Source organism: Comamonas sp. C11 (assembly GCF_024496285.1).
Lineage (GTDB): Bacteria > Pseudomonadota > Gammaproteobacteria > Burkholderiales > Burkholderiaceae_C > Comamonas > Comamonas testosteroni_F.
Window position 1 is genome coordinate 1 of the sequence record NZ_CP101744.1, and the last position, 55064, is coordinate 55064.

General features: G+C 54.8%; 65 protein-coding genes. 43 read left to right on the forward strand and 22 right to left on the reverse strand.

Features of this window, described 5'->3' with window-relative positions; translation table 11 throughout:
• Nucleotides 1–180: a hypothetical protein gene (locus NOX35_RS26615; protein WP_256497010.1), complete on the forward strand. Its 180-nt coding sequence runs from the start codon at nt 1–3 to the stop codon at nt 178–180.
• 44 nt (nt 181–224) lie between these two features.
• Here the strand turns inward: NOX35_RS26615 and tnpC are convergent, their stop codons facing one another.
• Both tnpC and NOX35_RS26625 read right to left on the reverse strand, forming a co-directional pair.
• Complete coding sequence (gene tnpC, locus NOX35_RS26620) at nt 225–572, reverse strand: Tn3 family transposase post-transcriptional regulator TnpC (RefSeq protein WP_256497011.1); 348 nt, start codon at nt 570–572, stop codon at nt 225–227.
• 220 nt (nt 573–792) lie between these two features.
• Nucleotides 793–2331, reverse strand: a complete 1539-nt coding sequence (locus NOX35_RS26625) for an IS3 family transposase (RefSeq protein ID WP_256493646.1) — start codon at nt 2329–2331, stop codon at nt 793–795.
• A gap of 338 nt (nt 2332–2669) precedes the next feature.
• Between NOX35_RS26625 and NOX35_RS26630 the strand changes: the two genes are divergently transcribed.
• Genes NOX35_RS26630 through arsB form a run of 4 tightly spaced genes read left to right on the forward strand, consistent with a single transcriptional unit; the run spans nt 2670 to nt 5330 of the window.
• Nucleotides 2670–3002: a helix-turn-helix transcriptional regulator gene (locus tag NOX35_RS26630; RefSeq protein WP_043859698.1), complete on the forward strand. Its 333-nt coding sequence runs from the start codon at nt 2670–2672 to the stop codon at nt 3000–3002.
• Nucleotides 2999–3778 (forward strand): arsenical resistance protein ArsH, encoded by a 780-nt coding sequence (arsH, locus tag NOX35_RS26635; protein ID WP_043859697.1) that lies wholly within the window; start codon nt 2999–3001, stop codon nt 3776–3778. Before NOX35_RS26630 ends, arsH begins: the two co-directional genes overlap by 4 nt.
• Nucleotides 3775–4281 (forward strand): arsenate reductase ArsC, encoded by a 507-nt coding sequence (locus NOX35_RS26640; RefSeq protein WP_043859696.1) that lies wholly within the window; start codon nt 3775–3777, stop codon nt 4279–4281. The genes arsH and NOX35_RS26640 overlap by 4 nt, the downstream gene beginning before the upstream one ends.
• Nucleotides 4278–5330 (forward strand): ACR3 family arsenite efflux transporter, encoded by a 1053-nt coding sequence (arsB, locus tag NOX35_RS26645; protein ID WP_043859695.1) that lies wholly within the window; start codon nt 4278–4280, stop codon nt 5328–5330. Before NOX35_RS26640 ends, arsB begins: the two co-directional genes overlap by 4 nt.
• 224 nt (nt 5331–5554) lie before the next feature.
• Here the strand turns inward: arsB and NOX35_RS26650 are convergent, their stop codons facing one another.
• A complete protein-coding gene (locus tag NOX35_RS26650) occupies nt 5555–5986 on the reverse strand; it encodes a PACE efflux transporter (RefSeq protein WP_043859694.1) in 432 nt (143 codons plus the stop codon).
• Between the two features lie 97 nt (nt 5987–6083).
• On the opposite strand from NOX35_RS26650, the gene NOX35_RS26655 reads away from it, so the two are divergent.
• Nucleotides 6084–6971 (forward strand): LysR family transcriptional regulator, encoded by an 888-nt coding sequence (locus tag NOX35_RS26655; protein ID WP_043859693.1) that lies wholly within the window; start codon nt 6084–6086, stop codon nt 6969–6971.
• Nucleotides 6972–7313: 342 nt separating this feature from the next.
• Here NOX35_RS26655 and NOX35_RS26660 read toward each other — a convergent pair whose 3' ends face one another.
• The 6 genes from NOX35_RS26660 to NOX35_RS26685 all read right to left on the reverse strand — a co-directional run bounded on the left by NOX35_RS26660 (nt 7314) and on the right by NOX35_RS26685 (nt 13497).
• A complete protein-coding gene (locus NOX35_RS26660) occupies nt 7314–7535 on the reverse strand; it encodes a hypothetical protein (RefSeq protein WP_043859692.1) in 222 nt (73 codons plus the stop codon).
• A gap of 176 nt (nt 7536–7711) precedes the next feature.
• Nucleotides 7712–9298, reverse strand: coding sequence for an ATP-dependent endonuclease (locus NOX35_RS26665; protein WP_256497012.1), 1587 nt, complete (start codon nt 9296–9298; stop codon nt 7712–7714).
• Nucleotides 9299–9492: 194 nt separating this feature from the next.
• A complete protein-coding gene (locus tag NOX35_RS26670; protein WP_256493646.1) occupies nt 9493–11031 on the reverse strand; it encodes an IS3 family transposase in 1539 nt (512 codons plus the stop codon).
• Nucleotides 11032–11105: 74 nt separating this feature from the next.
• Complete coding sequence (locus NOX35_RS26675) at nt 11106–11975, reverse strand: three-Cys-motif partner protein TcmP (RefSeq protein ID WP_256497013.1); 870 nt, start codon at nt 11973–11975, stop codon at nt 11106–11108.
• A gap of 101 nt (nt 11976–12076) precedes the next feature.
• Entirely contained in the window at nt 12077–12862 is a 786-nt protein-coding gene (locus NOX35_RS26680) for a DUF5131 family protein (protein ID WP_256497014.1), read from the reverse strand.
• Nucleotides 12859–13497: a LexA family transcriptional regulator gene (locus NOX35_RS26685; protein ID WP_256497015.1), complete on the reverse strand. Its 639-nt coding sequence runs from the start codon at nt 13495–13497 to the stop codon at nt 12859–12861. The genes NOX35_RS26680 and NOX35_RS26685 overlap by 4 nt, the downstream gene beginning before the upstream one ends.
• A gap of 152 nt (nt 13498–13649) precedes the next feature.
• Between NOX35_RS26685 and NOX35_RS26690 the strand changes: the two genes are divergently transcribed.
• Nucleotides 13650–13970 (forward strand): hypothetical protein, encoded by a 321-nt coding sequence (locus NOX35_RS26690; RefSeq protein ID WP_256497016.1) that lies wholly within the window; start codon nt 13650–13652, stop codon nt 13968–13970.
• A gap of 152 nt (nt 13971–14122) precedes the next feature.
• On the opposite strand, the gene NOX35_RS26695 is transcribed toward NOX35_RS26690, so the two are convergent.
• On the reverse strand, nt 14123–14575 hold the full coding sequence (locus NOX35_RS26695; protein WP_256497017.1) for an HAD domain-containing protein: 453 nt from the start codon (nt 14573–14575) through the stop codon (nt 14123–14125).
• A 106-nt stretch (nt 14576–14681) separates the two neighbouring features.
• On the opposite strand from NOX35_RS26695, the gene NOX35_RS26700 reads away from it, so the two are divergent.
• Nucleotides 14682–14984, forward strand: coding sequence for a helix-turn-helix domain-containing protein (locus NOX35_RS26700; RefSeq protein WP_256497018.1), 303 nt, complete (start codon nt 14682–14684; stop codon nt 14982–14984).
• On the opposite strand, the gene NOX35_RS26705 is transcribed toward NOX35_RS26700, so the two are convergent.
• Complete coding sequence (locus tag NOX35_RS26705; protein WP_256497019.1) at nt 14981–15421, reverse strand: hypothetical protein; 441 nt, start codon at nt 15419–15421, stop codon at nt 14981–14983. The genes NOX35_RS26700 and NOX35_RS26705 overlap by 4 nt on opposite strands.
• A gap of 303 nt (nt 15422–15724) precedes the next feature.
• Here NOX35_RS26705 and NOX35_RS26710 point away from each other — a divergent pair, with 303 nt between their 5' ends.
• From NOX35_RS26710 to NOX35_RS26760, 11 genes are all read left to right on the forward strand, one after another.
• Complete coding sequence (locus NOX35_RS26710) at nt 15725–16036, forward strand: DNA-binding protein (protein ID WP_371878565.1); 312 nt, start codon at nt 15725–15727, stop codon at nt 16034–16036.
• Between the two features lie 566 nt (nt 16037–16602).
• Nucleotides 16603–18081, forward strand: coding sequence for a SulP family inorganic anion transporter (locus tag NOX35_RS26715; protein ID WP_256497020.1), 1479 nt, complete (start codon nt 16603–16605; stop codon nt 18079–18081).
• Nucleotides 18082–18100: 19 nt separating this feature from the next.
• On the forward strand, nt 18101–18958 hold the full coding sequence (locus tag NOX35_RS26720; RefSeq protein ID WP_256497021.1) for a universal stress protein: 858 nt from the start codon (nt 18101–18103) through the stop codon (nt 18956–18958).
• Nucleotides 18959–19015: 57 nt separating this feature from the next.
• Nucleotides 19016–19702 (forward strand): hypothetical protein, encoded by a 687-nt coding sequence (locus NOX35_RS26725; protein WP_256497022.1) that lies wholly within the window; start codon nt 19016–19018, stop codon nt 19700–19702.
• Between the two features lie 807 nt (nt 19703–20509).
• Nucleotides 20510–20893, forward strand: coding sequence for a TraR/DksA C4-type zinc finger protein (locus NOX35_RS26730; RefSeq protein WP_256497023.1), 384 nt, complete (start codon nt 20510–20512; stop codon nt 20891–20893).
• Between the two features lie 11 nt (nt 20894–20904).
• Nucleotides 20905–21594 carry a methyltransferase domain-containing protein gene (locus tag NOX35_RS26735; protein ID WP_256497024.1) on the forward strand — a complete coding sequence of 230 codons (690 nt, stop codon included), beginning with the start codon at nt 20905–20907 and terminating at the stop codon, nt 21592–21594.
• Nucleotides 21595–21610: 16 nt separating this feature from the next.
• Nucleotides 21611–22828: a cyclopropane fatty acyl phospholipid synthase gene (cfa, locus tag NOX35_RS26740; RefSeq protein ID WP_256497025.1), complete on the forward strand. Its 1218-nt coding sequence runs from the start codon at nt 21611–21613 to the stop codon at nt 22826–22828.
• A 2-nt stretch (nt 22829–22830) separates the two neighbouring features.
• Nucleotides 22831–24438, forward strand: a complete 1608-nt coding sequence (locus tag NOX35_RS26745; RefSeq protein ID WP_256497026.1) for a peptide chain release factor 3 — start codon at nt 22831–22833, stop codon at nt 24436–24438.
• A 57-nt stretch (nt 24439–24495) separates the two neighbouring features.
• Entirely contained in the window at nt 24496–25782 is a 1287-nt protein-coding gene (locus NOX35_RS26750; protein WP_256497027.1) for a diguanylate cyclase domain-containing protein, read from the forward strand.
• A gap of 36 nt (nt 25783–25818) precedes the next feature.
• Nucleotides 25819–26865 carry a nucleoside monophosphate kinase gene (locus NOX35_RS26755; RefSeq protein WP_256497028.1) on the forward strand — a complete coding sequence of 349 codons (1047 nt, stop codon included), beginning with the start codon at nt 25819–25821 and terminating at the stop codon, nt 26863–26865.
• Between the two features lie 64 nt (nt 26866–26929).
• A complete protein-coding gene (locus tag NOX35_RS26760; protein ID WP_256497029.1) occupies nt 26930–27454 on the forward strand; it encodes an NUDIX domain-containing protein in 525 nt (174 codons plus the stop codon).
• A gap of 135 nt (nt 27455–27589) precedes the next feature.
• Here the strand turns inward: NOX35_RS26760 and NOX35_RS26765 are convergent, their stop codons facing one another.
• Both NOX35_RS26765 and NOX35_RS26770 read right to left on the reverse strand, forming a co-directional pair.
• A complete protein-coding gene (locus tag NOX35_RS26765) occupies nt 27590–27910 on the reverse strand; it encodes a multidrug efflux SMR transporter (protein WP_256497030.1) in 321 nt (106 codons plus the stop codon).
• A gap of 95 nt (nt 27911–28005) precedes the next feature.
• Entirely contained in the window at nt 28006–29205 is a 1200-nt protein-coding gene (locus NOX35_RS26770; RefSeq protein ID WP_256497031.1) for a site-specific integrase, read from the reverse strand.
• Between the two features lie 90 nt (nt 29206–29295).
• Between NOX35_RS26770 and NOX35_RS26775 the strand changes: the two genes are divergently transcribed.
• The gene (locus NOX35_RS26775; RefSeq protein ID WP_256497032.1) at nt 29296–30303 is read left to right on the forward strand and encodes a DNA-binding protein; all 1008 of its coding nucleotides are present in this window, start codon (nt 29296–29298) and stop codon (nt 30301–30303) included.
• Between the two features lie 120 nt (nt 30304–30423).
• On the opposite strand, the gene NOX35_RS26780 is transcribed toward NOX35_RS26775, so the two are convergent.
• Nucleotides 30424–31556 (reverse strand): IS3 family transposase gene (locus NOX35_RS26780; RefSeq protein ID WP_122975108.1). Its coding sequence is split into 2 segments (ribosomal slippage): nt 30424–31301 and nt 31301–31556, totalling 1134 coding nucleotides; the frame shifts between segments, so codons are not numbered across the junction.
• Between the two features lie 187 nt (nt 31557–31743).
• On the opposite strand from NOX35_RS26780, the gene NOX35_RS26785 reads away from it, so the two are divergent.
• From NOX35_RS26785 to NOX35_RS26800, 4 genes are all read left to right on the forward strand, one after another.
• Nucleotides 31744–32550 (forward strand): DUF2971 domain-containing protein, encoded by an 807-nt coding sequence (locus tag NOX35_RS26785; RefSeq protein WP_256497033.1) that lies wholly within the window; start codon nt 31744–31746, stop codon nt 32548–32550.
• A 222-nt stretch (nt 32551–32772) separates the two neighbouring features.
• Nucleotides 32773–33159 (forward strand): hypothetical protein, encoded by a 387-nt coding sequence (locus NOX35_RS26790; RefSeq protein ID WP_046462860.1) that lies wholly within the window; start codon nt 32773–32775, stop codon nt 33157–33159.
• Complete coding sequence (locus NOX35_RS26795; RefSeq protein WP_182312684.1) at nt 33156–33299, forward strand: hypothetical protein; 144 nt, start codon at nt 33156–33158, stop codon at nt 33297–33299. Before NOX35_RS26790 ends, NOX35_RS26795 begins: the two co-directional genes overlap by 4 nt.
• A gap of 268 nt (nt 33300–33567) precedes the next feature.
• Nucleotides 33568–34128, forward strand: a complete 561-nt coding sequence (locus NOX35_RS26800) for a hypothetical protein (protein ID WP_046462859.1) — start codon at nt 33568–33570, stop codon at nt 34126–34128.
• 55 nt (nt 34129–34183) lie between these two features.
• Here NOX35_RS26800 and NOX35_RS26805 read toward each other — a convergent pair whose 3' ends face one another.
• Together NOX35_RS26805 and NOX35_RS26810 are read right to left on the reverse strand one after the other, a co-directional pair.
• Complete coding sequence (locus NOX35_RS26805; RefSeq protein WP_131367716.1) at nt 34184–34411, reverse strand: hypothetical protein; 228 nt, start codon at nt 34409–34411, stop codon at nt 34184–34186.
• A 166-nt stretch (nt 34412–34577) separates the two neighbouring features.
• Complete coding sequence (locus tag NOX35_RS26810) at nt 34578–35339, reverse strand: hypothetical protein (RefSeq protein ID WP_148748342.1); 762 nt, start codon at nt 35337–35339, stop codon at nt 34578–34580.
• 221 nt (nt 35340–35560) lie between these two features.
• Between NOX35_RS26810 and NOX35_RS26815 the strand changes: the two genes are divergently transcribed.
• From NOX35_RS26815 to NOX35_RS26835, 5 genes are all read left to right on the forward strand, one after another.
• Entirely contained in the window at nt 35561–35773 is a 213-nt protein-coding gene (locus NOX35_RS26815) for a hypothetical protein (protein ID WP_148748341.1), read from the forward strand.
• A gap of 189 nt (nt 35774–35962) precedes the next feature.
• Nucleotides 35963–36565: a DUF262 domain-containing protein gene (locus tag NOX35_RS26820; RefSeq protein ID WP_046462370.1), complete on the forward strand. Its 603-nt coding sequence runs from the start codon at nt 35963–35965 to the stop codon at nt 36563–36565.
• 87 nt (nt 36566–36652) lie between these two features.
• The gene (locus NOX35_RS26825) at nt 36653–36922 is read left to right on the forward strand and encodes a hypothetical protein (protein WP_256497034.1); all 270 of its coding nucleotides are present in this window, start codon (nt 36653–36655) and stop codon (nt 36920–36922) included.
• On the forward strand, nt 36922–37734 hold the full coding sequence (locus NOX35_RS26830) for a hypothetical protein (protein WP_046462372.1): 813 nt from the start codon (nt 36922–36924) through the stop codon (nt 37732–37734). Before NOX35_RS26825 ends, NOX35_RS26830 begins: the two co-directional genes overlap by 1 nt.
• A gap of 7 nt (nt 37735–37741) precedes the next feature.
• Complete coding sequence (locus NOX35_RS26835; protein WP_046462373.1) at nt 37742–38104, forward strand: hypothetical protein; 363 nt, start codon at nt 37742–37744, stop codon at nt 38102–38104.
• A 273-nt stretch (nt 38105–38377) separates the two neighbouring features.
• Here the strand turns inward: NOX35_RS26835 and NOX35_RS26840 are convergent, their stop codons facing one another.
• Genes NOX35_RS26840 through NOX35_RS26865 form a run of 6 tightly spaced genes read right to left on the reverse strand, consistent with a single transcriptional unit; the run spans nt 38378 to nt 43245 of the window.
• On the reverse strand, nt 38378–39604 hold the full coding sequence (locus NOX35_RS26840) for an IS256 family transposase (RefSeq protein WP_256493548.1): 1227 nt from the start codon (nt 39602–39604) through the stop codon (nt 38378–38380).
• Nucleotides 39605–39649: 45 nt separating this feature from the next.
• On the reverse strand, nt 39650–39970 hold the full coding sequence (locus tag NOX35_RS26845) for a hypothetical protein (protein WP_256497035.1): 321 nt from the start codon (nt 39968–39970) through the stop codon (nt 39650–39652).
• A complete protein-coding gene (locus NOX35_RS26850) occupies nt 39971–40225 on the reverse strand; it encodes a hypothetical protein (protein ID WP_131667153.1) in 255 nt (84 codons plus the stop codon).
• Between the two features lie 57 nt (nt 40226–40282).
• The gene (locus tag NOX35_RS26855; protein WP_182312670.1) at nt 40283–41311 is read right to left on the reverse strand and encodes a hypothetical protein; all 1029 of its coding nucleotides are present in this window, start codon (nt 41309–41311) and stop codon (nt 40283–40285) included.
• Between the two features lie 3 nt (nt 41312–41314).
• The gene (locus NOX35_RS26860; protein WP_182312668.1) at nt 41315–42463 is read right to left on the reverse strand and encodes a toxic anion resistance protein; all 1149 of its coding nucleotides are present in this window, start codon (nt 42461–42463) and stop codon (nt 41315–41317) included.
• A 14-nt stretch (nt 42464–42477) separates the two neighbouring features.
• Entirely contained in the window at nt 42478–43245 is a 768-nt protein-coding gene (locus NOX35_RS26865; protein ID WP_182312667.1) for a hypothetical protein, read from the reverse strand.
• A gap of 264 nt (nt 43246–43509) precedes the next feature.
• Between NOX35_RS26865 and NOX35_RS26870 the strand changes: the two genes are divergently transcribed.
• The 14 genes from NOX35_RS26870 to NOX35_RS26935 all read left to right on the forward strand — a co-directional run bounded on the left by NOX35_RS26870 (nt 43510) and on the right by NOX35_RS26935 (nt 54517).
• Entirely contained in the window at nt 43510–44061 is a 552-nt protein-coding gene (locus NOX35_RS26870; RefSeq protein WP_182312665.1) for a hypothetical protein, read from the forward strand.
• Nucleotides 44054–45439, forward strand: coding sequence for a YfaP family protein (locus NOX35_RS26875; RefSeq protein WP_256497036.1), 1386 nt, complete (start codon nt 44054–44056; stop codon nt 45437–45439). The genes NOX35_RS26870 and NOX35_RS26875 overlap by 8 nt, the downstream gene beginning before the upstream one ends.
• A gap of 332 nt (nt 45440–45771) precedes the next feature.
• Nucleotides 45772–46260 carry a hypothetical protein gene (locus NOX35_RS26880; RefSeq protein ID WP_232536464.1) on the forward strand — a complete coding sequence of 163 codons (489 nt, stop codon included), beginning with the start codon at nt 45772–45774 and terminating at the stop codon, nt 46258–46260.
• Between the two features lie 29 nt (nt 46261–46289).
• Nucleotides 46290–46751, forward strand: coding sequence for a PD-(D/E)XK nuclease family protein (locus NOX35_RS26885; RefSeq protein ID WP_182312661.1), 462 nt, complete (start codon nt 46290–46292; stop codon nt 46749–46751).
• A gap of 231 nt (nt 46752–46982) precedes the next feature.
• Complete coding sequence (locus tag NOX35_RS26890) at nt 46983–47300, forward strand: hypothetical protein (protein ID WP_182312659.1); 318 nt, start codon at nt 46983–46985, stop codon at nt 47298–47300.
• Between the two features lie 74 nt (nt 47301–47374).
• Nucleotides 47375–48340, forward strand: coding sequence for a signal peptide peptidase SppA (gene sppA, locus NOX35_RS26895; RefSeq protein WP_182312657.1), 966 nt, complete (start codon nt 47375–47377; stop codon nt 48338–48340).
• Between the two features lie 119 nt (nt 48341–48459).
• Nucleotides 48460–49356: a DsbA family protein gene (locus tag NOX35_RS26900; protein WP_182312655.1), complete on the forward strand. Its 897-nt coding sequence runs from the start codon at nt 48460–48462 to the stop codon at nt 49354–49356.
• Between the two features lie 12 nt (nt 49357–49368).
• The gene (locus NOX35_RS26905; protein WP_182312653.1) at nt 49369–49809 is read left to right on the forward strand and encodes a hypothetical protein; all 441 of its coding nucleotides are present in this window, start codon (nt 49369–49371) and stop codon (nt 49807–49809) included.
• Between the two features lie 50 nt (nt 49810–49859).
• The gene (locus NOX35_RS26910; RefSeq protein WP_182312651.1) at nt 49860–50342 is read left to right on the forward strand and encodes a hypothetical protein; all 483 of its coding nucleotides are present in this window, start codon (nt 49860–49862) and stop codon (nt 50340–50342) included.
• Between the two features lie 144 nt (nt 50343–50486).
• The gene (locus NOX35_RS26915) at nt 50487–51521 is read left to right on the forward strand and encodes a chromosome partitioning protein ParB (protein WP_182312649.1); all 1035 of its coding nucleotides are present in this window, start codon (nt 50487–50489) and stop codon (nt 51519–51521) included.
• A gap of 83 nt (nt 51522–51604) precedes the next feature.
• Entirely contained in the window at nt 51605–52432 is an 828-nt protein-coding gene (locus tag NOX35_RS26920; RefSeq protein WP_182312647.1) for a ParA family protein, read from the forward strand.
• Nucleotides 52429–53607, forward strand: a complete 1179-nt coding sequence (locus NOX35_RS26925; protein WP_182312646.1) for a ParB/RepB/Spo0J family partition protein — start codon at nt 52429–52431, stop codon at nt 53605–53607. Before NOX35_RS26920 ends, NOX35_RS26925 begins: the two co-directional genes overlap by 4 nt.
• 9 nt (nt 53608–53616) lie before the next feature.
• Entirely contained in the window at nt 53617–53889 is a 273-nt protein-coding gene (locus NOX35_RS26930) for a helix-turn-helix domain-containing protein (protein ID WP_034367538.1), read from the forward strand.
• A gap of 157 nt (nt 53890–54046) precedes the next feature.
• A complete protein-coding gene (locus NOX35_RS26935; RefSeq protein ID WP_182312644.1) occupies nt 54047–54517 on the forward strand; it encodes a hypothetical protein in 471 nt (156 codons plus the stop codon).
• Nucleotides 54518–55064: the final 547 nt, after the last annotated feature.

The window sequence follows — 55064 nt, forward strand, 5'->3', positions numbered from 1 at the left end:
ATGTCCAACACCAACAAGCCTCTCATCGTCGCTGTGCCGTTGGTCATCGCCAGCTGGCCGTGGTGGACCAATCTGCTGCTGGCTGTTCTGGCCTACTTTCTCTTTGGCTACCTGGCTGAACCTCCCCAACTCATGATCCCTTCGAGGGTAAGCCGGGATAAAGCCAGTTTTGACTCATAAGCCTTTCGGTTATGTGAAATCGTTCCTTTATTCAAAATAGAAACTCAATTTGTCACCTGTAGTGTTTCCAGCGGTTCAATCAGCTTCACCCATTCCTGCAGCGTAGCGATTGTTTGACGGATCTCTGAAGTTGCTTCAAAAGCCAGTTCGGGCAAGCTCTCTTCCGCAGAGCCTGACAATCCGGCCCCGTTGACCACAGCGTGCGCCATCCCGTGAAGCCGCAGCAGTACGTCCCGAAGGCCGTCCTGGCCTAGTGCGTTGCCCACAACTCTGTCGAGCTGTTCGACTGCGCGCAGCAGTTTTGAGGTGTCGTAGGTGCTCTGTAGCCGTGTCAGCGAAGCCCTGTCCAGCCGGCCATAGGCAGTGAGGACGGTGGTTTCTGGATCGCTCATGCTCCTGCTCCCTTTTGGCCGGCTCGCTGCCCATCCGCTGCCACTGCAGCTGCAGCAGCTCGTGCACGCCTGGCCGCCTCACGAAACTGTGATTCCTTGACCCAGGGCTCCGGGGGCCGCTTCAGGTCGAGGTGATAGTTGCCAAACCGCTTGATACCCGAGTGTTAATTTCCATGCAAAAGTGACCCACCGGAGGTGCGGATAAAAACTTGGACTGGTTTTATGCGGCTAGGCCAAGTTTGTTCCGGTATTCCACAGGACTTAGACGTCCCAGAGATACCTTGATGCGTTTTTCGTTGTACCAACGAATGTAAGTATCGACAGCTTCAATGAACTGCTCAATCGTTGTTGATTGCCAGTTGCTAGGATAGAACAGCTCCATCTTTAGCCTTCCAAAGAAGCCTTCGCACGCAGCGTTGTCTGGTGAGCACCCTTTACGAGACATCGAGCGAACCAACTTTGCATCATGGACCCTCGAGAGCCAGCCAGGCCATCGGTAGTGAGCTCCACGATCAGAATGAATCACAGGACGGCTCTCGCTGCCTTGAACAGCATCAATGGCCGCATCCAGCATTGTGTTGACGAGGTTTGCGTTGGGATGAGTCCCAATCGACCAGCTCACCACCAGCCCGTCAAAGCAATCAATGACTGGCGACAGGTAAACCTTGCCAGCAGGAATCTGGAATTCAGTAATGTCGGTGAGCCACTTCTCATTGGGAGCAGCAGCATGGAAGTCTCGATTGATGAGGTTTTGCGGGGCAGCGCCTATCTCTCCAAGGTATGAGTTATATCTGCGGCGTTTGGGCTTGGCCACGATCAAGCCCTCCTGCTTCATCAGCCGGCGAACCACCTTCTCTGAGATGCCCGTGCACTCCTTGAGCAGGGATGCCTGCACCCTGCGATATCCATAGCAACGGTAGTTGTTGTCGAAGATCTCTGTGATGCTTCGGCGTAAATCAACGTATTTGTCAGCCAGCTTCAGCCGAGCACGATGGTAAAAATACGAGCTTCTAGCAAGGCCAACAAGAGAAAGCAGTTCTGGCAATTCATACTGCCCGTGCAACGCTTCAACCAGCACAGCCTTATCTTTGTTTGCCAGCCTATGCAGATCAATGTCAGCTCCATTTTTTAAGATTTCATGGGCCTGCTTGAGAAGCTCACGTTCTATCTTCAGCCGCCGAACATCCTGGCGCAATGATTCAACTTGGCGCCTGAGTGCTGCTTCATCCAACACTGGCGATCGCTTTGGACTGTGTTTCATTGAGGCTGGGGCACAAGGGCCAAGCAACTGATTTTTCCAGTTGTACAAGGTTCCCCGGCATACCCCTAACTTGTCCGCAATCTCCTGTGCACTTGATTGGCGGGCACACAGTTGCACCACGCCCTCACACATCAAAGCATCAGGCTTTGTAGTCGGCCAAGACCTGCCTACTCTCGATTTGCAGGTGTCAGGGCAGTCTTGCCGAACCCACGCAGTCAACGTTCCTCGACCCGGGTAACCCAAAACCCTCATCGTGGCGGCAATACAGCGATCGTGGGCGAGGTAATGAGCAACCGCCACCTGTCTTTGCTGTAGCGAATATTTCGGTGCTCTTGGTGCTTGGCTTACTGGCAAATCCTGATGCTTCAGGTAGTGCTGATACCAGCCTTTCAATGCGTTCTTGGTTGGGTATCCCAACTGGCGAATGGTGGCTCTGACACGCAAGCCAAGCTTAATGTAAAGCTCAACTGCACGAATCCTGTCTGCGTATGAGTACATGAACTACCTCCTGGTAGTCCAAGTTTTTGTCCGCATCCCCTACTAACTCTTGTGGGTCACTTTGAGATGGAAATCAACAGCCCGTTTGTTAGGCGGTACGGGTCGGCACGGTGAGCGCTTGCAAGCTGCGAAAGCCTATGAATGGGTGCGCGACCGGCCATCAACAATCCCTGTCTGTTGGAGCCATCGGCAGTACCAAGCGTTTGCGAAATCGGCAGAGCCTCCATCTCAGTGGACGTATCAACAGCGCGGTAGCAGGCAGGCGCTAGCAGATAGACGCATAGGGATTGGCAGAGGGCCCACTTGCATTAATTCTATATTTTGATTATTATCGAAATATGGAAACATCAAATGCTGTCACCGCACTAGCGGCCCTCGCCCAAGAATCGCGCCTTGCGGTATTCAGACTGCTGGTGCAGGCCGGCCCTGCCGGTCTGGCTGCCGGAAAAATCAGTGAAGCGCTAGGCGTGCCACCGTCCTCGCTGTCCTTTCATCTGAAAGAGCTGGCCCATGCCGGCATGGTCAGCTCGCGCCAAGAAGGGCGCTTTGTGATTTACGAGGCGAACTTTGCAACGGCCAACGCGCTGGTCGCTTTTTTGACTGAAAACTGCTGCGGTGGTCAATCCTGCGAGCTGGTGTGCAGCCCGAAAACCGCCAAGGAGTCCTTATGAGTCTTCGCCCACTGTCCGCGCCGGATGTATTGCCTGCGCTGCATCCGTCTTATGCCAGCCAACGCCCGGCGCTGGGCTTGGCGCCCGATGCGCCGCCGGTGCGCATCTTGCTGTTGTATGGTTCGCTGCGGCCTCGTTCGTTTTCACGCTTGGCCGTTGAAGAGGCGGCACGGTTGCTGCAATATTTTGGCGCGCAAACGCGTATTTTTGATCCCTCAGATTTGCCGCTGCCCGACCAAGTACGCGGCGACGATCACCCTGCAGTTAAGGAGTTGCGGGCGTTGTCCGAATGGTCAGAAGGGCAGGTGTGGTGCAGCCCCGAGCGCCACGGCCAGATCAGCAGCGTGATGAAAGCGCAGATTGACCATTTGCCACTGGAGATGGCGGGCGTGCGGCCCACGCAAGGCCGGACATTGGCGGTGATGCAGGTGTCGGGAGGCTCGCAGAGCTTCAATGCCGTCAACAGCTTGCGTTTGCTAGGCCGTTGGATGCGCATGTTCACCATTCCAAACCAGTCCAGCGTTGCCAAGGCCTACCAAGAGTTTGATGAGGCCGGCCGCATGAAAGCTTCGCCGTATTACGAGCGCATCGTCGATGTGATGGAAGAGCTGGTGCGTTTCACGGTATTGCTGCGCCCGCACCGCGAGCAACTGACCGACCGCTATTCCGAAAGGCTGGCCGCAGGCCAGCCCATCGACCAAGCCACGGATTTGTCATCGATTGCCATAGCGCCGCAATCCCTGGCAGCCAGTTCTGCAGAAAGTACCACGTTATGAGCGAGAAGATATGGCATGTTCTGGTGCTTTGCACCGGCAATTCAGCGCGTAGCATCATGGCGGAGTCTTTGCTGAACGCCATGGGGCAGGGCCGCTTGCGGGCATACAGCGCAGGCAGCCACCCGGCAGGCCAAGTGCATGCTTTGGCCATCCAGCAACTGCAAGCGATGGGTTTGCCCACCGACGGTTTGCGCAGCAAAAGCTGGGATGAATTTGCTGGTGCCGATGCGCCGCAGATGGATTGCGTCATCACGGTGTGCGACAACGCGGCCGGTGAAATGTGCCCATTCTGGCCGGGCCAGCCGATTGGGGCGCATTGGGGCTTTGCAGACCCGGCCGCTGCCACGGGTACAGAGGAAGAGAAGCGCCAAGCGTTTGAGCGGGTCTTTCAGCAGATACAAAGCCGCGTGCGCCTACTCGTTGATTTGCCGCTGAAGACCTTGGAGCCCAGCGCTCTCAAGCAAGCGTTGGCAGCCATTGGCCAAACCGGAGTCGTGGTATGAGTACCAAGGCACAAACCGGCCAAGCTGGCTTGGGCGTTTTCGAGCGTTACTTAACGCTGTGGGTGCTGGCCTGTATTGCCATTGGCGTGGCGCTGGGCCAAGTGCTGCCTGGGGTATTTCATGCGATTGGCCAAATGGAATGGGCTCAAGTCAATTTGCCGGTGGGGCTGCTGATCTGGGTCATGATCGTGCCCATGCTGGTCAAGATCGATTTCAGCGCATTGCACCAAGTCACAAGCCATTGGCGGGGTATTGGCGTGACGCTCTTCGTCAATTGGGCGGTCAAACCCTTTTCGATGGCCTTGCTGGGCTGGCTGTTTATTCGGTATCTGTTTGCGCCATGGTTGCCCGCCGATCAAATAGACAGCTACATCGCTGGGCTGATTTTGCTGGCGGCAGCGCCGTGCACGGCCATGGTGTTTGTGTGGAGCCGTCTGACCAATGGCGACCCGCTGTTCACGCTCTCGCAAGTGGCCTTGAATAACGTCATCATGATTGTGGCGTTCGCGCCCGTGGTCGGTCTGCTGCTGGGCATGTCGTCGATCACCGTGCCCTGGGATACCTTGTTGATTTCAGTCGGGCTGTATATCGTCGTGCCGGTGGTGTTGGCGCAGCTTTGGCGACGCCATTTGCTCAAGCAAGGCCAGGCCGCCTTTGAGTGCGCCATACAAAAAATGGGGCCGTGGTCGATGATCGCCTTGCTGCTGACGCTGGTCTTGTTGTTTGCTTTTCAAGGTGAAGCCATCATTCGCCAGCCGTTGGTGATTGCCATGTTGGCCGTGCCGATCTTGATTCAAGTGCTGTTCAATTCGGGCTTGGCGTACTGGCTAAACAAGCGCGTTGGCGAGCAACACTGCATCGCAGGCCCCTCGGCCTTGATTGGTGCCAGCAACTTCTTCGAGCTGGCCGTGGCCGCTGCTATCAGCTTGTTTGGCCTGCACTCGGGCGCGGCGCTGGCCACCGTGGTCGGGGTCTTGGTCGAGGTGCCGGTGATGCTGTTGGTGGTACGAGTCGTGAACCGCTCTAAGGGCTGGTACGAGAGGGGGTGAGGGTGGACGAGAGCATGCTGGCAAAACCTCTGTCCAGCGCAGCATGTGCAGTGGGCCCTTCACCAGCGCACTTGGGATGCTTGTACTTTTCGCACAGGTATCCCGTACGCGTCACATTGCACATGCCACTGCAGCGCGTCTAGCAAATAGTAAAACGCACAACGTGGCCTGTCTGGCTGGCCGTACTTTATTCAGTCCCAAAGCCAGCTAACCACCAGCGGGCTTCATTGGCTCTGGTTCAGCGCTGAGCTGGGAACGCCGAAGGAGCGGTCGAACGCCCAGTTGTAGGCGAAAGTGAAGAATGGGATGTAGACAATGAACACCAAGTCCAGCACAAGGGCCTGCATCAAGGTGATCTCCAGCCACCACGCGATGAGCGGCACCAGAAAGCACACCAGGGTCAGCTGAAACCCCAGGGCATGCAGGATGCGTCGGCGCACGGTGCGTGTGCGGTCGCGCTGGCGTCGCTCCCATGCCTCAAACAGGTAGTTGAAGGCCAGGTTCCATACCGTTGCCACCCCCGTGATCATCAGCGCCAATGGCCCTGTGGTAGCCGGTGATTCCCCCGTTAGCAAAGTCATCACGACCATGCCCACCGCCAGTCCTAGGGTCTCGTAGCCTCCTACGTAGACCAGCTTGCGTTTTACACCTTGCACTGCACACTCCTATTGAGATGGTTTAAAAATGTGCGGATGTTATATTCAAGTATGTTGATTTTAAAAGTCACATTCTTTCAATAAAACTGATAGATCTATGTCCCTTTCTAGCGATGACATCGCGCTTTTTCTCGCCGTGGTCGACCATGGCTCTTTCTCGGCGGCGGCCCGTGCGCTACGCCGCGTGCCATCTGCAGTGAGCATGGGGGTCGCCAATATGGAGGCCGGACTTGGCTATCCCTTGTTTGACCGCTCGCGCCGCGAGGCCGTGCCTACCCCACAGGCGCTGGCACTGCTGCCGCACGCACGCTCAGTTGCCAGCAGGTTGCGTATGCTGCAGATCCATGCTTTAGAGCTTTCGCAGGATTTGGAGAGCGCACTCACCGTTGGCGTAGCGGCCGGTGTTTCCGACCAGCACCTGCTAAAGGTTTTGGGCCAGCTTGGCAGTCGCTACCCGCTGCTGCGAGTGAATGTGCTTCGATTGCCGCAAGACGAGGTGCGTGCGATGCTGCACCAAGAACAAGTCGATCTGGCGCTGCTGCCCGTGTCCACCGATGTCAACCGGGAAGAGGGCTTCACCCACGTGGCCAATATGCTTTTTGTCGCAGTCGCATCGACCGCTGTGGGCACCCACGGGCTGCCTGCCAATCTGCGGCGTTTAGAGGATCTGAGCGGCAGCCGACAGATCGTGGTGGCAGGCCCGAATGACGATGTCGTAGATCGCCGGCTTTTGGTCTCCGATGCGCGATGGCACGTGAATTCGGTGGAGGCGGCGTTGGCGCTTGTCGAGCTGGGGGCTGGCTGGGCCAACCTGCCTTTAGCCGCGGTTGAGGCGGCGGTCGCGGCCGCACGCGTGCGAGTGTTGGAGTTCGACAACCTAAAAAACGGCGTGGCGATGCCCGTGCATTTGGTGTGGCTGCGCAGAAAACCAGTCAGGCGGGCTGCCAGCGAGGTCATTGACTTGATGCGCTGCGATCACCGTTGACTCGGGTGACTGGGCCACTCTCCGTCCCATGTAAAGCAAAGGTGAGAAGAGTGGTGTTATTGATGTAGTCTTTAACTTGCAAGTTATGCGTTTGTCACTACTGCATTATGTGGCTGCCAAAGCTTTTACACGATGCAATCAACCAATGCTTGAGAGCATTGAGCAAGAACAAAAAAAGCCCGCAATGATGCGGGCTTATCAGCTTTTTATGCCTTGAGCTGCCTGACTATGCCAGACGCGAGATCACTCCCACTCTATTGTAAATAGTAAAATAATTCTATTTATTTACAACAACTTAAAAATAACGATTTCAGCAATACCAAGAAAAATACCATATCCAACTTAGCCAGCTAAAAATCGCTTGTTCTGCCGGTGCTCGCGCTCCTGGTCGGCGATCTCGCCCGGCTGCAATGCTAGCCCGGCATCGGTCATGCGCTCCAGCACGTCGCGTAGGCGGATAGTGCAAGGAATGGCCGGCGGTTCAAACTCGTAGCCTGCGGCGATCATTTCGGCCGCGACTTTCTCGGTAATGAAAAACGGTTCGTTCTGATCCGGTTTCGTCATGTGTCCTTCTCCTGGATATTCGTTTTTGGTCGCCTATATAAAAAGTCATTCCATCGTCTTGAGCACATCGCCGAACGAGGTGGCCGCCATGACTTGATTTTGGGGTCTTATACCTCTCCGTGATCTGCAACTCGCTTTTTAGATTTGATAGGACTCACAAAAACAGCCTATATTAATTATCGCGCAAGATGCTTTTCAAACGCTGCGTTGATGGCTTTGAACAGGCGTTCGAACTGGCCTTCGCTTCCTGCAGGCAACACTGACGACGGGTCGCTTGCCATCTTTTGCAAGAACAGCCTTGTCGGGCGCGTTTTGTGAAAGCCTATCGACAGTGAATCAAACGCCGCTTCGAAGCGACGGGCTATGCGAGGAATGTGGGTATTCAGTTCCAGCGTCTTGCCCTTGAGTTCCTTGGCGTAGGCTTCGCGCACAAGTGCTTCGTAAACCGCTGGGTCCAATATATCTTCAATGTCGGCTTCGGCGGGTGGCTCTTCGAATGCCTCGCTCGCGAAAACGACACTATCCGACCGAATAAGCCTGCCCTTGACCAAATCATCCCGCGTTGCCTTGGCGTCCTTCTCGTCATCGAACAGAACCAAGACCTTCAAGTGTTCCGACGTCAGCAACGCCACCATGTAGTGAACTTTTTGCGCGCCCCCGGCAGGCGTCACGGTCAGCCGCTCATCAAGACCGACTTTGCCTTGGTCATTCAGATACGCGGAAACTGCCGACAGAATCCAAAAGTCGGTGACGCCTTCAACGACCAAATTGCTCGGTCCGATAAACAGGCTTTGAGCAAGGTCGTATCCAAGAGCGGCTTGCAATGGGAACAGGGTGCGCGCATCACCGTTCGGATCATTGGAAACGGTCGTGCCTTCTTCTTCGGCGATGTTGACCGTTCGAACCCAATCCAGTTGGTGTGTCGGAACCATGAATGGGGAATGCGTCGTATAGACGATTTGGTTGGTGAAATCGTCTTCTAGGTGACGGAGCAAGTCTCCTTGCGAACGCGCATGGAGATAAAGGCCGGGTTCGTCCAGAAGCAAAATCGCGCCGTCCGCTTCGCCGTCTTCGGTATCTGCCGCGAACACGATGTAAAAGGCGAAGAACCATTGAAAGCCACGGCTTCGTTCATCAAGGTTCACTTCAACGTCATATACGCTGTTGGGATCGGAAATCAGCGTGTCGAAGTGTTGCGCGTCTAAGTTGAACCGCACCTTCAATTCGCGGTCCTTCCAACGCTTGCGAATAGCGGTTGTGACGACGGCACCAGCGCGGTTCGCCAACTGCCCACGTGTTTCTTGGTCGTTGATTTGCAATAGTTCTTGCAGCTTTTTGGGGCTTAATCCCGCGACTTTGCACAGCTTTTCAAAGTTTATGTCGGCCGCTGTTTGCTGTCCTTCGCTCTTACGCTTGAGAAACTTCGCAATATCCTGATGGCCTTTAATTTCAGGATAGTCTTCAAGATACATGAATTTGGGTAGGCGCTCGACGACCCAACCTCGCGCCTTTGTGTGGGCTTCTTCGTTTCCCGGGATGGCTTCTGCCATTTCTTCCAACGCGACAATTTTTTGGTCTTGTGCGTCGGTAAGTTCGGTATCCGCCGCTGCAAGCGCCTGCCGAAGCGCGGCAAGAGCCGGGGTCGCGGATTCTGCCCATTTGACGGCGGTCGCGCCAGCGCCGATAGCGGCAATGAATGCGTCCGAAGCGCGCTCCAATTTCGACTTGGCGTCGTCGGTTAACTTGGACGCTTTCGCTTTCACCGCCGCGTCAATCTTCCGCGCTTCGGTCTTGATGGCCGCAAGGTCAAAAGCCGCTTCCTGTCCGTCGATACCGACGTAACGCTTGTCGCCGTAACGACGGCCAACTGTGACTTCTGATATGCCTTCGGCGGCTGGCTGTTAATTTCCATGCAAAAGTGACCCACCGGAGGTGCGGATAAAAACTTGGACTGGTTTTATGCGGCTAGGCCAAGTTTGTTCCGGTATTCCACAGGACTTAGACGTCCCAGAGATACCTTGATGCGTTTTTCGTTGTACCAACGAATGTAAGTATCGACAGCTTCAATGAACTGCTCAATCGTTGTTGATTGCCAGTTGCTAGGATAGAACAGCTCCATCTTTAGCCTTCCAAAGAAGCCTTCGCACGCAGCGTTGTCTGGTGAGCACCCTTTACGAGACATCGAGCGAACCAACTTTGCATCATGGACCCTCGAGAGCCAGCCAGGCCATCGGTAGTGAGCTCCACGATCAGAATGAATCACAGGACGGCTCTCGCTGCCTTGAACAGCATCAATGGCCGCATCCAGCATTGTGTTGACGAGGTTTGCGTTGGGATGAGTCCCAATCGACCAGCTCACCACCAGCCCGTCAAAGCAATCAATGACTGGCGACAGGTAAACCTTGCCAGCAGGAATCTGGAATTCAGTAATGTCGGTGAGCCACTTCTCATTGGGAGCAGCAGCATGGAAGTCTCGATTGATGAGGTTTTGTGGGGCAGCGCCTATCTCTCCAAGGTATGAGTTATATCTGCGGCGTTTGGGCTTGGCCACGATCAAGCCCTCCTGCTTCATCAGCCGGCGAACCACCTTCTCTGAGATGCCCGTGCACTCCTTGAGCAGGGATGCCTGCACCCTGCGATATCCATAGCAACGGTAGTTGTTGTCGAAGATCTCTGTGATGCTTCGGCGTAAATCAACGTATTTGTCAGCCAGCTTCAGCCGAGCACGATGGTAAAAATACGAGCTTCTAGCAAGGCCAACAAGAGAAAGCAGTTCTGGCAATTCATACTGCCCGTGCAACGCTTCAACCAGCACAGCCTTATCTTTGTTTGCCAGCCTATGCAGATCAATGTCAGCTCCATTTTTTAAGATTTCATGGGCCTGCTTGAGAAGCTCACGTTCTATCTTCAGCCGCCGAACATCCTGGCGCAATGATTCAACTTGGCGCCTGAGTGCTGCTTCATCCAACACTGGCGATCGCTTTGGACTGTGTTTCATTGAGGCTGGGGCACAAGGGCCAAGCAACTGATTTTTCCAGTTGTACAAGGTTCCCCGGCATACCCCTAACTTGTCCGCAATCTCCTGTGCACTTGATTGGCGGGCACACAGTTGCACCACGCCCTCACACATCAAAGCATCAGGCTTTGTAGTCGGCCAAGACCTGCCTACTCTCGATTTGCAGGTGTCAGGGCAGTCTTGCCGAACCCACGCAGTCAACGTTCCTCGACCCGGGTAACCCAAAACCCTCATCGTGGCGGCAATACAGCGATCGTGGGCGAGGTAATGAGCAACCGCCACCTGTCTTTGCTGTAGCGAATATTTCGGTGCTCTTGGTGCTTGGCTTACTGGCAAATCCTGATGCTTCAGGTAGTGCTGATACCAGCCTTTCAATGCGTTCTTGGTTGGGTATCCCAACTGGCGAATGGTGGCTCTGACACGCAAGCCAAGCTTAATGTAAAGCTCAACTGCACGAATCCTGTCTGCGTATGAGTACATGAACTACCTCCTGGTAGTCCAAGTTTTTGTCCGCATCCCCTTACTAACTCTTGTGGGTCACTTTGAGATGGAAATCAACAATCGCGCGCCTTGTAGTTGTTCGACAGGTGCACGAGCCAATACGTCCAAGGACTGCTACCGAGCGGCGTCACATAGAAGATGGTGGAATGTCGCGCGCCACTGGTCCGTATGAGCGCATTGGCCAAATTACGCTGAATGGCCGCTCGCCAGGCGGGCCCGCTCGTGCCCCGCAAGGATTCGAGCGCAGTCCAATCGATGTACTCCGCGAAACCCATTTGCGTCATCTTCTCGCGGCTCTTGTGGTTGTCGCTGAGAAAGGAAATCAGGCTATCGACGCCGAAAGTAAGAATGACCTCGGCACCTTCGATGGTGCTAAAGATTTCTTTGAGCAATGCGCCAGGGACTTGGTCCCAGGCGTACTGATCAAGGAGGAATATCGACCGGTGTTTTCTAGACCTGCTCTGAATGTCCTTCCGGATCCCAGCAAAGTTATTCTGAAACGTCCCTGGCAAAGTGATGATGTCTTGTCCCTTGCGATGAACCCCATATCGGGCCGTCAAAAGCGCGTTCAGGTATTCAAAGTTTGAGCGCGTCTTCTCGACGAAGTAGTAGCGCACATCCAGGGTACGCGGCTTCTCGCGACCCACGTTCAGAAGTGCACCTTGCTCGGTCAACGCGTCAATCACGATTTGTGGGGAGCCAGGCACGAATTCGCCCGCCTTCTCCCCGCTGTACTCTCCACCCCCCGCAAAGCCATCCACGATGGAAAGGACCAGCCGATCAATGACGTAGTTGCTCATAAGCACCTGAACATAGCGGCTCAGGTACTCCCGGACGATTTCATGTTTCACAACACTGTGGGGGTCCAGCGGTGGTGGTGAGGAACCAACTACCCAAACGTACTTATCGGAGTGTTTCACCATCTTTGTTGTTGCTGAGGACCTGCTGCATGATATCGCCGCGCTACCGAGTGCAGAGCCTCTATAGCCAAGCTCAACTCCTCAAGAACCAAGGTCTTGAAACTTCAACACTGTGCTGTTTGTTCCAGCCTTATGGGAATGGTCACACGCTGAACAACGGTCGTTGGCATTTCGTCCCAAGTACGTCCGTTGAGTTCGCGTCCGTTGGCTGCCTTCGCACGTTTCTTGCCATCTGCACCCCAGCCACCCCATTGCTTGAAGAAGAATGCGACCTCTTGTTCTTGGCATTGAACACGCACAGCCTCCGCCCATTCAGTTTTCATCGGACGCGCCTTTGGCCCCGATTCACCACCGACGATGACCCAGTGAATATCTGTCAGGTCAAGCTCGCCCACATCGGAAAGAAGCGGTTCTACGGAAAGAAACCGAATACTCGCCGGCACCTTGCGCAGATGATCGATGCGAGGCACTCCATATTTTCGGTCCTCCACGGACACGCCTAGCCAAGCGTTGCTCGGAACAGAGCGACGCCGGAAAAAGCGTTCCATCCTGGCAGCCCGTTTCGTCAGAATTTGGTACGTGTGGTGTGGCGTCTGCGCAATCACCTCAAACACCTTCTCAATGTACTCATTGGGTACCCGCTCATGAAAGAGGTCGGACATTGAGTTCACAAAGTAGACCGTCGGCTTCTTACGCTTGATGGGATCATTGAGGCGGTCCGGCAAGAGCGTCAAAGCAAATCCGTTCTCATAGCCCGGCGTGCCCATTGCCTTGAGTCGTTTTGCCATGGCTTCCGCATAGCAGTGTTTACACCCAGGAGAAATCTTGGTGCAACCCACTGTTGGATTCCACGTTTGCTCTGTCCACTCAATTTTGCTGGTCGTTGTCATACCGTTACCCCCCACTTCGTTAGCTTAGCCTTGCCGGTTGGCGGTGGTCTAAAAGTTCGCACAATTCCCCTGACCACACCAATGATCCTCAGCGATTTTTGAGGTTCTAGAGGCTGCATGCTGGCGTTTCGAGGCACTAGGCGAGGCCGTCCCTCGAACATCTGGAATTCTTTCACCGTGACGTGGCCATCCGCCTCCGCAATCACGATTTCGCCTGGTGCAGCTTGATGCGCAATCTCAACCGCTGCGATGTCCCCGCTCAGGATCCCAGCGTCCACCATTGAATCGCCGCGCAACTTTACAAAGACGGTTTTTGAAGGCTTTGCCGTCAGCATTTGGTCTAGAGCCTGAGCTTGCATAAGGCCATTGGCCTCAAAGTCGGCACCAAATCCTGCGCGCACCTCGTCGTTACTGAGGTCCAACGTAAAGAATCTCTCGCTCGGTGCCACGCGTCCCCCAGGAGACTTCACCAAGTGCCCACTTGAGATGAGTCGGCCGATGAGCTTGAAGGCGGCGTTTTTGGCCTTGAACCCCAGATGGGAAGCGATCCGACTGTAAGACGGAAAGCATCCCTCACTCCTATACAGCGCTCGGAGACTGAGCAAATGCATCGTGTCGCGGTTGGTTCGGGCCATGCTCGATATGTTAGTGAACAAACGTACACTAATCAAATTTGACTCACCAACGCGCCTTCAGGTGTCCAGCAGACTTTGATCTTTCCCCTGAAGCGCCTGCTAATCAGAACTTGCGACTACCATTGGGCAGACCGCGTCAAACGAGATCACCTATGCAGATTTTTGCTTCCGGCGAAGGCCGTAAATTGAATGCTCCGGATGAGTTCTTGCCTCAGGGATCTGTAGGCAAGGTGGTGGGTCTCATTGATCTGGGGAAGAACAATGGATCCAATCATTTCGGTTGGTCTGGGGTCAAACCGGTCATTGACTTCGAGGACGACGCTTACGTTCTGGATTTCCCAGAGCACACCCGCTTGGTAACCGACGATGGGCTCGAACTCACACAGACAGATGCAGGGGAAGTTGGAGGCTGGTGGCCCGATTCTGGCGATATTCAGCGCTATGGACTGCGCTGGATCGAATTGACATACTGAGCCATCCTTCAACTTGCCAAGTGCAGCTCCAGTAGAGCCGAGCGAGGGGGCAGAAAGGTGGCCCCCACTTTTCCGACGAGAGGTATTTTCACTATCGGTGAGCCCCAGCTTTGTTATCTGAGGGCCTGTCGTCTACCTTCCCGGCTGCCTTTTCAAAGAAGGCTTTGAAGACGAGCTGCAAGTTGCGAACCGGTAGCCTGCGTTAGCCCCGCGCGGCCATCGACCAAAAACAATGACTTGCAAAACGGCCGGAATAGCCAAGATCGATCATCCACGGCCACCCAGCTGCGATGCGGCATTTCGTTGGCCCAAAGCCAGGCGTGGCACTCCGCCTCCCGCTGATAGCCAACTAGCGTACTCGGGACGTTCGTTAGATCGCAATATCTGGGGGTGACGCCTTCGATCATCGCAGCAATGTCCGGAGAGAACCTTTGCAGTAGACCCTCATAGGATTGTTCCAGTCGCCAAGTGCTGGTGATCACGACTTGGCACCCTGGTACATGCCGTAGCGCATCTTCGAGGATCGGTAGGCAGCAAAAATGCTTGGCCGCATTGCAATGCTCCGGATGCAAGACACCATCGAAGTCCAGAAAGAGTATGGGCATGGCGCTAGTTCAGACACAGATTTCCAACAGGAATAAGTTCGATTAACAGTTCAATGAGACTAGTTGGTCGTGGTCTTTTTAGTCCCGTTGGGCGGAAATCGAGGGAATGTCTTCCCGAAAGCGTGTCCGTCCCCAAGCCGACTTTGGTCGAGCGCTTCAGCAATTGCGCGCGGCACGGGGCCTCGTTCAGGAAGACATGTTGCTCGCAACGAGCCGCCGTCACATCAGCCGCATCGAGCAAGGTCATCAGGTCCCCAGCCTGCGCACCATCGAAGTGTTAGCCCAGCACATGCAAATCCATCCTTTGACGTTGGTGGTGGCGGCGTACTGCCCGGAGCTGGATGATGCTTCGGTCAATGAACTGCTCAAAACCGTCAAAACCGATTTCAAGAGCATTGTTCCCAATTAAGCGGTGCAAGCCGATTCGGCGTTCTCCTTGGCATCCTGAACCAGCATGATCAGGGCCTGCAACAGGTCTTCGCCCAACGGCGAGGGATCACTGCGGTTCAGCATCCGATTGACGATCTCCCGATCGACAGCAGTGTTCAGCAAACACAATGCCGCCTGCAGGGTATCCAACCCGATTTCGAAGCTCTCTTCTGAGCCTTTGGCACCCGCCTTTGCAAGGAGTAGCAGGGTAAGCGGCAAAGCCGCACGGGCTGGATCATGGTCCCCGCTCCAAGCGATGCCCGACAGGAGATCTCTGAACTGGTCTGACACCAACAAAAGCTGGTTGTCTTCGAGTGCATCCGGCAAGATGGCTTCCCATCCCCGTGATGTCACCAAGCCCATCATGTCCTGGGCTCCAAAGTTTCCGAGAGTCGATTTTTCCAAACGCAGCATCATTCGCCATTCAAGTTAATATGAGACTAATTGGTCCCTTTCGAGACCGTGGCCTGCGAAGATAGCGGAGCAGGAGTGCCGTTTAGGTCGCCGGAGCTTGTCTGACCTTCAATGGGAAGTTAGGGGTTGCCCGACCGTTTGCATGGGCAACCAGTCTGTTGTCTCAATTGTTTGACCGTTTTGAAGAATCGCCTGGATCTCGCCCGCTTGGCCGAACTTGACAGGCAGTTTTGCGACTTCGCGAAACTGCAGCGCCCTGCAACGCCCAGGTGTGGATGGGCTAAGACGGTGCGCTTGGCACTGGGAATGAGTTCAAAAGCCTTGGGGGAGCGCTTGGGCATGACCGCTCAGGGTGCGCGGAAACTTGAGCAAGCCGAGGCAAACGGAACCATTACGCTGAACACGCTCGCGCGCTTGGCCCAAGGCCTCGATTGCGATGTCCACTACACGTTCGTCCCTCGAACCAGTTTGGTGGAGCAAGTGCTCAGGCGTACGCACGAAGCCGCCGGGATTGCGATGCCACAGACTTTCAAGCTCAGGGAGATGCTGAACGAGCCACAGTCGCTCGCAGCGCTATCCACGGTACTCGCCCAGGTGAACAAGAGAGGGCTCTGGTGATTGAGAGCCTCAACGTCTCCACCAGACGCCTACGCGGCCGTGATTGCGACCATGGCCCAACTCAAAGTGAGGGTCGGCCAGGATTCCTTCGAAAATCGCAAAAATCTATGGTGTATCAACGATTCATTTCGCTCCCATTGAAGATGGCGCGCGCCGTCGCATTTGTGCAGGTTTTTCCGAGATGCGTTTAGCCGCACACATCCCACCTGAATGATCGAAGACCTTCAAATTAGTTAAATAGGGCGTACCTCGTTACAATGGTGCGATGCACAACTTGCTGCGACCCTCCCTGCACAGCTCGGGCACAGCCCGAAGCAAGGAATTGCCACGCGGTTTTTTCTGCTCCGTGACACCGCCATAGCGCTGTGTTTGCGTTAGCCCTAGGCGCCCTTTAGGCGTGCCTTGCGGCCCATTATTTCCTCCCGCATTTTTCGTTTCGCCGCTTCAAGCGTCCTTGTCTCACAGCAAGGGCTACGCATTTCGCGTCGGCAAGCTAGCCACTTCGCTCCCGAGCCGATCGGTTCCCATGGTCGCTGCGCGTCGTCTTTCTTTTTTTGCCTCTGCCTATGAATCTCTCCTCTATACGCCAAACGTGGTTTTCCAACATCCGTGGAGACCTTCTGGCTGGCATCGTCGTCGCTCTGGCGCTGATTCCTGAAGCCATTGCTTTTTCCATCATCGCGGGCCTTGATCCCAAAGTGGGGCTTTATGCCTCATTCAGCATCTGCGTGATCATTGCCTTTGTGGGCGGGCGGCCCGGCATGATCTCCGCCGCTACCGGCGCCATGGCGTTGCTCATGGTCACGCTGGTCAAGGAACACGGGCTGCAGTACCTCCTGGCGGCAACGATTCTCACCGGAGTCCTGCAAATTCTGGCAGGAGTATTGAAACTGGGCCTTTTGATGCGCTTTGTGTCGCGCTCAGTCGTCACCGGGTTCGTCAATGCGCTGGCCATCCTGATCTTCCTGGCTCAGTTGCCGGAACTCACCAATGTGGGCTGGCAGGTGTATGCCATGACAGCTGGGGGCCTTGCCATCATCTATGGCTTCCCGTACATCACCAAAGCCGTTCCCTCTCCACTCATCACCATTGTTGTACTGACGGTCATCTCCATGGCAATCGGAATGGACATCCGGACGGTGGGCGACATGGGCGAACTGCCCGACAGCCTTCCGGTGTTCCTGATTCCAGACATTCCGCTGAACTTCGAAACGCTGAGAATTGTTCTTCCCTACTCTGCCGCGCTGGCAGTGGTGGGCTTGCTTGAGTCCATGATGACTGCCGCAATCGTGGATGACCTGACCGATACCCCCAGCAATAAGAACCGCGAATGCATGGGCCAAGGCGTGGCAAACATTGCTACCGGTTTTATCGGCGGCATGGCGGGTTGCGCCATGATCGGGCAATCGGTGATCAATGTGAAGTCGGGTGGTTTCACCCGGCTGTCCACTTTTTCGGCCGGTATCTTTCTGCTTTTGATGGTGGTGTTCCTTGGCCCCTGGGTCAAGCAGATCCCCATGGCCGCTCTGGTGGCGGTAATGATCATGGTGGCCATTGGCACCTTCAGCTGGGACTCGGTGCGCAACCTCCGCCAGCACCCACCCAGCTCGTCCATCGTGATGATTGCCACCGTGGTGGTGACTGTGTCCACACATGACCTGGCCAAGGGCGTGTTTGTGGGCGTGCTGCTGTCGGGCATCTTCTTTGCACACAAGGTGGGTCGCGTGCTGCGCGTGGACCGCACGAGCGAGAACGAGGGGCGCGAGCGGGTTTACACCGTTGTGGGCCAAGTATTTTTCGCGTCGTCAGAAACCTTCTTGGGCTCATTCGACTTCAAGGAAGCCGTTGAGAAGGTGCGCATTGACGTGAGCGGTGCCCACTTCTGGGACATCACGGCCGTCAGCGCGCTGGACAAGGCCGTTCTCAAGTTCCGCCGAGAAGGCACTGAGGTGGAAGTCGTGGGCATGAACGAAGCCAGCGCCACGCTGGTGGACCGCTTTGCCATTCACGACAAGCCCGGTGCTGTTGAAAAACTGATGCACTAATAAACCAGGAGACAAAGACATGAACAAGGTATACGCCTGCATTGATGGCCTTGCGGCTACAGCCGCCGTGATCTACTGGGCCGCTTGGTCCGCCCAGCGGCTGGATGTGCCGCTGGAGTTTCTCCACATTCTGGAGCGTGACCCGGACCGCTCGGCCGCCACCGATCTGAGCGGGGCCCTTGGGTTTGGCGCGCAGGAATCCCTGCTGGGTCAATTGAGCGAGATTGATGCGCAACGTGGAAAGCTGGCCCAAGAGGCGGGCCGCCAGATGCTGGCCAAAGCCCAGGAACGGGCGCGCTTGTTCGGCGTGCAAAAAGTGGATGGCCGCATGCGCCACGGCGAGGTGGTGGATGGCGTGTTGGACATGGAGCCGGATGCACGGCTGTTTGTGCTGGGCGAGCATTTCCACGCGACCGGTTTTGCCAAACTGCACCTTGACCACCATGTGGAGCGCGTGGTCCGGGCCGTCAAGCGCCCGGTGCTGGTGGTCACGTCCGAGCATTTTGCCGAGCCTGAGCGCTTTGTGGTCGCCTACGACGGCAGCGCTACCGCACGAAAGATGCTTGAAACCCTGGCTCGCAGCCCCATGCTCAAGGGCATTCCAGCGCTGATCGCCATGGCAGCAGCAGACACGCCCGAGTCCCATGTGCAACTGCAAGAGGCCCACAAGGTGCTGACTGATGCAGGCTTTCTGGCCGCCACGGTGTTGCTGGAGGGCGAGCCTGAACAAGCGTTGCCTGAGTTGGTGCAGGCGCAGGGCAACATCCTGCTGGTGATGGGCGCCTACGGTCACTCCCGCATTCGCCAGTTGGTGGTGGGCAGCACCACCACAACGCTCTTGCGTTTGAGCAAAGCACCGGTACTCATCCTGCGCTGACAACCGAACCTGCCGCCCACCTCGTGGGCTGGCAAACCAACCCCAGGAGGGCACCGTTTGCTTCGTTTCAACACATGGTGGTTAGTCGGCGCTGCCGCAATAGTCGGCAAACTGCTTTGGGCAGCGCTCTCTGAAGAGACTCTGTTCGCAGTGATGCAAGAGGACGGATTCATCGAGTCACTCACGCTGGGGTTCTATGCGGTGGCGTTTGGGACAGTGGCGATGGCGCCAGCCAGGGGGATCCGACACTGGACGTCTTCGCGTGTAGCGCTGTTGATCGTAATTTTTGGTCTGGGCGCCCGCGAGTGGGATGCGCACATCCGCCTGACGGGGTCCAGCGTCCTGCGTGTTTCCTACTATCTCAAGGGACCGCTCTCGGGAGAAAAACTGTGGGCGTTGTGCGCAGTGGCTTTGTTTGCGGCGAGCCTGTTGTGCCTCGCGTGGCACTACACCCGTACACTGCGCCAACGTGTGCGCGGAAGCGACGCGATCCGCTCGGCAGTGATTGCATTCATTGCAACAGCCGTAATTGCCAAAATGCTGGACCGGGCCGTCAACGTCCTGGCGCAGGACTTTGAATGGGTGATACCGGTGACTTTCGCGATGCTGATGCTCTCCATTGAGGAGACGCTAGAGCTTGCTCTGCCGTTGATTGTGGTCGCCGCCGCATGGCAACACGTCCGCACTTTGTACCCACATGGATCTCGCAAACAACCGGTGGGCAGCACGGCCCAGTCCGGCTGAAGACTTGAAGCATCGGCTCGGTTCTTCTACCATTGCCAGTTCACAGTCCCGCGCATTTACGTCTATCAGTCCCATGTAGTTCTTCACATCTCAGGTCGCACCCTCTCACGGAGGGTCTCTTAAAAACCCGCCGAGCCCACGCCTCGGCCAGGCTTGCACCTGATGTGATACCGCGTCGCCTCGGCGCCCCTTCCGAGGCTGTCAGCTTGTCTCCCATGTAGTGGCCGCTTGGCTTGCGCATTTTTGCGTGGGTCCCTGCAGCTTGCATTTGAAGGAGCATTGACATGCTTTTGCGAACGACTTCACACCTTTTTTCATGGGGCACCCGCCCCGTGAAGCCGTGGCGAGAACAGCGCCGGGCGCAAGGGCGTGAACGATGACGGCCCCACTCCTTGAATCAAACGCCCTGATGGACCTGTGGTCGGGTTCCATCGGTTACCTGGGCTATCCAGCACATCCCGCCGAGACCCGCGCGCGCGAGTCCTCATTGCGCGACTGCACTCTGGAGGCCGTGGTCCTCGGGCCCATGCAGGAGTGTGCAATCCCTGTCCTCATACAGGGAGAGCGACATGCCATCTTGCCAAGGCACGAATTACCAGACTGGTTTCATACCGAGTGGGGCGGGCATGTCCGCGAAGGGCAGCGCCTTCTGGTCCGCGTCGTCACCATCCGCCCAGACGGGGTCGCCCTGGTTTCCATGCGGCCACCAGCGTGACACCACCCAGCGCCATGACCATGCCATGGCCCCCGGGTGCGTTCTTTCAATGAAAGGGGCCTTCACGGTCGCCTTTTGCAACAGGAGTATTGATGGCACAAAACAATCTGTCGAATGCCGAATTGAGCGCTGTGGAATGCCGCCTTCAAGCCCTGCACCAATCGGTTGAGCACAGCCTGTCCATGGCGCGCGAGAACGCCGCCACGGTGATCCTGGATCAATCTAGCGTAGGACGCCTTTCGCGCATGGACGCCATGCAGCAACAAGCCATGGCTTCCGTCCAGCGGGAACGCATGTTGATTCAGCAGCGCCGACTGAGTGCGGCCCTACAGCGCAAGGAAGCGGGCACCTTGGGCATGTGCTGTCAGTGCGAGTTGCCGATACCCCTAGACCGTCTGCTGAACGACCCTGCAACTCCCTTCTGCGCAGATTGCCAGGAAGAAATCGATGAGCGCCGCCGGGAGGCATCACTGTGAGGCGCTCGCACATGAACGCCTTCCATGACGATTGGGCTGGCGCCAGTGAGATGTCCGCAGAGATGCCCGCGTGGATTCGGGATGTTTGTGCCAGGGACACCACAGACCTGCATGAGGAGCGCCTGGCTGCCGTGCTGGGCTACTTGCGGTCGGTCGGTGCCCGGTCTGTGCTGGACCTGGGCTGCGGCGAGGGCAGCCTTTTGCTGCGGCTTGCGCAGGAGTCTCAAATCAATCGCATTGTCGGTGTCGACATTTCCAACTCGTCGCTGGCGTGCGCGCAGCGGGCTCTGGACAACCTGCCGTCCCAACCAGCGCCGCAGATAGAGCTTCGCTGCGTCTCTTTCATGGAGGCGAATGCAGAGTTTGTCGACTTTGATGCTGCCGTGTTGCTGGAGACGATCGAGCACGTGGACCCCCAACACCTGGGGCGCGTTGAAGAGGCGGTTTTTCGCTCGTACCGCCCCAGGCACGTGATGGTGACCACTCCCAACCAGGACTACAACGTCCTGCACGGCATGCACCCCGACGCGATGCGTCACCCCGATCACCGATTTGAGTGGGGCCGTGCCCGCTTCAGACGGTGGGCGCTGGGCGTGGCCTCGCGCCACGGCTATTGCGTGCGCTTTGACGACATCGGCCCGTTTGACGCCGAACTAGGCGCATCCACGCAGTCAGCCATGTTTCAAAAATTGAGCTCGTGACCAGTAAAGGTAGAGGATGAACAATTTCCATGACGGAACCCCAAAACACCCGATCCGGGGCGAGGAAAGTCGGCTGCAAAAACTCATGATGGACATGCTGGTCGAAGCCGACGTGAAGGTCAACGGCGGTCGCCCCTGGGATATCGAGTTGCTGGGCGCCAAAGTGCCAGAGCGGGTGTTCTCTTTGGGTAGCGTGGGCCTCGGAGAGGCATACATGGATGGCGACTGGCAGGCCGAGCGTCTGGATGAGTTTTTTACGCGGGTATTGCGCGCCCGGCTGGATCGCCAGGTGCAGCCGCTTCGGCTTGCTTTTCACGCACTGCGCACCCGCCTTCTCAATCGGCAAAACCTCAAACGGGCGTGGAAGGTGGGCGAGGTCCACTATGACCTCGGCAATGAGTTCTACGAAGCGATGCTCGACCCCAGAATGACCTACACCTGCGGCTACTGGGACGGCGCCAGCAATCTTGCGCAAGCGCAAGAAGCGAAGCTGGAAATGATCTGCCGCAAGCTGCAGCTCAAGCCTGGCATGAGACTGCTCGATATCGGCTGTGGCTGGGGCAGTTTGATGGCCTATGCCGCCGAGCGGCATGGAGTGCACTGTGTGGGGGTCACCATTTCCAAAGAGCAGACCGCCTGGGCGCAAAACAGATATGCGCACCTGCCCCTGGAATTTCGCTTGCAGGACTACCGCACCATCAATGAGCGGTTTGATCGCATCGCCAGCGTTGGAATGTTCGAGCATGTAGGGCGAAAAAACCACCGCACCTTCATGCAGGTCGCCCACAGGTGCCTTGCGGATGACGGGCTATTTTTGCTGCACACGATTGGCAAGAACCAAAGGGACTCGGCGACCGACCCCTGGATCGACAAGTACATCTTTCCGAACGGAGACCTGCCCTCTATCGGGCAAATCGGCGATGCAGCGGATGACCTGTTTGTGGTGGAAGACCTGCACAACTTTGGAAGCGACTACGACAAGACGCTGATGGCGTGGCATGCCAACTTCGAAGCGTCCTGGCCACAGTTCAAAGACCAATTGGGCGAGCGGTTTTACCGCATGTGGACGTACTACCTGCTGTCCTGTGCAGGAGCTTTCCGCGCACGCGACATTCAACTGTGGCAGTGGGTTCTCAGCAAACAAGGGATTACCGGGGGCTACAAGCGCCCAGATTCACCAGGGCGAGAAGCGGCGGCCAGCCTCCGGCTTGCAAATGCACCGAAAGGCAGATGAACATGCAGTTGACCCAAGTGCAGGAGGTGAGCCGACGCAGGACCTTCGCCATCATTTCGCACCCCGATGCGGGCAAGACCACACTGACTGAAAAGCTCTTGCTCTACGCGGGTGCTATTCACATCGCTGGATCTGTGAAGGCCCGAAAATCCTCGCGCTACGCGACTTCCGACTGGATGGACATTGAGAAGCAGCGGGGAATCTCGGTCGCCAGTTCGGTGATGCAGATGGAGTACCGGGGGTGCGTCATCAACTTGCTCGATACGCCCGGGCACCAGGACTTTTCGGAAGACACTTACCGCGTGTTGACGGCCGTTGACGCAGCCGTGATGGTGATCGACGCTGCCAACGGTGTGGAAGCGCAGACCCTTCGGCTTCTGAACGTTTGCCGATCTCGCAATACGCCCATCATCACCTTCATCAACAAGCTTGACCGCGAGGTGAGAGACCCGCTTGACCTTATTGATGAGATCGAGCAAACACTGGGCATGGCCGTCGTTCCGATGACGTGGCCCGTAGGCATGGGCAGAGAGTTTCGCGGCGTGTTTGACATCCGAGCGGATCATCTGCGCGTCTTCAAGGCGGGCTCGGAAAGCCGTGTGGATGACGAACTACTGCCAGGGCGTGACAACCCGCTTACCGCACAACGGTTTCCTGGAGTCTTCGAAAAAGCAGTTCAAGAAATGGACTTGGTCGTTCATGCGGGGCATCCACTGGACAGATCAGCGTTTCTGCTGGGTCAACAGTCCCTTACCTACTTCGGCTCTGCTGTGAACAACTTTGGCGTGCAAGAGGTACTTGATGCACTGGTCGAATTCGCGCCAGCCCCCGGCCCACGGCAGAGCGTGCAAAGGACTGTCGCGCCCCATGAGCCCGCCTGCACTGCCATGGTTTTCAAGATCCAGGCCAACATGGACCCCGCACACCGGGACCGTATCGCGTTCATGCGCGTTTGCTCTGGGCGTTTTGAACGCGGGATGCGTCTGCAGGTGTGCCGCACGGGCAAGGATGTACGCACGGGCGCTGTGGTCGCCTTCCTTTCACAGCGGCGCAACTTGCTCGACGAAGCGTACCCCGGCGACATCATCGGCATCCCGAACCACGGGACCCTGCAGCTTGGCGACACGCTGACGGAAGGCGAACAACTTCAATTCACTGGACTGCCTTTTTTTGCGCCGGAGCTATTTCAAAGTGTTGAGCTGGGTGATCCCCTGCGAGGCAAACAACTGCGGCAGGGGCTGCTGGAATTAGGGGAAGAAGGGGCCATTCAAGTATTTCGCCCCAAGACCGGCGGCGCGTTGTTACTAGGCGCCATTGGCACCTTGCAGTTTGAGGTTATTCAGTATCGCCTGAAAAATGAATACGGAGTGACTGCCAATTTTCGGTCCAGCCCCTTTCATGGCGCGCGCTGGGTAACCTCAAGCGACGCAGTAGCGCTTGAAAAATTTACCGAATCTAATAATTATAGGATGGCATACGATGCGGTCAATGCATTAACCTTTCTGTACAACTACGATACTGAGGTAAGAGTAATGAAAGAGCGTTGGCCAACCATTCAATTCCATGCCCTCCGGGAGCACGCGGGACTTGTTTTTCAATGTAGTATTTGACTGCAACCCCACCCAGTATTGGGCGCACCCTCTCTGCAATAAATAAATGCATGAAATATGAACACATTCTCACCGAATGATCTACCAAAGGCACAGCGTGTGCATATGTGTATCTACACCGTAGGAGGTTCGCACCGATACAGCGGTGGCTTTGTAGAAGATCTACCGGGCGAAGATGTGGAGGTCTATCGAACCTCCAGCGTTGACCATTCAATCGATCTAATAAAAATAAAAACCAAAAATCAATGCCACATGATTTTTGCTTCACTAAGTGATTTTGCATCGGCATCGACCAGCCTACAGAAAAACTTGGAGACAATCCGAAAGAGAGCTGGGGTGGTGTTAGTGGCGGGCCGGGGAGGTGAGCGCATCAATGGCGAAGTACTCATTCATGGACACTACGGCAATATGTTGCCACTTCCGTTTGACTACGGCGAAGTTTTGCAATGTATACGTAGGGAACTAGAATTTAGAATTCTGAAGTCATTGGCGCATTTTACTAACGCATTACTCGCAGGACTGGGCGACGCAGTAATGATTACCGATGCTGACGATAGCATCGTTTGGATTAATGATCACTTTACCACGCTGACTGGCTACGAACTCCGTGAGGTTAGGGGAAAGCGCCCCAATTTTATGCGAGCGGGGAAGAATCAAGATTCGGTTTTTGAAGAGATGTGGCGCGTAATTAAAGATGTTGGCGTATGGCGTGGGGAAATATGGAACAGAAAAAAGACCGGCGAAGTTTATGCAGAGTGGCTTTCCGTTTGTGCACTGGTGGGATCAACCGGAAAGACCAGTGGCTATGTCTCCATTTTGGCAGACATCACGGAGAGAAAGATTCGCGAAGAAAATCTGACGCGCCAAGCATTTCATGATGTTTTGACTGGATTGCCTAACAGACTTTTATTGGAGGATCGATTTCAGCTAGCCGTCGCTACATCGCCCCGTCGAGCTGCGTCGATTGCCGTGCTATTTATTGATTTAGATGGTTTCAAGGTGGCAAATGACACCTATGGTCATGCTCTGGGAGACCAAGTACTCATTCAAATCGCTGAACGATTAATTGGCACTGTCGGCCCGAAAAATACGGCTTCACGCCTTGGGGGTGACGAATTTGTGTGTCTTTTTGTTGAGCAAAAAACCGTTAATGAAGTCTACGAGAAAGTTGCTGCGGTAAAGGACTCCATATCAAAACCCTATCGCATTGACGGAGTTTCTGTTCAACTAAACTGCAGTATTGGGGTTTCACTCTTTCCAAAAGATGGAAAGATATTGTCGAAATTAATATCTCTCGCTGATGAGCGCATGTACCGTGAAAAGCTTTCACGCGCTCTCAGGTAATTTTCCTCCATCGCTATCTATCAAACGCCTGACTAAATGACTGATACCAAACAACGAACCCCCAACACGCTGTTCATCGAAGTCACTGGAGCCGGTCTGCCCGAGGTGGATGGGCTCTACGTGCCCACGACGGCCCCGCCTGCCAAGTCCGAATCGGGCACCGTTTCGAGCCCGGGCTATTGGAACGACAAGATGGCCTGGGACCGGGCAGATGGCAAAGCAGTCCGAAGCCCCGCTATTTCGTATTCGAATGGATTCAAGTCCTGGCGCATCTGCCGCCTTGATGGCCATCTTGCCTACGAGATGACATGTGAGGACGAACTGCCTCCGACCGACCGGACCTGGAATGTTTACAAGATGGGCGTCGCCCCCGCGCCGAAAGTGGAGATCTTTCATGTGGACCCGCGAGAACTCTGCCCCACGCCCAATGTGGTGTTTGTGCTGGGAGGCCCCGGAGCCGGCAAGGGGACGATGTGCGAACTGGCGGAGATTCAACTGGGCTGGACCCACCTGTCCACCGGCGAGCTGCTGCGCGCGGAACAGCAGGCTGGCGGCCCAACGATGGCAATCATCAAGGAGTACATCGAAGCGGGGAAACTGGTGCCCAACGCCATCGTGGTGCGGCTGCTCAAAGACGCCATGGAGCGCACGACACGAACCACCGGCAAACGCAACTTTCTGCTGGACGGATTTCCCCGCTCGCTGTCCAACCTGGAGGCGTGGTACGAAGTGTTTGGCAAGAGTTCCGAGCTTCCTGCGATGCTGTACTTCGAGTGCCCCTTTGAAGTGCTTGAGCAGCGAATTCTGGGCCGCGCGCGCCACTCTGGCCGGGCCGACGACAATATCGAGTCGATGAAGCTACGGTTTGACACCTTCAAGGCCGAAACGCTGCCCACCGTGGAGCTGTTCAAAAGCAAAGGCAAATGCGTAGAGGTAGATACCAGCCAAGACCGCGAGACTGTCTACGCGCTGCTGCGCGATCAACTGGCCCCACACACCGATCCCCAGTTGTTGGCGCAGCCTTTGAGCGAAAAAGCAGAAATCCTCCTCGGCCTGCGCCCCTATCCCAAAACGAGCCACTGAAGACCCTGCTGCCGCCGGTAGCTGTCTAAGTTGTTTACGCCCCCACTGATCCTGATCCCCGGTTATGAAACTACTGAAAGAAATGATCCACCCAGAGCTTGCTACCCGAACGGGGCGCATTCTGCGGCGGCATGCTGCGCGCGGCATCGTGCTGCGTGAGCAGGACCAGATCCTTTTGCTGTTCACCGAGCGCTACAACGATTTCAGCCTGCCGGGCGGAGGCATCGGCGAAGACGAAGACATGGAACTGGCCCTCGTACGCGAGCTAGAAGAAGAAACCGGTGCGCGCGACATCCAGGTCAAAGCCCATTGGGGGTACATCGAGGAATACCGCCCGTACTGGAAGCCCGACTACGACCTGATGCACATGACGTCGCATTTTTTTGTCTGCGATATCGCACCCGAACTGGCCGAGGTCCGGATGGAAAGCTACGAAGTCGCTAACGGCATGAGGCCAGTCTGGGTTTCGATCAAGGCGGCGTTAGATCACAACCTTCAGGTCATGTCGCGACAAGAGGAAACCATGGGCCTCTCGATTCAGCGGGAAACTTTCATACTGGAAAAAATCAGCAGAGAGATAATCTTTTAGTGGAGCTATCTCGTGGGGAAGAGCAGAACCTCGAATGAAGTAGCTGTTCGCACCTAATGTGCTGGATTGCTACAAATACACCCTTTGCAGCCCAGTTTAATATCGAGCACCTGACGACCCTTACATTTCACACAACTACTCGTGGGATAGCAGCTTCAGTCCGCCAATGCCCGCGATGATGAGCCCAAAGCACAACATGCGCAAAAGGCTGCTGTCTTCCCCAAGTGCGATCATCCCGTAGATAGCCGTGCCGACCGCGCCGATACCGACCCACACAGCGTAGGCCGTGCCCACAGGGATTGTTCGGGTCGCCAGAGACAGCAAGTACATGCTCATCGCGATGAAGGCTGCACAGAACAGGCTGGGCCACAGGCGAGTGAAACCATCTGTGCGCGGCATAGTTGCTGCGTAGAAGATTTCGCAGATTCCCGCGCACAACAAGAAAATCCAACCCACTTCACTTGTCCTCAAAAATGGAGAAATTTGGCGCGCTATCTGGCACCCGTACACTTGATGTGATGCGGCACAGGCTCAATTGAAGAAGGGGATGGTCAGGCGCCCGACCAGCCCACCCTGTGCCCACTTGAGGTTTGGTCATGCCGCGCATTGTCCTCCGTATGCACATAGATGCTAGTCGTTGCGATGTTCGCGTGCCCCAAGTTGTCGCGCACGGTCTTGAGGTCCATATTGTCGCTTTGGTGAGTCCCCGCTGTATGGCGCATCCAGTGGGCGGAGGCTTGTTCCACATGACTGGCTGCAGCCTCATGGTCAGGGCCGAGGGCTCGCATACGCGTTGCGGTATCGCGAAACACGCTTTTGACTAGTTCGTGCACGGCACTTCGTCCCATAGGCCTGGACCCTCCAATGAGGGGCAACAGCAGTGGAAGAGTGTCGCCCTCGCGCGGCAGCGGCGCCAGGTCGTTTGACTTTCGATAGCGCATCAGTTCCGACACTAGCTCGTCTGTCGCCGGAATCACCCGGGTTTTTTCTCCCTTGCCACAAATCTCCAGCCACCAGCGTTCCCGTCCGTCGGCTCCGCGTCGCCAGTAAAAGTCGCCCATGGAGTTGTTGCAGACCTCCGAAATCCGCAGGCCCCCGATGTAGAGCAAGGAGAAAAGCCATCGGTATCGGGCTGCTTGAAGGGCAAGCCGAGGTGTGCCGGTGGGGAGAGACTCAATCGTTGCACGAACTTCCGCCCAGTGCTCATGGGGCAGAAACCTGCTGGTTTTCGCCGGCCGCGCCACCGCTTTGCGGCGTCGTAGGGCAAGGGGATTGCCCGCAAGGTATCCAGCCTGGACCAGCCAGTTGCAGAGGCTGTTGAGGATCGACAGCGCCTGACGCTGGCTAGGACTGTCGAGTGCCTTTGCGAACGGACGCCAGTGAGGCGAGGACCTGGGAGCCTTCTGAGCGACTTGCATAACCCACCGATCTGCAGGTTGCGGATCTTTGAGAAAGGACTCGTATGCCAGGAAATCCTCGTGGGTCAGATCGGACAGGGCCTTTCCATGCTGGTGCACACACCAAAGCAGCAGTCTTTCCGCCTCCTTGCGATAGCTGGCCAGCGTGGCCGGTGAATCCTTGTAGCGCGCCAGCCAAGCCAAAACTGCAGAGCGGTCGTCATTGGCCGCTACCTGGGGTAGGCCCTGGGCCCGATTTCGGCCACGCTCTCCGGACAGGTGAAGGGGTAGCACCAAGCCCTCCAAAGGCTCAAGATGCGCCAAAACGGGTGGTGCGACGATCAAACTGCTCATGAGCCAAATTCTATGGACATTAGAGTAATTATGTCCATAGATTGGAAATTATCTCATTGATTTATACGTTATACGTTGTATTATTTGCGAATGAGCGAAGAATCAGAAATCCAAGCCGAAGTTGAGGCCCTGCGGGAGCGTTTCAGCGACACGAAAGCGTTGTACCGCGAGGTTTGCGCGTTGCTGTTTTTCCGATACGGCATCACGCCCACAGCCAGCAAGCTCTATCAGCATGTGCGCAAGGGCTCCATGAGCGCCCCGGCCGAAGCGCTGGCCAAGTTCTGGGAGGATCTGCGCGGCAAGGCTCGGGTGGAGATCGATCACCCCGATCTACCGGAGGCGCTTAAAGAGGCCGCAGGCCAGGCGGTCAGCGTGCTGTGGACCCAGGCAACGGAGTTGGCGCGCGAGGAGCTAGCAGTCCTGCGCGTCGAGGCAAACGCAGAGGCCCAGAGTGCACAGGCAGACCTGCAGGAGGCTCTGCAGCGAAGCGCCGTCCTGGAGACCCAGATACAGAGCGCACAGACCAAAGTCACCGAATTGGAGACCCGAGCTCAAGCCCTTGCTGCAGAGCTTGAGCAAGAACGGCGTGCGCACGCTGCGAGCACAGCGAGAGGTGAGGCGCTGTCCAGGCAGGTGGATGAGCTGAAGCTGGAGCAATCGAAGAGCAGGCAACATTTCAGCGCCGAGTTGGAAAAAGGACGTGCAGCTATTGATGAAGCCGCCCAGCGATCTACCGAAGCGGAGCACCGGGCGCTTCGGGAAATTGACCGAGAGCGAACCGCGCGTGCCCAGGCGGAAAAGCAATTGGAGCAATTGCGAGGCAAGCTAGCAGAGACCGAACGCGGCTGTCACGCCAAACTACTCGAAGCCAATGCTGCACAGAGCAGGTTGGCGGCAGAAACAGACGGTGCTCGCGCCTCCTTGGCCGAAATCACCAGGGCGCACCAGGCGCAATCGGCCGAGCTACAGCAAGCTCTTCAGGCAGTTGCACAGCACAAGGCCGAAGCTGGCACCTTGCGTGAACTGGTGGAGCAGTTCAGACCGACGCAGAAATCTTCTCGTAAAAAGCGTGGTGGTGAAGCGCCAGAGGTCAAGTGAGCAGGCTTCTGGCGAGTCAAGGGTGACGCGTCAATACATGAAGGAATAAATGACCGCTCTTTAATTGACCTGCCCCCTTCAGCCGTACCAGTGATTAGGTTGGGGTCCTGGGGTTGAAGGTTAATGGATTTGGGCAGGGATCTCATGACGAGCTGCGTCGCCTGCGTGCTGACGCAGTTGCTGGGCATACCTGGCTGGCGGTATGCGGCCAATGCTGCTGTGAGGCCGAACCTCGTTGTAGTCCCGACGCCATGCGGCAATCTCGGTGCGTGCCTGGCGCATGCTCTGGAACCAGTGCTCATTGAGGCACTCGTCGCGGAACTTGCCGTTGAAGCTCTCGATGTAGCCGTTCTGCATGGGCCGACCTGGCTCGATCAGGATGTGCCGGATGTGGTGTTCCTGCGTCCAGGCGATGAAGGCCCGGCTGGTGAACTCCGGGCCGTTGTCGGTTCTGACGGCGGCCGGGTAGCCCCTGAAGCGCGCCGCCTGATCCAGCAGCCGGGTGACGTACAGGCCGCTGATGCCGTAGTCCACAGCGATCTCCACGCATTCGTGGCTGAAGTCATCGGCCACGGTCAGGCACTTGATGCGCCGGCCACTGGCCAGGCTGTCGCTGACGAAGTCCATGCTCCACACCTCGTTGATGCGTTGGGCGATGTTTAGGGGCGTGCGCTCCATCACGGGGCGCTTGGCCTTCTTGCGCTTGCGAACCGCCAGATTGGCCGCTCTGTAGAGCCGGTACACCCGCTTGTGATTGACGCCAGGGAAGTCGTTGCGCAGCAGGTCGTGCACGCGCCGGTAGCCGAAGCGCCGACGCACATGCGCGATCTCGACGATCTTGTCCTTCAGGGCCTGGGTCTGTGCGCTGGGCACCGGTGGGTGCCGGTAGCTGTCTCGGCTTAGCCCCACAAGCCCGCACGCGCGACGCTCGGACAGTTGGTGCTCCTGCACCAGCTGCGTGATCAGCTCGCGCCGGGCTTGTGGGGCTACCTTTTTACCCCGAGCACGCTCTTGAGCGCATGCAGATCCAGGTGCGCCTCGGCCAGCAGGTGCTTGAGCTTGGCGTTCTCCGCCTCCAGCTCGCGCAGCCGTCTGGCCTCTGACACCTGCATGCCGCCGAACTTGGCGCGCCACTTGTAGAACGTGGCGTCGGAGAAGCCGCCCTTGCGGCAAATCTCCGCCACCGCCATGCCGACCTCGGCCTGTTGGAGGAACCCGATGATCTGTTCCTCTGTGAACTTGCTCTTCCTCATGTCTGCGATTCTCCTGAATGGCGGACCCCTTGCTACTTCACATTGGTACGGCCTGGGGGGAGCAGGTCATAATAACCAAAAGGCTTATGAGTCAAAACTGGCCGTATCCTGGCTTGCCCTCATCTATAGTTGAGGCTGATGATGCGAGCCTGATGTGGCTTTTCGGAGAAATACGAGGAGTGCGAGATTGATCTTATATAAGTACATGAGAGCGGATGCAGCCAAAGCAATACTTTCAGGCCGATCAATTGGGTTTTCTAATCCCCATACATTTAATGACCCTTTTGAGTTGACAGCGGCTTATCCACCGCAGGTTGATCTTCCTATTCCTTCTTTTTTGGATAGTGTTCAGACGTGGGCCAAGCAGTCCATCTGGTCTGAGAATCACGGGGTTCTGTGTCTAACGCGAAATCCATTGAACCCTTTGATGTGGGCACATTACGGTGATGAGCATCGCGGTGTAGTGCTAGGCATTGATGTAGAAAAGTCTGGTTTTCTTGATGCTCAACGTTGTGTAGTGCCTGCACAATACGGCAATATCATCTATACACATACACGGCCTACGCATTCCATGCTACCGTTTAAAGGGATTCCAATTCTAGTTGGCCACACGCATCACTATCCAGCTGGCCACGAAGAGAAGTTGCAACGTACATTTCTCCAGAAGCCTGCCTGCTGGGCTTACGAAGAAGAAGTTAGAGTAGTGAAGTGCTTATCGGACAGAGATAATAATGGTACTAATCCAAGCGGCACTTTTAAAGAAATCCCAGCGGAGAATAAAACTCTCTTCTGCTACGAACTCCCAGAAGAATCGATTAAGGAGATATATTTTGGAATGAGACATCCCTTGCTTCAATCTTCCAGTGCTGTGGCAGATGTATTGCAGGAATATCTTGAACTTTATCCTAACCTAACAGCCTACGGTTGCCGTTTGTCTCCTACCACTTGGAATATTGATTCTTTCGATATTTCGAAGCCGCTCGCAGATCAATGAGATAGCCTGCTGCAGGCTCGGGTGCACAGTTGGCTCAGGATGTACGCTGATCGCCTTCCGAACGACAACTCGTCTGCATTGAAAAATGCCGAGTTGCCAACTTTATTCGAAGGGATCGACAAGCACGCCCGCCTAGTTCATGCGCGTCTTGTCGGTGCGGAAGTCCTCTCCCCCACCCCTAACGGGTTGCATGTCGAAGCCGACTAGAAAGCCACACCATCCATGAATACGCGAGAACAACTCATAGCCATCGCTGATTGGCTCGGTGATGAAGAAGAGTACCTGTCATTTGGCCTGCGCAACGCCTTCGATGCCCTGCGCTTGTATGACTATGCCCTGGCTCGACCGGAGCTGATGTGCGGTTACGTGACGGAGTGGCCCGAAGCGGACCGTATCGCCGCGCTTGGCTATGACCCCATGGCCAAGGTCGAAGCCATCCAGGGACGCGAAGTCAATGAGACAGGAGCCACCCAAGTCTGCGCAGTGCTGGCACGCACGCGCGACCTGCTCGACTCAGTTGCCTTTGTAGCCACTGAAGGGGACACCACGCAGTTGCTCGTTGACATCGACGGCATCCTCATTCCAGAAGTACAGGAGAGCACGACATGACGATCACAACTGAACTTGACCTTCTCAATCGCCAGCTCGCCCTGGCCCAGGCCAAGCACACCGCAGCCGTCGCATGCCTTCGTGCAGCTGAACGCAAGGAAGATCTTGCCGATGAAAAAGTCAACGAGTCCTTTTTGTAGGCGTTCTGCACATGCAAATCGCATGGGCCTTTTCATTCTGAGTGGGTCAACCTAGACACTAATAATCGGCTTGAAAGGTCATTTGTAGTTCAAGCCTACAGAGAGATTTCATGCTCTGACAGCAATGGTTGCTCGGGTGGCTAGCATGGCGCTCAAGCTGCTCGCCAAACCCCGATGCGGGGCATCGACAGCCTGATTCTTGCGTTTGCGAATGGCGGCACTCCCTCGATACAGTGTGGCCAGGTACTCTGGAGGATGTTCAAGTCAAATGAAAGACAAATTGCAATCAGGCTATAAACCTGTACAGGATGAGGTTCTTAAGACACTAGGCGTTGCGGTAATCGCTGGACAAGGCGTGGAGCAGTTGCTGCAAACATGCCTGAGGTTCCCATTTCACGGTGAGCCTCTGCAGACAGAGGAACAGCTTCTAGCCCTCCTTAGGCAGCATTCGAAAGCTACTCTGGGACAGCTTCTCAATGTGCTGCGTCAGCGGGTTGATCTGCTCCCGGATTTCGGTGAGCAACTGGATCGCTTCCTCGAAAGTCGGAATGTTATTGCTCATAGGCTGCACGACATCCCCGGAGGCTTGGACATGCATTCCGATGAAGGCCGGGAAAGGCTTATGTCTTTCCTTAAGCAATTCATGGAAGACGGACATCATGTCAGCATGGTGTTGATTGGAGTGCTTCGTGAGTGGGCGTCTCAGAAGGACATTGATCTTCCTGGCGAGCATCATCTGAGCAGAAAGATGCATGCATACCTTGATGCCAATGTCACGCCGCACCTAGAGGACTTGATTAGCCTAAAAGATCCGCTTGTGAATTCATAATCCTCATTGACGATGAGAAGTAAAAAGCGCCCCTAGGGGCGCTTTTTTGATGGGTTCAACCCACTCGCTTGTAGCGGTAGCCTTCACCTTCCATGCAAAGCCTTTTAAGTCCTGCTTGCTCACTAATTGGAGTCTTTTGAACCTTGATCTGATACTCACACTTGGCCAGTGCGGACTGCGTAGCATGGGCCGATGCACCCTCTTTGACGTAAGCATATCGGGGCTGCGATGCACATGCAGAAAGTAATGCTGCGGCCCCTAAGGCGATGATTAAGGATTTCATGTCTCTGCTATTGCTCTTGAAGGCCCCTTCCGGGGATGAGCCTTAGAGATTACATCAACTCGTTCTTATTCAAATGTCAAAATAGTCTCACTCTTGATCGCCTGCTCATCGCCGGTTTCGGATGTTCAATCGCTGCGGTAGCTTTGAGCTTAGCCCGACTTCAAATCTAGATGAAGAGTACCCTTTTCACTGCTGCGCGCCAAGCTGCGTAAGCACTTCCCATAGTCCTCAGCAACCTTAGCATTTCGTTTGCCAGAGGATCATATTTGTCACCATCCTCCCACCGCCCAGCTCGATCAACGTTCCATTGAGGTGCCAAACAGAGCCTGAAGTTTTGCTCTCTCTGATGATACGGGTATGCGTCAAAATGTTCGTTCTGAAATCTTAAGTAGTTGTCAATATCCTCTACTAATTTTTTTGTCGCACTTGAAATTTCTGGTGATAAAAATTTGTTGCCAGCCTCTTTGTTAGCATTTACGAATGCTTCCAGGGTAGTAACTTGATTCCAATAGATTGCGTGATCAGTAGCAGTATTTACAATAATATTGTGCAAGTATTGCTCTTTTAATCCCGGCTCCAATTTCTGGTAGAGCTTTCTATCATGCTCCAAAAGCAGATCTTGTTGCTCCTTCCTTTCTTGCCTGTTTGCTTTCTCGTTGTAGGCACCGATGATGTTCAGGATGATGTTGTAGATCAGTGCTATGAGACATAGCATGAATCCCCAGAAAACGTCTTTCTCGCCGGTGACAGTAAAGTCAAACTGTTTTTTCAGTACGTGATTAACAAAGTCCTCTAGCAAACTAGAGGACATGAGCGAAATGCCAAAGAAAATCAAAACCCATGTAACTTTATTATGAAAGCTCGGTTTGATTACACGATATATTTTCAAGCCAATATCTAGGAATTTATTTAACTTATCTTCATTCATTTTTATATAAATATCAGATCAAATACAGATGACGACAAGATTTTTGCCTACCCCTCAGGCCAGGGAAGCTGCACGGTCACGTCACACATGCCTTTCAAGCTAGTATTCTGCCTGAGCTGGACGTGAAATCACTGCCAGTGAGGCAGAGGGTATGACGCTTCCCTAGCGCAACATTCTGTGAGGTAATCCTATTTACATGAGCACAACTTGAAGGAACGGCAATGGAAATCACGATTTTCAAGGAACCCTATCGTGGACAACTGGCAGTCAATGTGAGTCTCCACGAAGAAATTGACGGTCGCGGCACAGAAGTGGATGTGACTGTCTGGGTCAAATACCAAGATTCGATATCTGCAATGCAAGCTGAAGCAAAGCAGAAGGCCATAGAACAACTAAGACGCGCGATCACTGCTCTGGAAGGCGGGGAAGTCTAGGCCGCACGTTCGATGCACAAATGGGCCGCAATGGCCCTTTGTTTTTCTTTGGTGGCGGCAGATCAAATTCACTCGACCTGCACCATTGGTGGGTATGGAGATCTTCTGGCCTCTTCGCCACTCCCGGCGAACTTGCATTTTGGCAACCCCGCGTAAGCTCAATCAAAACGCCGTGAACACGAGTGCCATATGACCACCGCCCAAAACTGCTTTGTCGCCAACCTGCCCCCCGAGCACCAGGAGATGTATGCCCTCATCCATCCTCTGCCTGATGCGGCATACACCATGGACTGCGCCATCGCTTCGATTGAAAAGACCTTGGCCACCATTGAGCGAGACTGCACAGATGCGCCTACCGGCTGCTTTGAGCTGGAGCCGGACTTTCAGCGTGGCCATGTTTGGACCCAGGACCAGCAAATTGCCTATGTGGAGGCGATTTTTCGCAAGACCGCTCCCAACCGGATCATGTTCAACTGCCCCGGCTGGACACGCGAGTCCACCACGGCTGGCGACATCAACGACAACGAATTCCAGTGCATCGACGGCCTGCAACGCCTGACCGCATGCCGGAAGTTTATGGCTGGTGAGTTCGCAGTGTTCGGAAAATACAAGGCCCAGGATCTCAGGGGCACCCCCTTTGACCCACGTCGCTTCACGCTTCAGTTCTGCATCTACGAATTCAATTCGCGTGCCGATCTGCTCAACCACTATCTGAGAATCAATTCTGGTGGTTCGGTCCACACCCCAGAAGAGCTGGACCGCGTTCGCGCTCTGCTGGCGCTGGCCGCATGAGAGCCGCAACTCGCAATGTAGGCTGGCCGAGCCATTCAGAATTGACCAACACCTGTCCTTTTTTCTCGTATGTGGCAAACTATGAACATGGCAAAAGCACACACTTCCACCAAAACGAAAGCGGGCACAAGCCGCGCTAGCGGTAGCGTGGTGGTTCAATCCGCTGAAAAGGCTCACAAAGCTGATGTCGTCGCGCGCAGTTTCGAGAAGAAAATGGCTGCCGCGCGCAAAGCATCCGTGAACAGTCACCTGGGTTTTGTTGTGCCCAAGTTGACGGGCCAAGAGGCACTGCACTTCATGCGCAGCGTTGGCGGATTTGCTCTGTCTCACGCGAAGACTTCCAAGTCCAAAAACTGATGGGTCAGATCCTTATTGCGTATCACGGTTGTGACGCAACGGTGAGGGATTCTCTGGTCGCTAGGCGAAAGAATCCCTTACCCTCGGCCAATCCCTATGACTGGCTCTACGATGGGATGTACTTTTTCGAAGGCGACTCGGCTCGCGCCTTGAAACTTGCTACAGCATCCAGCACGCGGCCTCAACACAAGCTCACTCGCAACCCCATAGCTACGCCTGCTGTAGTTGGGGCAATTATTGAGATTGATCGGCTGTTTGACCTAACCACACAAAGCGGTATCGAGAACTTCTCTCTTGCGGCGGAAATCATGGTCAAGGCCTATGAAGTCGATGGAGAAGTTCCTCCCAAAAATAAGCCCTCCTTTGAGGGCGACACTGAGAATCTTCACAGGGCCTTTGACCGAGAAGTGTGCAAGATGGTTCATGCCTTGCGCAGGCATGCGAATACCAAGGCGATTGCCCTGGCCGCGCAGATTTCTCAATCGCTCGGGTTGAATGTGAGCGGTTCACCTCTGTTGACCACTGCACAGATGAAGCAACTGGAAGAAGCCACACTTCAGATAGTCAACACTGCACCATTTCAAGCTTCGCGGGGTGCGTTTGAACAAGGCAAGCAAGTTGACCCATCGAGCGCGATCTTCGATGACACACACCTCCAGCTCGCGGTCCACGATCTTTCTTGCATCAAGGGCTGGTTCCTGTGTCCTGGTGACAAGCTTCTAACCCCGGATGAGTACCGCGCTGCTGAGGATGCGATGAACGCGGCCAAAGCGCAACGCACAGCCCAGAAACCTCGAAAACGTGCCCCCTGAGAGATCCATGCGTTCCATTCTTACTTTTGCTCTCGCCCTCTTCGTCTTCTACACAGGCCTCAACCTCGCAGCGCGGCTGCAGGTCCACGAGCAGGCCAAGCTTATCGATAAGAGCGGCCAAGTCTTTGAGGGCCGCATGAGCCGCGATATCCTGACTGGGGACTACCGAATCGACTCTCCGTCGAGCGTTGGCGAGGTCAGGATCATCCCGAAAGAACAAATTGGCGGACTGGTCTATGTTGAGAGCGATGGCTTGCCCTGGCAGTCCACGGTCACTATGTACGGAACAATCGTTTTGATGCTGTTGCTCTTCGGTTATGACATTTTCAGGAGCATGCGCAAGAGCGAGCGCCCTACTGCTCGGGCCTAGAACTAGGCGCTCCCTTCCCGAACGACCTGCCCATGGCAGGTTTTTTTACGCTCTCGCTGTCTCTGGCTGCGCTTTACATCAGGGAAGGGAAGCCGTTTCCAAGCTACAGTCATCTGTAAGACTCGCAACAAACACAAACTATAGGGGCCAATATGTCAGATCAAACAGGGAACACATCGCCTGCGAAGGTTATGGATGATCCGAAACACCACTTACACCACTGGCGCAAAGAATTCGGGGCGTGTCCGAATTTTTGTGTAAACGGTTCGGACTTCAATTGACGGAGATGCGGTCTCCGAACTCAATGGTAAAGCGGGTCAGCGCAGCCTTCCAATCCCGGATGGGCATGGTCCACTTCTGGCTGATGTTGCGCAGGGCCAGGTAGAACAGCTTGGTCAGCGCCTCGTCGCTGGGGAACGAGCCCCGGTTCTTGGTCAGCTTCCTCAGGCCCATGTTCACCGACTCGATGGCATTGGTTGTGTAGATGACCTTGCGGATTTCCGGCGGGTAGTCAAAGAACGGGGTCAAGCGGCTCCAGTTCCTGCGCCAGGACTGGCCGATGGGCAGGTACTCGGTATCCCAGCGCTGCTCGAATTCACCGAGCATCAGCTCGGCCTCCTCGGCGGTGGCGGCCGTGTAGATACGGCGCAGGTCGGCAGCTACTTCTTTGCGGCGCTTCCATGAGACGTAGTTCAGGCTGTGGCGCACCATGTGAACGATGCACAGCTGCACCACCGCCTTGGGGAAGACGGCCTCGATGGCTTCCGGAAAACCTTTGAGCCCATCGACGCAGGCAATGAAGATGTCATGCACGCCCCGGTTGCGCAATTCGGTCACCACCTGCAGCCAGAACTTGGCACCCTCGGTCTGCGCCAGCCACAGGCCCAGCACCTCCTTCTCGCCCGTCATGGTGATGCCGATGGCCAGGTACACCGCCTTGACCCGCACAGCGCCCTCGCGCACCTTCACATGGATGCAGTCCAGATAGACGATAGGGTAGATTGCATCGAGCGGGCGGGCTTGCCAGGTCTTGACCTCATCGGCCACGGCGTCGGTCACCGAGGAAATCAGGCTGGGCGAGACCTCGGTGCCGTACATCTCCTCTAGGTGGCTCTGGATCTCGCGCACCGTCATGCCGCGGGCGTACAGGGAGATGATCTTGTCGTCGAAGCCGGCCCAGCGGGTCTGGTGCTTGGGGATCAGTTGGGGTTCGAAGGTGCCCTTGCGGTCGCGCGGCACCTCGATGGGCAGTTCGCCGAACTCGCACTTGAGCGTCTTCCTGCTCTTGCCGTTGCGAGTGTTGCCGCCGGTGTTGACCACCGGTTCGTGTCGGTCGTGGCCGAGGTGCTCGGTCAGTTCGGCGTCCAGCGCCTTTTCTACCAGCAGCTTGGTCAGCTGCTTGAGCAGGCCGTTCTCGCCGATCAGGTCTTCAGGTTTCTTGTAATCAGCCAGCAGTTTCGCCAGCAGTTCTTCAGGGACTTCGTGTTTCTTGGTTGTCATTGTGCTTACGGACATGCAGACTTGCGCCTGCGGTGGATTGTCCGTTTACACAAAATTCTGCACACCCTCGGACATCAACGGCGCGCTAAAGCCCAGGGCCGCGCAAACCAAGCTGGAGCTGCGCGTCCGTCGCTCAAGACAGATCACAATGCACAGGTAGAACAGCACCAGATTGATGTGCATGCTTGGCCAGTCCGCGCTACTGGACAAGTACAGCCTGCTCCAGCCAGCTACAAAGAACACCAGACTGAAGGAACTCACGGTCACTACCGAGTCGGCCATAAGCGCGAACACTGGCCGCAAGGTGATGAGCCTGAACAGATGCCACGCCATAGCGCAGACCCACAATCCCAGAAGTCGAACCATCTACTTTGTTGCTCCGTTGCAATCCACGCAGGCTATGCCGCGCTTCACGTCCGTCACGCTGTCGAAGCTCAGCCAGCCTGTAGAGATGCCGCAGCGCCGACATGACATGACTGCGATGTACTGACCAGACTCGCTGGTTCCAGCGTCCGACACATGCATCAGCACGCGGCGAGACGCTCGCTTGGCCTTGGCTTTTTCCACTGGCAAGGGGACGATCTCTGGGAACAGATCTCCGGTCATTTCATCCTTTGTCATCCCCCTGCCCTTCCCGAAAAAAAGGCCCATGAAACTGGGCCAAGCTTCAAAGCGATTTCAGGTATTGGCTGACACGCCAGACAGCCTGTAAATCGTCTTTAGGTTCTTGCGCATGTATTGCTCAAGAGCAAACACCAAACCGGACAGCAGTGCCACCAGCCCACATACAGCCAGAGCCAAATTCGCCCATAGGTTGAGTCTGCTTTTGGCCTCAGCTTCCTGCTGCTCATGATTGAAGGAGCGAAGACTTCGGCTCATACCCCATGCCTTGTTCTCCATCATGGCTAGCACGCCTGCGGAGTACTGCAGCTCGGGCGTTGCATTCGATGCCCTTTCCAGTGCCAAATCCAGGTTGGCACGGTAGGCATCCCAGTTGATCTCAGAATCCTTCTGTTTAAGCTGTGCCTGCGCAACAAGATATGGCCCGTACTCTTGGGCATCAGCAGATGCATTGCCTATCAACTCGGTGACGCGTGCAGGCAGGCCGAAGCTGATGGCCTCCTCGATCTGCTTTTGTCTTGCATCGCTCTTGGACTGGCGGTGCTCTGCTCGCTCGGAGCGATCTGAAAACAAGCTACTTTCGAGTCCAGCGTGTTGAGGAGCAATCCCTTCGATGACACTCTCGAAAACAAAGGATGCGGGGATCAGCATCAACCCCATGAACACACGAGCAAATTGACCAAATATCAATCCACTAATGGCCAGAGCGGTCGCGGACAATACTCCAACGACTTTGACTAGGTTGCTCAGGGTGACAAAGGTGGAAAAAGAGGTCATTCCGGCTCGAATCCCATCCAACGCCCCGCTAGGCTCTGCGGGACCACTCGCCTCCAAGGCTTTTGCCAGCGCCTTCGGAATATCGGGACTGTTGAGGCTCTGCAGTGGTTCATGCCCCATTCCCAACCAAGCCAGGACAGCAGCAACTGCTGCCGCTACGAAGACCACAATGACCGCTATTTGCCAAACGCGCTTGAGGCGATTGGCACGTTGGGACAATGTGCCCGATACATCTTCAATCCAGCTCGTTTCAAGCACGGGCTTCTCAACCGCTTTAGCGCCCCAATTTTTGGTACGTGTCTCGCTCATGATTTAGGCTCCTGTGGCTGCGCTTGCGCGAGAGATGCCCAGATTCTGACTATTGGTCGAGATTTGCTTTTTCATCTGCGCACACATGTGCTCGATCTGCATACTCGACTGCTCGCGCTCCCTCTTGCCTTCCAGCTGGATCTGGCTCACATCGTTTGCGGTCTTCACCAGCATGTCCTGCACGTACTGCAGAGTCTTGACATCGATAGGCAAGCGCTGATTTGACTTAGCTGTGGCCACCGCGTTCTTGTGCAGCAGATCTGCACCGCGTGTGAGCATGCTGTTCGTGAAATCATCGATGGCCACAGTCAGCTCTGCGGCGTTTTTCGATTCGTTCAGGCCCATGGCCAGCACAAACTGCCGCTTCCAAATTGGGATCGTCAGCGTAGTGATGGTGTTGAACTTGTCCACCAGGACGAAGTTCGTGGACTGGATCACACGAATCTGGGGGAGCATCTGCAGGGACGATTGCTGAAGCGCTTCGAGGTTGCCGATACGCAAGTCCAGATTGCTGGCAAAGGCCTGCATATCGGACAACTCCTGCAACTCCGCAGGGTTGGTCGCAGTTTGCTGGCGCTGCTCGATCAGCTGATTCACGCGCGCCAATGCAACGCGGCCAGCTACGATGTGCACGCTCAGCTCGTAATATTCTTTGCGAACGTTGTCGAACATCACTTCCAGTGTTTCATTGCGTTTGCTCAGCCCCGCCACTGTCGTTTGAACTTCGGTGATCACCTTGTCGATCTGCTCCTTGGATGTTTCGAACTGGTTCTGCAGGCGCATTCCGCGCATCTTGAGCTTGTCGATCCATGGCCCGATCACCGGGAGGCTAGAGCGCCGTCCTGACAGCACGTTCATGTTGGTCTTCTGGGCAATGCCTACGACTTCAACAAGCTGCTCGCCCATTTGCCCCACTTCGCCGTTCCGAACCTGGCTCAACAGTTCGTCGGCATAAGCCGTTGTCTGTTCCCCCGCTCTGCGACCGAATGTGTTGACCGTTCCCGGATTCATCGGATCGATGTCTTGCACCAGCTGCGCGATGTGCTCCAGATCGCCATTACCCAGTCCCATGACTTTCAGTTGCTTGTCGCTCAGCTCATGGACTTCAACGGGATATGCAGCTGTAGGTGTCTTTGTCGCAATCGTGTTCATGATTCTTTTCCCTGTTACTGAGTGACCGAAATGGATTTGAGGTTGTCTGCGAAGCTCTTGCGCAGGTTTTCATGGGCTTGGATAGCCATGGCCAACTGCTCGCCCGTAACGTGGTTTTGCACGCCCAGGCCCAGCATGTTCTGACGCCACAGCGGCACCAGCACCTGAGCGGTTTCGTCAAACCGATCCAGCACATCGATCAACTGGTACTTGAGCAGCTGCAGCTGCTGGCCTGTTTGTGCGTGGGAAACCTGCATAGCCTGAAGGTTGATCAACCGGCGAGAAAAGCGCTCTCGGCTCGTTTCCTGGTCAAAAGCCAATGCACCACCCTGGCTATCTGGCGTTTGAGCCAGATATTTCTGACCCGCTTCAATGTGGTTGCTGATGATTTGGGCCTCGGCTCCATAGGTAGAGCACAGAGACTCAATCACATCGATGACATCGCGCACCAGCGCGGCTTCCTTGGTCGCTGCATTGAGCAGTTGATCCATGTTGATCTTGGCCACCTCAAAGCGCACACGCTTTGTCTGGGCCAGCCCAGTGAATCTCGACCACTTAGACGGCTTCTCCGAAATGGCTTTCGGGTCTGCGTCTTCTAAACACATCACCACTCCACGAATGCTTCGTGCAAGTCCAGCAGAGGGATTGCTCCCCAGTAGCTTGTCCAGCTTGACATCGATCTCAGGATCTCGGACGAGCTTGCCAAAGTCACCGATACCCAGTGGGTTACGGAACAACTCTGGTATTTGCTCTGAAGTGATGACCTCGATGGAATCCATCATTAATCGGCCCTCTCAATTTGTATTGTTCAAACAGAATGAAGGGCAACTTCAAATGTTGCCCGATTAAAACTACCAGCACTTCAAAAAATGCAAGCTGCTGCGCAAAGCATATTGGGAAGCACTCATAGTCTCGAACGGGCAAGTGCCCAAGAAGGGCCAGATCAGCGACGGAGCACCTGTAACTTTTGGTATCATCGTCAATCGATTTTGAACACCATTAGTAATTCTTAATCGATATTCAACTGATACCAAATTAAGGCATCCATGAAATTTAAAAATAAACTTATCACTCTTGCAGTGATTGCTTTCCTGCAAGGATGTGGAGGGGGAGATTCATCTGCTTCATCTGGGAAACCGGATGAACCTGAAAAGCCTTTGACGGTTGCCCAAAAGATTGCTGCCTTGGAAGAATCAGGCCAACTGCCAAAATTGAATCGAGACGATACATTGACGGGTATCGATGCTGACAGTAATGGTGTCCGCGACGATATCGACGCATATATTTCTCAAGTATTCCCTGCAGAAATACGTCAAGCGGCCACCAAAGCCGCTCAAGTTGAGCAGTCAATGCTCACGGTGGATGTGAACGATAAAGATGCTGTGCGCGATATCAACAACGCATACACCCGTGCCAATGGATGCATTTTCGAAACAGCAAGAAATAAGGACCTTGAAATAAAGCCTTACTTCGTCAGCAAGCAGATATCGGCCATTACTGCCAATACCAAAAAGAGACTCCTAGCAATGGTGGATTTCAGCCATGCGTCAAACGGGATGGTGTTTACGGGCCAACTTAACGGTAACTGCGATGAATAAGAATATTTTCCGAAAAGCAATTTCGGTTGTCCTGGCAAGTGCTATCGCGCTCTCTTCCACTGCAGGCCTAGCCGCAACTGGCCTTCCAGCGCCCGCCCAGTGCCAGACGCTTGATGGCTACACCATTGGCTACTTCAACGGTGTTCTCAACACTCGCCAAGATGCCGAGCGCTCTGCGGCCTTGCTACGCGAGGAACAGTATGAAAAGCGCTTTGCGGTCCCTACGGGCGAAACGTTGATCGTACAAAACTACTTCAACGACTCCAAGGGCTGGCGTGACTTCATTGAAGTCTTTGAACAGCGCGTTCTGCAGCAAGATGAGAACCTGTCTGGTCGCTGGGAGTTATTTCAGCAAGCCATTAGTGGCGATCTGGATAAGCCAGGTGATGGCTGGTTCGATAAGCTAGGAACAGTCTTCAGCGGCTTCACAGGCTGGATTAATTCCTATCAGGATTACTTGATCACGCAAGTCCCATCAGTTATTGCGGCGAGGTTTGGCATCGCAAACCTTGCGTCGTTAATTATTGGTGATGAAACTGAAGCGATCTGGCAAACGGAGGTCGAACACCGCCAACGACTCGAAACCACGATCAATGAGGGTCGCAAACTGGTAATGGTCGCCCATTCCCAGGGAAACTTATTCGTTCACGAGGCTTATAAGAATGCGCTCAAGCTGACCACTTCTAACTTCGTCAAAGTGGTTCATATTGCCTCTGCATCGCCCTTCACGCATGGCCCACATGTTGTGGCTGACAAGGATCTGGTTATTAAGGGTCTGAACCTGTTTTTTACGAATCCACCCGTTTATACGGTTATCCCAGGGTTACTTGAGCGTAGAAATCTTGGTCCAACTGACTGGAAAGGCCATTCATTCGAATTGATTTATTTGAATGGTTTGATTCCCACAAAGCCGCTGATTGATGGGCATATCATTAATGCACTCAGCTCTATCCAAGCACCTCCCAAAGTTGCGCAACCAGGTCTGTTTACCGTGACTCTGGACTGGGATGGTCCCGGTGATGTCGATCTGCATACCTACGAGCCGAACGGCAACAAGGTGTACTTCAGCAACAAAATCGGCTCCAGTGGTCGCCTTGATGTGGACAACATCTCTGGCTATGGCCCTGAGCACTTCTATGCCTCCTGCGACACCAACAGAATCATGGATGGAGACTACAACATCGGTGTGGCCAACTACAGCAGAGCCGATGGGCGTCGAGCCAACATTCAAGTAGCTACTCCTGATGGCGGCGTTATCGCCTCCGAGTCTGTGACGCTGGGAACTGCCACTGGCACACAGACCTATCTCATGCCCATACGTATCAATGTCAAACGTGACCAGACCACTGGTGCGGTCAAGGTAAAGAAGGTCGGTTGAGAATCGCTTAGATCCAGAGCGTATCCACAAGCCAAGGGCACTATTTATTAGTGCCCTTTTTCTTTGGGCTTGCATTTTTCTCCAGCCAAGTATTCTTTTTCTGAGGAAAAACGACTTGTAGGTTCTTCTGTTCCATGCTGTTCGCCTTTAGTAGGCGGCTCATCGAGTCGAGGTGACTTGAAAGCAACCTAGAAGTCTATTCAGCAAGAAAAGAAAACAGGATCGCATGATTTCTTATCTAGAAGTCGCTTGCAAGTCGCCATCTGGCCGCACCGCAAGAGTGTCTTGCAACCTAGATACCACTTGTAAGTTACATCAAAACAATCTGAAAAATGACAAATCACCTGGAAGCGACTTTGAAAGAGGCTTCTCAAGCCTGCCCAACCTTGCCGATCATGCGCTCGCCCTATCAAGAATGGCTTGAAGAGGCGGAACTTGGCCTGCTGGCCTTAGATGATTGCCGAATTGAGTGCGACAACATGACATGGGTTATTTCGTACTTATTCAACAGAATAAAGCTGCCTCATAAATGCATGTCCGGGCACTTGATGCTGAGCAATCGGAAGAAGTACGTCACACCGCACTACTGGATTCAACTTCCTGCTGGATATGTTGTCGATCTCAGGCTTCGCATGTGGTTCGGGGATGACGAAGCAATCCCACATGGCATCTTCCAACCAGGCATGCACCCCAGGTTCATCTACTCCGGCAAGGAAGTTGAGCCATACAAGCTCACAGCTTCACTCGCCTCCATCCTCACAGACGGATTGATCTCTAACGTCAGACTGCCCAGCAAACCAAGCCGTCCCCTGTGTGAATAGGGACAGGTCAACAGCACCAAGAGGGATACATGGACACCTCAACTAAATTCCTGATCGTCGTCTTCGGCGTTCCTCTCGCGCTCTCTGCATTCGAGCAGCTGATGCACAGGATTGCAGGTGGCGCGCATTTCTGGCAGCAAGGCGAGAACATGCCGCGAGAACTCCGCAAGTCAACTGTGCTGATGAATGAGGAAGCAATCTCATGCACTCACCCCATCCCTATCCAAGGGCGTGTCGATCAAGTTTTCCTCGCCCCAGGTGGAGAAGTCATTCCTCTTGATACCAAGACACGTTCGGCCCACCGGGTCATGGAATCGGACGTTGTTCAGTTGTCTGTCTACGCTGTAGCTCTACGTCAGAAGTACCCTACCGCAAACGTTAGCCACGGCTATATCAGAACAGTTGTTGGCTCCGTCAATGACAAATCTGTGGTCTATCACCGGGTTCGGTTGCTCAGCGACCGAGCTGTCGTTCGGATCGCAATAGGCTGAGCTGTGGCCTGTTCGCTTTTTCGCATGCGAAAAAACGGCATGTTGTAGCTTCTTTTTCGCATGCGAAAAAGTTGTCCCAGCGCCCTACTCCGTCCTCTCAGAACAATTTAAGCGCTTAAACCAGCCTTCGTAGGTGCATCGGCCCTTTTGGGGCATTGCTGAAAACTTGCATTTTTTTAAAGGCGCATAGGATTTAAACAAACCGAAACATTCACTCACAAAGGGGGCTGTATGCCTAACTCACCGTCGTACCAAGAGCTGCAATCCGATAGCTTCAAGCTGTCTACTCAGGAGGTGGCTACTCTGAGCCGATACAGCACCGTCACAGGTGTGCTGGTGTGTGCCCAAGCTGTATTCATCCCTGAGCTGGGAATTGCAGGTTCGGCGCTTGCTGGAGTGATCGGCATCGCACCTCTCGCCTACAAATTCTTCTGTGCTGAAGAAAACGCAAAGGGATTCACCGCCCTCATTTCCACTTTGATTCTCAGCCCCTTGCTGGGCCTTGTGATCGATTTGCTCATGCGCCTGCTCAAGCTCAACCTGATCTGAGCTAGCGGCCCCCTGGCATGAAGACCCAAGACTGAAAGCAAGGTCTGCGTCGTCGCCAATTAAGAAAGTAATCCATGAAGTTCAAGCTGTTTTCAAGGTCAGCTCCTACCCCTCCTTTGTCCGTCGATCAAGCCATTTGGGAAATACACAGCCAGTATCGACGCCACAACCGCTGGAACATTCTGGCCAACATGCTGAGGGCCATTGGTGTTCTTCTCTTTCCGTTGGCCTTCATCGTCCTCTCGATGAATGGCGGCAACTGGCCATGGTCTTCATCGGAAGAGTCAAAGGCGCACACCGCCTTCGTCAACGTGCGAGGGGAAATCGCTGCAGGCTCTTTGGCTGATTCTGATCGCCTCATCCCGGCCATTCAGAAAGCATTCAAGAATGAGCATTCCAAGGCCATCATCATCAAAATCAACTCGCCAGGTGGTAGCCCTGTTCCATCCGGGCGTATCCACGATGAAATCCTGGTCCAACGCGCCAAGTTCCCCGAGAAGAAGGTTTATGCGGTCATTGACGACATCGGCGCGTCTGGCGGCTACTACATCGCTGTTTCGGCCAATGAAATCTATGCTGATCGCGCAAGCTTGGTTGGCTCCATCGGCGTGATCAGCTCGACCTTCGGATTCACCGGCCTCATGGACAAGTTGGGCATTGAACGCCGAGCGATAACCGCTGGCGAGCACAAGGCACTGCTTGACCCCTTCTCTCCGCTTTCGCCCGAAATCAAAAAATTCTGGGAGGCTTTGTTGGCCCAGACCAATGAGCAGTTTGTCTCCCGCGTGAAGACTGGTCGTGGTGAGCGCCTGCAAAACGACCCCACGATCTTCTCCGGTCTGATCTGGAATGGGGAGCAAGCCAAGAACCTGGGCCTTATCGATGGCCTGGGTAGCATGGAGCAGGTCGCCAGTGACGTTATTGGCGTCAGCAAGCTCGTTGACTACACCCCGAGCGAAGATTTCTTCAAGCGCATGTCGCAGCGCGCCAAGGTTGAAGCTCGCGCATTACTCAGCAACGCCCTCCCCTCCCTTCGCTAACTCCGTCGCTGGCAATGAAGCATCTGCCAAAAAATGTCATCGCAGCCCTGATCGTTGTCATTCTCTTTATGTGCTTGCTCAGCTCCGCTCAGATCTAAACCTGCCGCCTCCATATGAACATGAACTCCCCTACTCCCGCTCAAGCTGCCGAACCCAAAGCGGTTCAATTCCGAAATGCCTTCATCAACATCTTTCTACCCATCTTCGGTTTGATCATCGCTGGCTGCCTCGGCTGGCAACTCTACAAGCTCAACAACATCACAAGTTCTTACGACAAAGGCTCGTCGGTGAGCTTCAAGTCTGAAGACGAATTCAACAATGCAGTGGCCAAAGCCTTCAACAAGATCGTTGAAGACAAACAGAAGGCCATGGCCCAGACCAAGCTGCAGAAGTTCACTGCCGCTCCCGAATTTGTACCTGATGGTAAGCACATCTACGGCTCCATGGATGCGCGCTACACACTGGTGGAGTTCTCCGATCTGGAGTGCCCTTATTGCAAACGCTTCCACAACACGCCCAAGCAGCTCGTGGACGCAAGCAAAGGCAATGTGAACTGGCAATGGATGCACTACCCCCTGGACTTTCACAATCCTGCGGCTGCAGATCAGGCCATCGCATCTGAGTGCATCTCTGAACAACTGGGCAACCGCGCCTTCTGGGCTTTCTTGAACGATGTGTTTGTGCAGTCGCGTGGCAACGGTCAAGGCGTGCCCAATCTGGCTGAGCTGGCCACGGAAATCGGCGCTGACAGCAACAAGTTCCTCGAATGCGTCGCCTCTGGCAAATACCAGCAAAAAATCCAAGAGCACATGCAAAAGGCCGCGGCGCAAGGTATCAAGGCAACACCGGCAACTTTCGTTGTCGATAACCACACCGGCAAGATGCAGCTCGTGGCTGGTGCCCAGCCCGTGCAAGCGTTGATGGCTGCTGTCTCCAAGCTCAAGGCAGAAGCTGAAGAGGAAGCAGAAAGCCAGAACGGCCCTGGTGAACAAAGCGCTGTGCAAGACAAGAGTTAAACGTCAGGAGCCATGAACATGAATGCCCCTGGCGTAATCGCCTTTGCGAACGGACCCAAGAAACCCAAGCTTCAGCTCAAGAGAGCAGTTTTGGAATACGTCGAAGGAATGGCCCTGGATCTTGGCGAAGTGCTGATGCTTGAGGTTCTGGAGCCAGCCGACCGTAAGGCTCTCCAAGACGCACAGCGCGTTTGTCTCAAACTGACATTGCAAAAGCGCCTGCACGGTGTTGACTCTTTCGTATGGGAGCAATTGCAGGCTGCGATGAAGGACGACTATAAAAAGGACGCCTGGGCATTCGAAGAAGAAGCACTTCTACTGACTGCGATGGGTTCCATCTGTGCACCTGAGATCGACATCGCCTTGCTTTCAAAGCGCATGAATAGATCCCCTTACTCTGTCGCGCTCAAAGCCTTGGAATTGGGCTATCTGCGCGCTCCTTCTTCCGACTGAAGACCTCGGCCACTATCGCAGTGGCTGAGCCTCCCACTCAAGGAGTCACCATGTCACGTATTAAAAATGCTCTGGTCCGCGCCCTGAAGGCTACGGCGAGTGATCTGGATGAAATCGTCAAAATAGACGGCCTCACCAAGCATGAGCGCTTCGTCTTGCATTCCGCTCGGGAGATTTGTGAGCGCCTGATGACGGAACAGATACGAAGCCGCGTATCCAGCCCCCCTACCCCGTCCCAGGCCGAGCGTCATCATTCTGTCGAGCCAAAGCAACCCCAGCAGTTGCCACGGGGTCAGAAAAACCAGGCAGCAGAGCACACGCACCAGAAGCAATTCGCCAATCACGGCAAGCCCTGGTTGCCCAATGAGGTGGGCATCATCCAAAATGCTATCACCCTGGCCAGGGCTAAGGCGGTGGAGATCGATGTGCATCACCTCTCTACTCAACTCGGACGTTCGCCCTACTCAGTCGCGTCGAAGTTAGTACAGCACGGGTTCCTCAATGAAGAGTGGGCGCAACAATTTCGCAAATAGCGCAAAGATCACAACACAGACTCAATGACTAGATAGACTGCATAGCAAGGCTTTTCGCATGCGAAAAAATCGGTAGCTGAATTCCTTGCATTTTTCTTGATCGCAGTACCATAAATTAAGTCTGTCAATTGGAGGGATACAAGCATGTCTACTGCAGCACCCAAGAAACCCAAGAAAAAACCTCACCCCGACACCATCAATTCGCTCAAGGCACTGGAAAAGAGCCTCCCTCTTGAAGAGATGTCGCGCACCGATGGCTTCCTGCTTCATCACTCTTTGGTGGTCCCTCAACCAGGGTTCAATGCTCGCACCGCCTTCATGGACGAGGATGAGTACTTTGCAATGCCCGAGAACGCGGCCCGCGTTCGGATGTTTGCGGATGCCTATAAGGAAGGCAAGTACGTCCCGAACATCCTGGTGAAGGTCATTGGCGGCGTTGCCTATATCCGTGATGGCTACACACGCAAGCGCGGCTTGAATTTGGCCATTGCCGAAGGGGCGCTGATACAGAAGATTTTCGTCACTGAGATGAAGGGTGACGATGCTGAGCAGGCTTTGGTTGTCATCAACGGCAACAACGGCGCTCCTGTATCTGTTTTGTCCTGTGCGGTGCAATATCAGCTTCTTGAAAGCTGGGGCTGGAGCATTGCAGAGATGGCCAGACGCTCCAACGTGACTCCAGAAGCTGTTCGTTTCGCACTCTCGCTGTTGGATCTGCCTTTGCCTGTCAAAGTGATGATCCAGAAAAATGAAGTCTCTGCGACAACGGCTTTGGAGCAGTTCAACGAGCATGGAAATGACGTTGTAGAGATCCTGGCCGAAGCAGTCAAAACGGCTAAGGCGGCGCTGCCTGTGAAAGCTGCAGACGATTCCAAAAGTGGCGAGGGGGAGGGTGCCAACCCAGCGAAGAAAAAGCGCGCGCTTGTGACGAAGAAGCACCTGAAAGCGACTGCCGCCCCCAAGATGAACAAAAAGATGGTGACGGCCATGCACACCAGCCTCTCGGGCCTCACCAGCCGCCTGGATAGCATCACACCATCGGATGATGGACAGGCGTTCCTCATGAAGCTGACCAGCGAAGATGTTGCTTTGCTGCGCGAACTGGCAGGAAAGCTGCCGCAGCTCACGCCCAAAGGCGAAGAAAAGAATGAAAATCAGGAAGAACTCAGTCTGGAATGAGCCAGTAGGCCCAGACTTCCCCCAGCTTTTTTCGCATGCGAAAAAGACTGGACATAACACTCAAGAGGCCACCGGGCGATCTAATGAACAAAGTCATCAAGCGCAAACACAAGGGTAAAGCCAAGGTCGTCAGCTTCTCCAACCAGAAGGGTGGGGTGGGGAAGTCAACGGTGTGCATCCAGACTGCCTTCTATCTCGCTATCAAAGAACAAGCAAAGACTCTTGTGCTGGACTTCGATGCCCAGGGCAACACATCCTCCCGACTTGTTCCACATGAAACAAATTCTGAGGGTGAGCTGGTCCCCGCTTACAGCGGTACTCGTGTGGTGGATTTGTTTAAAAAGGACATCGGCCCCATCGAAGTCATTCACTGCCCATGCGGTGTAGACCTCATTCACACACTAAAGAACGACCACGATCTCAGTGAGATCGAAACCGGCCTCACGCTTGTAGACGCACTGAACCCGCGCGAGAATTTGCGTGAACTCATACAGCAGTACGACTATGTTTTGATCGACTGCCCGCCTAGCCTCGGCCGCAAGCTTTATGCTGCCCTCGCCATGAGCACCCATGTCGTAGCACCCGTCAAGCTGTCTGGTTTTGCTTACGATGGTCTAGAGGGCCTGCTGAGAACGTTGATCGGTGTTCAGCACTCTACGAATCCCGATCTTGAGATCTTGGGCGTCTTCATCAACGACCGCACGTCTTCGCTCAGCCATGAGCGTGCTGAAGAGAAGATACGCGCGGCTATCCCGGATCTCGTGTTCAAAAATACCATCAGAAACCGTCCCCCCCTGGATACAGCAACATCTGATGGGGTCCCGATCTGGACGCTCCCTTACGCTCACGTTGCCGCCAAAGAAGTGCTGGCCGTGATTAAAGAGCTGCTGTCGAAAGTGAACAAGAAATGAAGAACATCACCTCATTAACCGAACTGGCCGCTGTTGCTACGCGCGGCATTCAACAAGAGGACGGCAAACCTCTGTCCGTGGACATCGACGATATCGTCTCCAAGGCCCAGGTGCGCAAACGCTTCAAGAACCTGGAAGAGCTTGCTGAAAGTCTCAAACTTGATGGCCAGATCAATGCCATCAACGTTGCTCCCAAGAACAAGGATGGCAAGTATGTGATCCTCAAAGGTGAGCGTCGCTGGCGAGCAGGCAAAATTGCCAAGCTCAAACAGATGAAGATCGTCATCGATACGCGAATGCAGGAGGATCTGGACCGCACAGCGGAAGAGCTGGCAGAGAACATCCAACGTGAAAATCTCACACCTTTTGAAATCGCTGATGCACTGAGCCAGTTCAAGGAAGCAGGGTGGACAAATGGCCAGATCTCCAAGCGAGTTTCAAAGACTCCAGCGTTTGTTTCTTTGTACCTGTCTCTGCTGAGCATCCCGAGCTTCATTCGCGCGCTGAACGATGAGGAAATCACAAACGATGCCGAGACGCTGTACAACCTGAGTCGCATTCATGATCTGGCACCGCAAAGAGCCATCGAGATTGTTGCCCTGGCCAAGGAAGAAAAGAGCCTTTCTCGCACTACCACGCGCGCCATCTTGAAGGAGTTGACCTCTGATGATGGGAAGGAACGTGGCAAGCGTGGACCTCAAGCCAGGGAGAGCAAGATAAAGCCCAACAGCAGCGACGACAGCAAGTCCGCAGCAGATAAGGCTCTCAATGCCAGCCAGGGCAAGCCTGATGCATCAAGTGCTGCCAGCGAGTCAGGCTCCCCGGCCAGCTCTCAAGAGAGCACTGCCAAAGAGCTGGACAAGTCTGCAAAGATGAACAGTCCAGCAGCGCAAGATGCTGAGACGCAAACTACCGTGGCCAGCAAGCCCAACGATGCTCACAAGAAGCCAAGTCAACCAAGTGTTCAGAAGAATGTGAGCTTCAAAGCTGTCACACCAGGACAGATCATCCTGGCAGTTTCAGTCCCCATTGACGGCGTTGTTACAAATGCCGTGATCATGAATGACCGGATTTCTCTTAAAGATGGCAGCGTTTGGGTAAAAACAGATGCGGGAAATGTAACTGAGGTGCTGGCCGAACAGATTACACTCCGGGGGGTTCAAGCAACCGACTAACTGTGGCTCATGACCATCTCGCGCGACACGAAGCGTAAATTCGATCTCATCAATGCGCTGTGTTCGCACGAGAAGCCTACCTTGCATGTTCTCCAGGAGACGACAAGCATCCCTTTGCAGACAATCAAACGCCAAATTGGCTTCCTACGGTCTGACTTTGGCATGCAGGTACGGTATGTCCGTGTCTCTGGGGGCGATAGAGGCTCCAACGGGTACTACACCATCGATGACTGGGGCATCATCGACATGAAGAACTTCCTGAAGCACTATGGAAAGTTCTGACGGAACACTCTTCCGCCAAGGATTGCCTACAAACCTGCGTATCTCCACGCAGGTTTTTTTTTGACCGAACTGGCCTTGAATGAGGGCTGGCGCATGCCAGGTTGCATTTCTGGGAAGCAGGGTAGGGTAGTGCACTACCCCAAAGAAGAGCATCACCATGAAATTCAAACGAATGGAGCGTTTTGAGCGCGCGGCCTGGACACAGCGCAGACTCGCCATGGCCACCTCAAAGCCAGCACGCTTGGCAAAGAAGCTCCAAGAGAAATATCCGCTTATTTCAGATCAACTCCCAGCTCCGAAGCCATTTGACGCTGATGCAGAGCTGTCACGCCGTCAATCTCTGCTCGACAGCACAGAAGCGCGGCAGCGCGCGCATGAAGCTCGGTGCTGGCGCAAAGCGCGGGGAAATTTCTTCCGCGCTACTCCTGATCAGCAGGAAGCCATTCGTAGCACCTGGAAGGGCTGGAGAGGCCCGCTGACGGCTTTCTACTTCGGCTATGTGGTGGACGTAGCCACGGGCGAATATGAAGCACGTAGCCAGCGCGCACGAGACAAAGAACGGGCAAGGTCTATGGAGATCAGAGCTAGGGAGCTTCAAGCTCAGACCCTGCAGCTCCAGTTCGGCTAAAGCATGAGAAAGGGTGTGAGGATCGATATCGAGCACATCACCCCAAAAATACCCCATGGATTTCGCTCTTCACGGAGTCGGTGAGGGGCAACCTCCGGTTGACCCCAAAAACCCCCCCAAAAATTGTCCGAATAGCCCATTTTGGGCAACCATGTCGGGCATGTGACACTCTCAACCCCAAAAACCCCCCCGAAATTTTGACCGATAGGTTTGCCGGGAGCCAGCAGAGGAGAGGCAGCGATCAGCACCCGCTTTCCACCCCCTATTTTTGTCCAATTAAGGCAATGCGCCTGTTTCACCCTTATCAAAAGCTCATTTTGAGTAGCTTTTCCCCGTTCTAGATCTCAGCTCATCCGTTGGAAAGGGAAAAAAACTGTCCAAACGTACCAATTGAGGGGGGATGAAGGGCATACCTGTTCAGTTCAGAACCGCACATACCAATTGAGGGGTGTTAAGGCCGATTTTTTCCCCGTGGAAGTGCTCAACGTACCAACTGAGGGGGGTTGAGGCCAATTTTTTTCCTAAAAGGACTCTGCACGCCTATGCG

Coding starts and splice junctions, on each gene's coding strand:
- NOX35_RS26615 (WP_256497010.1), top strand. CDS start 1: ATGTCCAACACCAACAAGCCTCTCATCGTCGCTGTGCCGTTGGTCATC.
- tnpC (WP_256497011.1), bottom strand. CDS start 572: ATGAGCGATCCAGAAACCACCGTCCTCACTGCCTATGGCCGGCTGGAC.
- NOX35_RS26625 (WP_256493646.1), bottom strand. CDS start 2,331: ATGTACTCATACGCAGACAGGATTCGTGCAGTTGAGCTTTACATTAAG.
- NOX35_RS26630 (WP_043859698.1), top strand. CDS start 2,670: ATGGAAACATCAAATGCTGTCACCGCACTAGCGGCCCTCGCCCAAGAA.
- arsH (WP_043859697.1), top strand. CDS start 2,999: ATGAGTCTTCGCCCACTGTCCGCGCCGGATGTATTGCCTGCGCTGCAT.
- NOX35_RS26640 (WP_043859696.1), top strand. CDS start 3,775: ATGAGCGAGAAGATATGGCATGTTCTGGTGCTTTGCACCGGCAATTCA.
- arsB (WP_043859695.1), top strand. CDS start 4,278: ATGAGTACCAAGGCACAAACCGGCCAAGCTGGCTTGGGCGTTTTCGAG.
- NOX35_RS26655 (WP_043859693.1), top strand. CDS start 6,084: ATGTCCCTTTCTAGCGATGACATCGCGCTTTTTCTCGCCGTGGTCGAC.
- NOX35_RS26660 (WP_043859692.1), bottom strand. CDS start 7,535: ATGACGAAACCGGATCAGAACGAACCGTTTTTCATTACCGAGAAAGTC.
- NOX35_RS26670 (WP_256493646.1), bottom strand. CDS start 11,031: ATGTACTCATACGCAGACAGGATTCGTGCAGTTGAGCTTTACATTAAG.
- NOX35_RS26675 (WP_256497013.1), bottom strand. CDS start 11,975: ATGGTGAAACACTCCGATAAGTACGTTTGGGTAGTTGGTTCCTCACCA.
- NOX35_RS26680 (WP_256497014.1), bottom strand. CDS start 12,862: ATGACAACGACCAGCAAAATTGAGTGGACAGAGCAAACGTGGAATCCA.
- NOX35_RS26685 (WP_256497015.1), bottom strand. CDS start 13,497: ATGGCCCGAACCAACCGCGACACGATGCATTTGCTCAGTCTCCGAGCG.
- NOX35_RS26690 (WP_256497016.1), top strand. CDS start 13,650: ATGCAGATTTTTGCTTCCGGCGAAGGCCGTAAATTGAATGCTCCGGAT.
- NOX35_RS26695 (WP_256497017.1), bottom strand. CDS start 14,575: ATGCCCATACTCTTTCTGGACTTCGATGGTGTCTTGCATCCGGAGCAT.
- NOX35_RS26700 (WP_256497018.1), top strand. CDS start 14,682: ATGTCTTCCCGAAAGCGTGTCCGTCCCCAAGCCGACTTTGGTCGAGCG.
- NOX35_RS26705 (WP_256497019.1), bottom strand. CDS start 15,421: ATGATGCTGCGTTTGGAAAAATCGACTCTCGGAAACTTTGGAGCCCAG.
- NOX35_RS26710 (WP_371878565.1), top strand. CDS start 15,725: ATGAGTTCAAAAGCCTTGGGGGAGCGCTTGGGCATGACCGCTCAGGGT.
- NOX35_RS26715 (WP_256497020.1), top strand. CDS start 16,603: ATGAATCTCTCCTCTATACGCCAAACGTGGTTTTCCAACATCCGTGGA.
- NOX35_RS26720 (WP_256497021.1), top strand. CDS start 18,101: ATGAACAAGGTATACGCCTGCATTGATGGCCTTGCGGCTACAGCCGCC.
- NOX35_RS26730 (WP_256497023.1), top strand. CDS start 20,510: ATGGCACAAAACAATCTGTCGAATGCCGAATTGAGCGCTGTGGAATGC.
- NOX35_RS26735 (WP_256497024.1), top strand. CDS start 20,905: ATGAACGCCTTCCATGACGATTGGGCTGGCGCCAGTGAGATGTCCGCA.
- cfa (WP_256497025.1), top strand. CDS start 21,611: ATGAACAATTTCCATGACGGAACCCCAAAACACCCGATCCGGGGCGAG.
- NOX35_RS26745 (WP_256497026.1), top strand. CDS start 22,831: ATGCAGTTGACCCAAGTGCAGGAGGTGAGCCGACGCAGGACCTTCGCC.
- NOX35_RS26750 (WP_256497027.1), top strand. CDS start 24,496: ATGAACACATTCTCACCGAATGATCTACCAAAGGCACAGCGTGTGCAT.
- NOX35_RS26755 (WP_256497028.1), top strand. CDS start 25,819: ATGACTGATACCAAACAACGAACCCCCAACACGCTGTTCATCGAAGTC.
- NOX35_RS26760 (WP_256497029.1), top strand. CDS start 26,930: ATGAAACTACTGAAAGAAATGATCCACCCAGAGCTTGCTACCCGAACG.
- NOX35_RS26770 (WP_256497031.1), bottom strand. CDS start 29,205: ATGAGCAGTTTGATCGTCGCACCACCCGTTTTGGCGCATCTTGAGCCT.
- NOX35_RS26775 (WP_256497032.1), top strand. CDS start 29,296: ATGAGCGAAGAATCAGAAATCCAAGCCGAAGTTGAGGCCCTGCGGGAG.
- NOX35_RS26790 (WP_046462860.1), top strand. CDS start 32,773: ATGAATACGCGAGAACAACTCATAGCCATCGCTGATTGGCTCGGTGAT.
- NOX35_RS26795 (WP_182312684.1), top strand. CDS start 33,156: ATGACGATCACAACTGAACTTGACCTTCTCAATCGCCAGCTCGCCCTG.
- NOX35_RS26800 (WP_046462859.1), top strand. CDS start 33,568: ATGAAAGACAAATTGCAATCAGGCTATAAACCTGTACAGGATGAGGTT.
- NOX35_RS26805 (WP_131367716.1), bottom strand. CDS start 34,411: ATGAAATCCTTAATCATCGCCTTAGGGGCCGCAGCATTACTTTCTGCA.
- NOX35_RS26810 (WP_148748342.1), bottom strand. CDS start 35,339: ATGAATGAAGATAAGTTAAATAAATTCCTAGATATTGGCTTGAAAATA.
- NOX35_RS26815 (WP_148748341.1), top strand. CDS start 35,561: ATGGAAATCACGATTTTCAAGGAACCCTATCGTGGACAACTGGCAGTC.
- NOX35_RS26820 (WP_046462370.1), top strand. CDS start 35,963: ATGACCACCGCCCAAAACTGCTTTGTCGCCAACCTGCCCCCCGAGCAC.
- NOX35_RS26825 (WP_256497034.1), top strand. CDS start 36,653: ATGGCAAAAGCACACACTTCCACCAAAACGAAAGCGGGCACAAGCCGC.
- NOX35_RS26830 (WP_046462372.1), top strand. CDS start 36,922: ATGGGTCAGATCCTTATTGCGTATCACGGTTGTGACGCAACGGTGAGG.
- NOX35_RS26835 (WP_046462373.1), top strand. CDS start 37,742: ATGCGTTCCATTCTTACTTTTGCTCTCGCCCTCTTCGTCTTCTACACA.
- NOX35_RS26840 (WP_256493548.1), bottom strand. CDS start 39,604: ATGACAACCAAGAAACACGAAGTCCCTGAAGAACTGCTGGCGAAACTG.
- NOX35_RS26845 (WP_256497035.1), bottom strand. CDS start 39,970: ATGGTTCGACTTCTGGGATTGTGGGTCTGCGCTATGGCGTGGCATCTG.
- NOX35_RS26850 (WP_131667153.1), bottom strand. CDS start 40,225: ATGACAAAGGATGAAATGACCGGAGATCTGTTCCCAGAGATCGTCCCC.
- NOX35_RS26855 (WP_182312670.1), bottom strand. CDS start 41,311: ATGAGCGAGACACGTACCAAAAATTGGGGCGCTAAAGCGGTTGAGAAG.
- NOX35_RS26860 (WP_182312668.1), bottom strand. CDS start 42,463: ATGAACACGATTGCGACAAAGACACCTACAGCTGCATATCCCGTTGAA.
- NOX35_RS26865 (WP_182312667.1), bottom strand. CDS start 43,245: ATGATGGATTCCATCGAGGTCATCACTTCAGAGCAAATACCAGAGTTG.
- NOX35_RS26870 (WP_182312665.1), top strand. CDS start 43,510: ATGAAATTTAAAAATAAACTTATCACTCTTGCAGTGATTGCTTTCCTG.
- NOX35_RS26875 (WP_256497036.1), top strand. CDS start 44,054: ATGAATAAGAATATTTTCCGAAAAGCAATTTCGGTTGTCCTGGCAAGT.
- NOX35_RS26880 (WP_232536464.1), top strand. CDS start 45,772: ATGACAAATCACCTGGAAGCGACTTTGAAAGAGGCTTCTCAAGCCTGC.
- NOX35_RS26885 (WP_182312661.1), top strand. CDS start 46,290: ATGGACACCTCAACTAAATTCCTGATCGTCGTCTTCGGCGTTCCTCTC.
- NOX35_RS26890 (WP_182312659.1), top strand. CDS start 46,983: ATGCCTAACTCACCGTCGTACCAAGAGCTGCAATCCGATAGCTTCAAG.
- sppA (WP_182312657.1), top strand. CDS start 47,375: ATGAAGTTCAAGCTGTTTTCAAGGTCAGCTCCTACCCCTCCTTTGTCC.
- NOX35_RS26900 (WP_182312655.1), top strand. CDS start 48,460: ATGAACTCCCCTACTCCCGCTCAAGCTGCCGAACCCAAAGCGGTTCAA.
- NOX35_RS26905 (WP_182312653.1), top strand. CDS start 49,369: ATGAACATGAATGCCCCTGGCGTAATCGCCTTTGCGAACGGACCCAAG.
- NOX35_RS26910 (WP_182312651.1), top strand. CDS start 49,860: ATGTCACGTATTAAAAATGCTCTGGTCCGCGCCCTGAAGGCTACGGCG.
- NOX35_RS26915 (WP_182312649.1), top strand. CDS start 50,487: ATGTCTACTGCAGCACCCAAGAAACCCAAGAAAAAACCTCACCCCGAC.
- NOX35_RS26920 (WP_182312647.1), top strand. CDS start 51,605: ATGAACAAAGTCATCAAGCGCAAACACAAGGGTAAAGCCAAGGTCGTC.
- NOX35_RS26925 (WP_182312646.1), top strand. CDS start 52,429: ATGAAGAACATCACCTCATTAACCGAACTGGCCGCTGTTGCTACGCGC.
- NOX35_RS26930 (WP_034367538.1), top strand. CDS start 53,617: ATGACCATCTCGCGCGACACGAAGCGTAAATTCGATCTCATCAATGCG.
- NOX35_RS26935 (WP_182312644.1), top strand. CDS start 54,047: ATGAAATTCAAACGAATGGAGCGTTTTGAGCGCGCGGCCTGGACACAG.